This window comes from Thermosynechococcus sp., assembly GCF_046299635.1.
In the GTDB taxonomy this organism is placed as follows: Bacteria; Cyanobacteriota; Cyanobacteriia; order Thermosynechococcales; family Thermosynechococcaceae; genus Thermosynechococcus.
Map to the genome: position 1 here is coordinate 56,923 of NZ_JBKBHV010000006.1, position 52,377 is coordinate 109,299.

Sequence of the window (52,377 nt, forward strand, 5' to 3'; positions counted from 1 at the left end):
AGCATTTTCAAACCCCTGCAAAGCGGTACGGCGGTCGAAATCGGAGATGGGGACTACTACTGCCAAACGCTGCCTCTTGAACAAACCGCCGCCGAAGTGTGTCCCTTGAGTTTTGCAGCCCCCCTTGCGCCGCCCATTGCAGCCGAGCTGGAGCAGCGCCCGATTGACTTAGGGCCGGTGTGGCAGACTTATCGGCAGCTTCAGGAACGGTTCGATTATCTTTTAGTTGAAGGGATTGGGGGGCTGGGGTCGCCCATTACTTGGGAGTGGACGGTGGCCGATCTGGCAGCGGCTTGGAAGCTGCCCATCGTCTTGGTGGCAACGGTGCGCTTGGGGGCGATCGCTCAGATTGTGGCCAATATTGCCTTGGCGCGGCAGTACCAGCTGGACATTCGCGGTCTAATTCTCAACTGTGTCACCCCCTGTAGCGACACGGAGATTGACCAGTGGACGCCTCCCGAATTTCTCAGGCGTTTTACCCAAGTGCCCGTGCTGGGGGTGCTGCCCTGGGGTCAACACTCCAATGAGGAGTTAGCGGAAATAGTGGCTGAATGGCCGCTGGATCTGCTTTGGCGTTGAGGACGGTGAGAGAAGCAATTAAAACAGCAAACAACGCGGCAAATTTTGGGTAGCTTGGGGAATCTGGAACGCTAAGGGGTGTAGGTTTGTTAAAGGGCAAGAGCTGGGGCGATCGCGGCTGAATCACGGTGTAGAGCAGAAGTGTTGAATCCTGCAACAAAACTTAACATTTCAAGAGGCAAGGAACATCGCCGACTGAGTTCTAGTTGCAAATCATCGTAACTTATCTAACAGTTTTCTCCCAAAGGATACAGGAATATCTACTAGCTCTAAAAGCACTCTGGATTTCGTGTCTTATTCGCTGACTGATTGAGCCGATAAAACAAGGCTCTCATGCTGTTCAAGCTCGCGTCGAGAACATACGTCAGCCAGATTTGAACAGTAGTTGGGAGTTCAACACAGGAGAGTCGCAAGGGCTGAGACCCTTGAGGATAGACTTGACAATCGCTGCAAAAGATGACATAGTAAGCTGACACTTTTTCTATTCTTTAAGGGAAGAATACGATATTTCTTCCCTTGTTTCTACCCCTTCAAACTGTCGTTCAACACTTCTGGCCAAACCGTTAGCCTGCAACCGGCACCCATGCCGCCAGAGCTATACCCCCCTCTCAACCTGAATAGGTTAGCGCTGCGGCGCCGGCACCACCGTTTCTCCGGTAAACCAACGCCCACAATGGCTAAGCCGCCCGTTAAAGACACGGCAGGTGCGATAGAAATTGTTGTGCAACAGTACCGTCTCTCCTGTGAACCAGCGACCACAATAGCTGAGGTGTCCGCTAAAAATGCGGCAGGTGCGATAGAAATTGTTATGCAACAGCACTGTCTCTCCCGTGAACCGGCGACCACAATAGCTCAGCTGTCCATTAAAAATGCGACAAACTCGATAGATGTGGCTGTGGGTCGTTTGAGTAGTGAGGGTCGGCACAGATTGATTCGGTTCCATCCCTATGAACAGGGTGGCAAGGAGCTGGGCAACCATCAAACTATCCCCAATTACGGAACAAGTACCACCTTCCCCTGCACCAAGCGCTGGCTAAGATAGCGATGGGCATCCGCTGCGGCACCGAGGGGAAAGGTTTTATCCACAACCACCTGTAGCTCGCCGCGATCCACAAGGGTGGCAACCTGCTCTAGGATTTTGCCCTGATGGGCAAGGGCATCCCTCAACCCCATGAGTTGCGGGGTCAGCATCAGCGTGAGTTGGATCAAGAGGTTGCGCTGGCGGGCAATTTTCCACGGCGTATCGGCGGCGGGTTCCAAGAGGGTGGCGAGGGTGCCATAGGGACGCGCCGCTTTGAAGGTTTCAGCAAAGGTTGGGCCGCCTACGGTGTCAAGCGCAAAGTCAACCCCCTTGCCTCCTGTCCAATCCAAGACCGCCTGCACCCAATCAGTGGTGGTGTAGTTAATGGCAAGGGTAGCTCCCAGACCTTCGGCAAAGCGGGCTTTGGCCGGGGAGCTAATGGTTGTAGCAACGGCTGCGCCCGATCGCCGGGCCAATTGAATGGCCAGATGCCCCACCCCGCCCGCCCCGGCGTGGATGAGAACGGTTTTTGCCGTGGAGAGGATATTCAGGGGGGGAACCCCGCCGCGATCGCCCAACGCTTCCCAAGCGGTAATCACAGCCAAGGGCAAGGCAGCCGCCTGAATAAACGAGAGGGATTGGGGTTTGTGGGCCACGGCCACTTCAGGGACAACGGTATATTCGGCATAACAGCCACCGCGATCGCCTAGCCCCCCGTAGCAGAAATAAACCTCATCCCCCACCTTGAACCGCTGTACCGCTGCCCCAACCGCCACGACCACCCCGGCTCCATCACAGCCGAGAATCGCAGGTCGGCGCTCCGGAAAAAACGTGCCCCGCTGGCGCAGCTTGGTATCAATGGGGTTGACACTGGCGGCCCGCAGTTGAATTTTTACTTCATCGGCAGCTTGAATTTCGGGTTCTGGAACCTCCCGCAGCACCAACACGTCGGGGTCACCGAATTCTGTAATGGCGATTGCTTTCATTTTGTTTTCAGGCGTCTCTCTAGGACGACAATAGCGGTTTCAGCACAGCTCCTATGCTACATGTTAAGATGTTGAGCCGCTGGCGATCTCCGTTCCACCATGAGCTTGCTCCAAGTTACCAATGTCTATGCTGGCTATATTCCCGATGTAGATATTTTGCGGGGTGTTAATTTTCGTCTTGAAGCCGGGGAGCTGGTGGCGGTCATTGGCCCCAACGGCGCCGGAAAATCCACATTGGCAAAAACAATCGCCGGCTTGCTCACTCCCCGCCTTGGCACAATTACCCTTGCCGCAGAGGATATTACCTACTTGCGTCCCAACCAAATTGTCAAAAAAGGAATTGGCTATGTACCGCAGATTGCCAATGTCTTTCGCACCCTAACGATTGAGGAAAATCTGGAGATGGGGGCCTTTACCAAAAGCGGCAACCTCAAGGCTCTCAAAGAGCGGGTCTATGACACCTTTCCCCGCTTGGCGGAGCGCCGTTGGCAACGGGCAGGAACCCTTTCGGGAGGCGAACGGCAGATGCTGGCCATGGGGCGCGCCATGATGCTCGATCCACAAATTATGGTCTTGGATGAACCGTCTGCGGCCCTCTCGCCGGCTCTGGTCAATGAGGTCTTTGCCAAAATCAAGGAGATTAATGCCCAAGGCACCGCAATTATTCTGGTGGAGCAAAATGCCCGCAAAGCCCTCGCCATGAGCGATCGCGGCTATGTGTTGGAAATGGGCAAAGACCGCTATGAAGGGCTGGGCAGCGAATTGCTCAATGACCCCAAAGTGGGGGAACTCTACCTCGGCATTGTACGGGCAGAGCCTTAGGGGGCAGGGCTAAAAATTGCCGTTTCCAGGGCAATCAGGCTTTTTTCCAGATCATCATTGACAATTTGCACATCAAATTCGGGGGCAGCGGCAATTTCCGTTTCCGCTTGGGCCAAGCGGCGGGCGATCGCCTCCTCACTGTCTTGGCCGCGGCAGCGCAGGCGCTGTTCGAGTTCCGCTAAAGAGGGCGGCAGAATGAAAATGTGACGCGCCTGGGGATAGGATTGGCGCACTTGGCGTGCCCCTTGCAGCTCAATTTCAAGGATGACGGTTTTTCCTTGGGCAATCAGCTGAAGCAGCGGTGCCCGCGGCGTACCGTAGTAGTGACCGGCAAACTCTGCCCATTCCAAAAGTTGCCCGGCGGCAATCATGCCCTTAAATTCTTCCACAGACACAAAATAGTAATCCACCCCTTCAACCTCCGTCGGGCGCGGTGGACGAGTGGTCGCCGAAACCGAAAGAGCCAGTTCGGGATGTCGCTGCCGCAGGTGGCGTAGGAGCGTTCCTTTACCGACACCACTAGGGCCGGTAATTACAATCAGTTGTCCGGGCCGGGGCGTTGTGGTCATAACTGCACGGGGGGAAACTTTTTCATCCTACTGTGTTTGCTCAGCGTTTTATCATGAAGGCAGCGTGGTTGAGGAATGACCGTGAAGATTCATTTGCCCGGTGAGAGTGAAAATGCCCGCATTGAAATGCTGCCCCTGATTGATGTGGTCTTTTGTATCCTCACGTTCTTTATCTTGGCGGCGGTGAGTCTAACGCGGCAGCAGGCCATTACCTTGAATTTGCCCAAAGCCAGCACCGGTCAATCCCAGTCGCAAAAGATGCTGGTGGTCAGCATTGATCCGGCGGGCCAACTCTTTGTGGATAAAGACCCCGTCAACCGCAGTGAACTCTATGAACGCCTCGCCACCTATTTGAAAACGAATCCGCAAGGAATGGTGATTTTGCGGGCGTCACAGGTGGTCAGCTACAACGAGGTCATCCAAGTTTTAGATCTGCTGCGTTCGGTGGGGGGTAGCCGTGTTGCCCTTGCAACCCAACCGGTGGAAAAACCCGTGCTCAGCACAGAACCAACCCCTCTGCCCTCACCCCCGCTGAATCCTCAGTCCCCCACGACTCCAGCCCGATAGAGGGTTGACTAACAGTAACAGTGGAAACGCTTCCAAGCATTCCTGCGGCTCCGGCGGGTTTTCGCTCTGGCTTTGTGGCTTTGGTGGGGCGCCCGAATGTGGGCAAATCCACCCTCTTTAACCATCTTTTGGGGCAAAAGGTGGCCATTACCTCCCCCGTGGCGCAGACCACCCGCAATCGGCTCCGGGGCATCCTAACCACCGCCACGGCTCAATTCATCTTTGTGGATACCCCCGGCATCCATAAGCCCCACCATCGGCTGGGGGAAGTATTGGTGCACAATGCCAAGGGGGTGCTCAATCGGGTGGATGCAATTGTGTTTGTTGTAGATGCTGCCAGTCCGCCCGGTCGGGGCGATCGCTACGTGGCGGCTCTGCTGACCACAACTCAATCGCCGGTTCTAATGGCCATCAATAAAATTGACCTGCTGCCGGCAGAGAAACGGGCACAGCGGCAACAGGAATATCAGACCCTTGGCCCTTGGCCGAGCTATCCTTGCTCGGCGCTGACGGGAGAGGGGGTTCAGTTGCTGCAAGCGGCCATTGAAGAGCAGTTGCCCCCTGGCCCCTATTACTATCCACCAGAAATGGTGACCGATCAGCCGGAGCGCTTCATCATGGCGGAATTAATCCGCGAGCAAATTTTGCACCATACCCGCGAAGAAGTCCCCCATTCGGTGGCGGTCACGATTGAAATGGTGCAGCAGGAGCGCCATCTGACTCGTGTCCACGCGGTGATTTATGTCGAGCGTCCCACGCAAAAGGCCATCATCATCGGCCAAGGGGGTCAGCTGCTCAAACAAATCGGCAGCGCTGCTCGCCAAGAAATGGAAACCCTCATGGGTGGCAAGATTTATCTGGAACTGTTTGTGAAGGTACGTCCCCGCTGGCGACAGGATCGGTTGCGCTTGGCGGAGTTGGGCTATCGAATCGAGAAGGATTGAGGCAATGAGCTGCAGGAAGCTGATTTGTAGGGGATGAAAGGGAGGGGGGCGATCGCCCCTATCGCCAGCTCAACGGCAGCGAATAATCCACGGGCGGGATGCGGCCGGCGCCTTTGCGATGGCGGGCTACTGCTACAATGCTCTCAATCAACTAGCCCAACAACGGCTGGCGCAGCCGGAAAATGCCCTCCTCCAGTCGCCTGCTGGCCGGTTCACGAACGTGGCGAATCAACCACTTGTTCCCCTACCAGACCAACTCTAGTCCTCAGGAGATAAATTGGCCAGCCATTCATAAAGGGCAGGAATATTGGCATTGGGTTGCAGCAGATCTTCCTTCATGTGCCTCAGCACCTTGGCCAAGGCTTCAGCGCGATCGCGATACTCCGCAACACTGGCCAGCAGATCCGTAAACACCTGCTCTTCAATCTGGGCGCGGGGAGGTGGCTCGGCCGTCGCATCGGCGTAGGTTTGATAGGCCACAGGGGTTGCTGCAAAGCCCAAGCGAAAAATAAAGGCCTGGGCGGCTTCTTGCAATTGCGCTTGGAGCGATCGCACCGCTAAATCACCGCGCTCAAACCCCACTTCCCCTTTGAGGGTCACATCAACAATTGCCTCTGCCATCTCGGCTCGATGCTGCTGCACCAGTTGTTGAAGTTGGCTCTCAACATGGCTTACGGTGTCACCGGGGGTGAGGGTAAGGGTGTAGCGGCGGATGGGACGCTGCCAGTAGTCGCGCTTGAGTTCCGCTTGGGGGAACCCCCGATCGAGGGTAACCAACAACACTCCGTGCGGATTTTGCTGCTGATTTTCCTGAATGGAATTGGCCTCAACGGCGCCGGGGTTAAAAATCCAATCCTCAACGGTGTAGTAGCGATGGATGTGCCCTAGAGCCAGGTAATCCACCCCCGCTTGGCGCAAGGGCAGCAGGTCGGTGTAGCGCAATGCCCCCTGGTAGCGGGAGACTTGCCCCTCAAGGCCGTGGTGAAAGAGCAAAAGGGTGGCACCGCTAGGGGGCGGCAGCGCCTGAATTTGGTCGGCAAGCTGCTGAATGGCACGGGGGGCACTGGCGCCATACCACCGGGAACCGATGACCCGTACGCCACAGGGAAGATCAATGTACCCACCCCGCGCTGCTTCGGCATCCCACGGTTGTAGTTGGCCGTTTTCATCGGGTTCCAAGAGATATAAGTAGTCCTTTTCACAGAGATAGCGCAGCCAGTTGGATTTGGCGCCGTAGGGGCAGTTGTCATGGTTGCCCTCGATCGCCAGCACGGGAATCCCCGCCGATCGCACTTTGTCGAGGACGTACTCCGCTTGATTGAGAACGCCGGGGGTAATCAGGCGCTCCTCAAACAGATCGCCGGCAATCAGGACAAAATCCACCCCTGCTTCAACGGCATAGGTTTGCAGGGCACTGTCAAAGGCGGTGAAAAAGTCCAACATGCGGTTGGGATTGTCCTGACGGTACTTATTAAAGCCAAGGTGCACATCGGCCACGTGGAGAAAACGCACCATTTGAGAGCGTCTCCTAAAGGCGATCGCTTTCAGTGGGCTGGAGGCAATCCCTCGGCAGTTGGGCAAGGCGTGCCGCCCAGTGGGGATAGGCTTCGGCTGCTTGATCGGTGGCCGCCACTGCCACGGTGCGATAGCAGGCCACAGGCAAATTCAGCAAACTGACCAGAAAGGTAGCCAAATCTTCACGACTCAGAGACCCCGTCCGGCAATCGGGTAGCGCACCCTGCGGGCGATCGCCCTGATCCAGACGCAGCTCTTGGCCACCGGGTTTATCCGTCAAGCCACAGGGACGGACAATGGTATAGGGCAGGCCACTTTGGCGCAGCATATTTTCTGCCGCCAGTTGCCCAGTGAGGATGCCCCCCAATTGTTCGTTGTATTGCACCGCCAAGGGCTGCTCCCCTAGGTCAAGATCCGCTTGCTGCGGACGGGTCACCCCCGCCGAACTCACCTGAATGAGGCGCGGCAACGGCGCTCCTCCATAGGCTTGGATGGACTCAATCTCAAGGCTGAACGTACCGGGGCGAAAGTGGGGGTTGAGAGCACCGTCATACTCGAACTTGCTCAGCATCAGTTGCAGCGAGTAAATTTGCCCCACATTGAGGGGCGGAGCCGTGGGCGCAGTGCGTGCCCGAAACACGGGAATAAAGTGACTAAAGGGCAACTCAAGGGTAATCCACCGATCGGCCACCGTATCAAAGGAGATAGCATAGCCAACGCCATCCCATGCGGGGTCACTGCGCAGGAAAAATTTATAGCGCTGACCATCCCCGCGAACCCGCAGTTGAATGCCGGTGTATCCTTGGAGATTGAGGGGTGGGGTGAGGTTGCGGGTACGGATGGAAACAAACCCGCCGGAATTTTCCGTAGAAACCAGACCCGTAAAAAGAGCACTGCGATCCTTGAGGTACAACCGGCTGGCACTGACACCGCCCATGACCACATCGTCGAGGGCACCCCAAACCGCCTTCAACGGGGGCGTGGGATAGCGATAGTCAAAAAGGGGATAGGTGTTGGGTTGGCTTTGAAAATAGGGTTGGGCGCGTTCCAACAGATGCCGCATGCCCCACAATTCAACGGCCTCTGGACAAGCACCGACAATTTCAAGGCCGGGGGGTGGCGCGTTGGGGTTGGGCTGTAGCGTTGTCCCGACACAGTTGATCACCGCCCGACTGCCCTGCAGGAGATCGGCCGGAAGGGGCTGGGTGACATCGGCCACAACAATGTCTAAAAAGGGGTCTGGGGGAAGCACCTTCTCCGCCTTGGCGCGATCGCGCACCCCTGCCCGCACGGCATAGCCTTGAGCCAAAAGCCTTTTCACCACCGCCTGACCGGTGCGCCCCGTTGCTCCCATCACCACCACAAGACCACTGCCGCGATAGGCAGGCGGCTGAAAGAAATCCGGTAAAAGCGGTGCCAGCACAGGGCGCAGCGGCTCCAGCGTTCCCACAAACGGTAATGCTTGAAAAAAGCGCAGGGTATCGAGAAAGCGACCCAGTTCCCAGTTATTTGCCATAGAGAGGCACCACGCTTGACCAATGGGGGAATTCGTTCCCTGCCCTTAGTGTATCGTGCCACTGTTGGGCTGCCCATGTGAGCAGAGCGCGGCCATAGTCGGTGGGGTGGGGGGGACTTAGGCGTTTGGAAGGGTGCGGCCAGGTGGCGAGGAGTGTTTCTGCTGCCTGGTCTGCCAGCAGGCGATCGCCCCAAACACAATGGAAATCTCCCTCTTCATAACGGTAAATGCCAAGGTATTGATGCCCCTGTTGGGCACGGCGAGAGACCACCCCATCCTGTTCTCGCAGTTCATGGCGATAGTGCCAGGCCATTGTGCCAAGGCTAGACAGACCCACCAGGGGAACCTCCAGTTCTTGGGCCAAGATGCGGGCAGTCACCACCCCTAGGCGCGTTCCCGTAAAGCTGCCCGGCCCACATCCGATGGCGATCGCCCCCAGTTCCTCCCAGGTGTGGGAACCCATTAGTTCCCCCAAGCAAGGGTGAAGTTGGCTGGCTAGGTCTCGACCCAAGAGCCATGTTTTTACCTCAAGCAGTTGATCGGCTGCCAAATCGTAGAGACCGGCCACCAAGGTGGCATCGCTTGTATCAAACCCAAGACAAAGCAGATTAGCTCACTCCGATGGCGATCGCCACCAAGCCAGCCACTAAGAGCAAGCCTCCGACGACCAACAGGGCTGCCCGTACCTTCTGCTGAGGTGTCCAAGGCGGCGCTTGATAGACCTTGGGTTCAATGGCAAAGTTGTTGAGGCGACCGCCCTCCTCGGTGGTATAGCGCATCGAAACAAACCTCAAATTCAGTGTTACGGTGGAGCTATTCTAGCAAGCAAGCTTTACGACTCTTGAGAATCCTTAACAATTTCTTGCAATTGACCATGGCGAGAGACCCGCAACCAGCGACCGCGCCAGTAAATGCGATTGCCAAAACAGCCCCCCAGCCAAATCAGAAAGCTCATCACATCCCGCAGGGGCAATAGCCACAGCCACAACAGCAACCGAGGAGTCCCCATCAAGATCATGCTGATGATGGCCTGCAACCAGCGAATGCCCTGAACCCCTAAAAATACTCCCAATGTCCACGGGGTTGGCAATAGTCCCCACAGCAGGGCACTATAGACGGTGCCAAACATAAACACCATGCCAAAATACTGATTGCCACGATTGCAGCGAATGGAGCGTGCCCAGCGCAGTTCCCGTTGTACTGCCTTCAGGAAAGAATCATTGCCACAGTCGTTCTGCAGAATATAGGGTGAGAGTTCAACCCGATAGCCCAGTTTCCACGCGCGGTACCCTAGGTAATAATCTTCGCCAATGCGGTCTAACACCGCTGCAAATCCCCCCAGTTGGTCAAGAACCTGACGCCGCAGGGCAACCGTTGGCCCAATGGCAAAGCGCAATCCACCATCGAGGCGGCGGGCAATTAAAACGCCGGGGATAAAGTCAAGACAGCGCCCCAAGGCTAAAAAAGCAGCTCCCAGGCGTTGGGGATTCGGATCCACATAGCCACAGGTCACAACACCCACCTGCGGATCGGCAAAGGGAGCAATGATAGTCTGCAAATAGTGCCGATCCACCGCTACATCACTATCCACCTCGACAATAATCTCGTAGCGAGCATGGCGAAATAACTGAAAAACATTGTTTGCCTTGGGGTTAAAGCCATGCTGCTCCGCACAAAGGTACCAGCGAGCACGCTCAGGATACCTGCGGCAAATCTCATCCACAACGGCAAGGGCGGCATCCGTCGGCTCCTGAATCCCGAAGAGCACCTCATAGGTGGGGTAATCTTGGTTACACAGGGAAGACCAATTTTGCCATGCCCTTGCTTCCAGCCCACAAATCGGCACCAGCAGCGAGACCGAAGGAGCGACGCCGGCGACAACAGGGTGCTTGCGGCTAAAAAACTGCCAAGTCACCCCCAAGGCTACAGCGTAGAAGAGGCTGCCAGTGAGGGTAAGGAGCAAAAGAAGTCCGCCGGGGAGTTCGCGGAGCATCAGTCACCAACCCTGCCGCTAAGAGGCGAGCTGGCACTGGCATAGGCTTTGACCGGAATCCGACCCGCTAGGTAAGCAAGGCGGCCGGCCGTGGTTGCCAAGGCCATCGCTTTGGCCATGGCCGGAGCATTTCCCGCTTGGGCGATCGCCGTATTAATCAAGAGCGCATCTGCTCCTAGCTCCATGGCGGCAGCAGCCTCACTGGGCGTGCCAATGCCCGCATCCACCACAACGGGAACACTGGCTTGATCAATAATGATTTGGATATTGGCGGCATTGCGCAGGCCTTGCCCCGAACCAATGGGGGAAGCCAAAGGCATCACAGTGACACAGCCCACTTCCTCAAGGCGTTTGGCCAGCAGGGGATCGGCATTGATGTAGGGAAGAACGGCAAATCCCTCTTTGACCAGTTGTTCTGCAGCTGTAAGCGTGCCAAAGGGATCGGGCAGCAAGTATTTTGGGTCGGGAATCACCTCTAGTTTGACAAAGTTGTTGTCCTCTTGACCCAAAAGCTTGGCCATTTCTCGGCCTAAACGGGCGACGCGAATCGCCTCTTCAGCGGTTTGACAGCCAGCAGTATTGGGCAGCAGCCAGATTTTCCTCCAGTCAAGGGCATCCACAAGTCCTTCGTGACCGGGAGCATTGGTTTGAACGCGACGTACGGCTACCGTAACAATTTCACAGCCACTCGCGGCAACACTGGCCTGTAAATCCGCAATGGAACGATACTTGCCCGTGCCGGTCATCAGGCGTGAACGGAACTGCCGCCCCGCGATCGTTAACGGGGCATCTTCAATTAATGGCTCAGAGGGAGGAGCACTCACCATGATGCACTTAACAAACAAACGCTTAACTAAATAGAAGACACTAGAGGTTGCCTTTCTACAATATCAGGGTTACGCTCTTTGCTGCTGCGACCTTGGAAAACTTGTGGCATCATAGAGGCACCATAATTGTGGGAGTGCAACATTGGTGCATGGCACATATTGGCAACAATGCCGCCATTCAGGCTGCCGATTGCCTGCTACGTCAATATGGGTTTGATCTGGATGGCTCCTCAGTGGAGGTCATCCTAGATCGTTGGCTGCGCCATTTTCCTCCCCGCTGGATTCGCCTTGCCCTCATTGAAGCCCTCTATCTGGGGCGCTATAAAGCCATTTCCGTCGAGCAAATTTTAGAATTGTGGCAACGGCGTGAGCAACCCATTTATCACTTCAATAGTGAGTTTGAAGCCATCATCTGCCAGTCATTGCCGATTAGTGTACCTGAGGCTGCCCCCTCCCGCTCCTTAGAAACCCGTTCTGATACGAGAATTAGTGAATTTCACCCCGATTTAGCCCCTGACCCATTTGTTACCAAGTTAACCGGCATTGTGCGGCAGTGGCAGTCCCAAAATTTCCTCGTCGAGCAGGGCGATCGCTCCTCCTAACCCGTTGCAGGTTATACTCTTTTGGGTAAGATTTGGCACCTCCAGCTATGGCTGTTTTTGAAGGCACCTATCAAGTTCTGGGCACGCCTCGCTTTGGCATCGTGATTTCCCGCTTCAATGACCTGATTACGACCAAGCTGCTCGAGGGTTGCCAAGATTGCCTGCGCCGCCATGGTGTTGATCCCAATCCCCATGGTTCTCAAGTGGACTATGCTTGGGTACCCGGTAGCTTTGAAATCCCCCTTGTGGCAGCTCAACTGGCGGCCAGTCGTCGCTATGCTGCCATCATTTGTCTAGGAGCCGTCATCCGCGGCCAAACCCCCCACTTTGACTATGTGGCGGCTGAAGTCACCAAAGGAATTGCCGCCGCCTCGATGCAAACCGGTGTGCCCATTATCTACGGCATTCTCACCACCGACACCATGCAACAGGCTCTTGAACGTGCTGGCATCAAAAGCAACAAAGGCTGGGAATATGCCCTCAACGCCCTCGAAATGGCCAACCTGATGCAAACGCTGCCTAGCCCCATCAATCCACCAACAGCCAAACTCAGCCCCACTACCTCGGTTCTTGCTGATGGGTGATCTCAAACGGTGGAGCAGACACTCTTCCCTGAGACTACAACTTTGTGATTTCTCAATCGGCAACGATCGTAAAATGAGCTTAGATTCCTAGGAGTAATAACGTTGGCACAGGGATTACGGGTTGGCATTTTAGGGGCGACAGGTGCCGTCGGCACTGAAATTTTGGCCATTTTGGCGGAACGGTCTTTTCCGGTCGCCGACTTACGCCTGTTGGCTTCGCCCCGTTCCGCAGGTCAAACCCTTTCTTTTGGTGAGACGGTGCTACCCGTACAGGCAGTAAGTGAAGAGACCCTCAAGGGACTCGATTTGATTTTGGCTTCGGCGGGGGCAAGTGTGTCGCGGCAGTGGTTACCGATCGCCATCAAAGGGGGAGCGATCGCCATTGATAATTCCAGTGCCTATCGCATGGATCCCCATGTCCCCTTGGTGGTGCCGGAGGTCAATCCTGACGACTTGAAAACCCACCGGGGTCTCATTGCCAATCCCAACTGCACCACAATTTTGCTGACGGTGGCGCTATGGCCACTGCATCAGGTGCGACCGATTCGGCGAATTGTAGCGGCTACTTACCAGTCTGCCAGTGGGGCGGGGGCAAAAGCCATGCAAGAACTCAAGGATCAAGCCCTCGATATTCTCAAGGGGCAACCACCCCGTACAGAGGCTTTTCCCTATCCCTTGGCTTTTAACCTCTTTCCCCATAATTCTCCCCTCAATGAGCAGGGCTACTGCCAAGAGGAGATGAAGATGGTCAATGAGACCCGCAAAATTTTCCATGCCCCGGAGTTGCGGCTAACGGCCACCTGTGTTCGCGTGCCGGTGTTGCGTGCCCATTCGGAGGCGCTGAATGTGGAATTTTTTGAGCCTTTTCCGCTGCAAGAGGCGCGCGATCGCCTACAACAGGCCGCAGGCGTCCAGTTTGTTGAGGATTGGCAGCGCAACTATTTCCCCATGCCCCTAGAGGCCACAGGCAAGGATCCCGTGCTGGTGGGACGGCTGCGCCAAGATATTTCCGAACCCAATGCCCTTGAACTGTGGCTGTGTGGCGATCAAATTCGTAAGGGGGCGGCACTAAATGCCGTGCAAATTGCCGAATCTCTGATTGCCCAAGGGTTAATCTAAGCGAAAAGACTTACCACGGTTGGCTGAGCACATTGATGTTTTAATGAAGGGTGTGGTGATATACCAAATCACAAACACCTCTTCGCCGCATCCTTCAGAACGCAGTTTACAGAGTTGCCCCTTTTTAGCCTGCCGCCACGAGAATAGGGACAGGTTGGTATTCATCAAGTCACTGGAAACAGTGCCCCCTCCAAATAGGCCTCAAAGTGCTCCTGAAAATACAGCCAAGAAGTCATATCGGCACCCTCGCGGTATTCACTGGAGGCCTCCAGTCGTTCTAATTGTTCTTGCAGGAGGGAGGGCAAGTCTTCGACGGTGAGCGTTTTGCGGCCTGTGGCACTATAGATAAGGTAACCGGGGCGATCGCCCATCCTCATCCACGGCAACCAAGGCCCAAGGCGAAATGAAAGGGTATGTCCACCCAAACCCTGCGGCGGTGGGAGGCTCCATCTGTTAAGATTTGTAGGTACCCCAAGCTCTGGGGAAATTGAAGCCTGTGGGGAAGTAATACTCCTTGAGAGCGTCGCTCTTGAGACTTCGATGAAGCACGAAGTGAGCAGTAAATCTAAACAATTGAGTCTATTTGACTTGACTGGACAGATTTGTATAAGTCTTACAGAGCGGAAACAGATCAAACTGAAAAGTGGTCGTGTGCTCACCGACTTGGGCAGGCACCTCACGGCCAAATAGCCCTTGTACAGGATCATTGGCAACGGGAATTACGGGAACCACTTCCTCTGTCCAAGGATTGTGCCAGCGATCGCACGGGGCTTGATTTTCCGGATCCAGATAAAACGTCAACTCACGGGAGAGAAAATACCACCCTCCCTCAGGATGGGGCAAACAGCGAGCGGCACTCATGCCAACAATGTTGAATAAATGACGGTGACGTTCTTGGGGAACAAAGCTATACATCGCTCCCGGCCACACGATAAACGTGGTCTTGTCCGTCAAATCCGCCCGCACCCAATCGCGAGCACCGAACCATTTTTGAACAAATTCAGCAGCGGGCATGGCTACTCCACAGGAATATTGGCAGCCTGCAATTGCACATCTTGATTGGGATAACTAGCAAGGCGTAGTGTCATTGTTTTCGTATCACCTAAGAGGCTTTTGGGAATGAGAATTGTGCCTTTGACCAGATCACTGCCGGGGGGCAATTCCGTCGGCAGGCCTTCGGTGAGGGCACTCAAAAGGTCACCTTTGTCATTTTTGATTTCAAGGAAAGTGTAAATAAACTGCACCCCTTGACTACTGTCGTTTTTCAAGCTGATGTGCAGGGCTAAATCTTGGCCAATGGTGTCCACATGGCTAATTTCTAAGCGCACTCCCTTATCCTCAGCCACAATAGGTAGTGTCCGGTTTGCCTCGGCTTCCGTCGCTTGTGGTTCACTAGGGGTGGTGGGGGCAGGTGCAATCTCGCGATCGCCAGAACCTTCGGTCATTTCGGCAATACGAGCCTTGGTTTGGGCAATGATCTGTGCCTCGTCAAGAATGGGCGATCGCTCCCCTTGGGTTTGCCCATTGGCATTTACAGCACTACCAAGGATGGGATTCACCACTGGCTGGGACACCCCGCGCAACGACTCTCGCCCCAAATGGTAGCCAATAAAAGCCGTGACGAGGGTAATGACGGCGGTTGTACTGATCAAAACAAGGGAGGTGAGAATTCCGGGGTGAAGGGCACGCAGCATGGTTCTACTCCACTGAGGATGGCTTCATTGACGAAGAAACAGGGGGTAAGGGCGGCGGATTACTGGGCAGGGCAACGGTGGTATCCACGTCCTCGGCATTGAGGCGCGATCGCACACTCACAAGAAAAGTTTTAATCACCACCGCGATCGGCACCGCAATCAAGACCCCCACCAAGCCCGAGGCCCGCGCTCCCGTCAGAATCGCTAAAAACACCCAGACGGGATTCAGACCCGTAAAGCTGCCAATAATGCGGGGTGCCACCACATTTTCAAGAAACTGCTGAAAGAGAAACGAAAATCCCGCCACCTTAAGGGAGAGCCAAACATCCTGAAGCGCCACCAGTAAACTAATGGAAATAATCCCCACCGTCCCGCCAAAGGGCACCAAAGCCATCACACCAATGATCACGCCAAAGAGCAAGCCATAGGGCACCTTCAAAAAGATAAAAATCGTGGTCAAGCCAATGCCCATGCACAGCCCCAGCACCAACTGACCAATAAAGTAGCTTTCAAAACTACGGCGTATGGTTTCTGAGATCGTGGGGCGCAGCGTATCGGGCAGCCAACTGAGCAGGCCATCCCACAATTCGTCACCATGCTGAAGCAAATAGAAGGTAAGAACCACAGTCAAAATGAGATTAATCAGCACATCCACGACACTGCTCACCGTGCCCAAAATTAAATTCAGCGCCTCGCGGGCTAAGCTTTGCAATTGATCCTTGAGTTTTTCCAGCAATTGGTTGGCAAGGGCATCCACATCCACCGTTACCGGTAGGTTAAGCGAGTCCACCCAAAGCCCAAATTCCAGCAGTCGCCGTTGGCTGGAGTTAAACCATTCCGGCAGGCGAGCAATGAGTTGTTGCGCCTGATTAAAGACATTGGGCACCACGACCAAGGCAATGATGGCAATCAAAACCAGTGCCAGCAGAAAGACGACAACTGCCGACGGCCCACGCGGATTTCCCTGCTCCTCCATCCAGCGCACTGGATAGTTCAGCAAAAAGGCAAATAGGGAGGCAAGCACCAGCACCGCGACCAAGGGCCCAAAGAACTTGAGAACAGTGGCAAATGCCCAAAAATTGAGCGTCAGGACAGGCCCTGCCAAACCAATAATCAGAAACCGACTGGCAATGGAAAGACGATTCCACCAGTGACCCGAGGCCGCAGATTGGCTCATAGCGCTAAGCACAATTGACGAAAGTGATCACCGCGTTCTTCAAAGTTTTGGTACTGGTCAAAGCTGGCACAGGCAGGGGAAAAGAGCACGGTTTTGATCGGGTACTGGGTCACCAGTTCAGCAGCCGCCGCCACCGCCCTATCCAGTGTCTCCATGATCTCATAATTTGTAAAGCCGATCGCCTCTAGGCGCTGCGCAAACTGCGGTGCTGCTTCACCGATTAAGAGCACCCACGCGGCTTTTTCCTGAATCAGATTGAGCCAAGCGCGATCGTCCCCCTTTTTGGCTTGTCCACCGGCAATGAGAATCACGGGTCCTGTCACAGAACGCAGACCAATTTCTGCGGCGTCATAATTGGTGGCCTTACTATCGTTGATCCACGCCACCTGTCGCCATTGGCGAATGCGCTCTAGACGATGGGGCACACCGGCAAACCCCGCCACCGCTTTGGCAATTGTTTGCACAGGAATCCCCGCCAGATGTGCGGCTGCCACGGCGAGAAGAAAGTTTTGCTGGTTGTGTTGACCCGGCATTTGCAAGACCTGGGTGGGCAGCAGGGGTTGATCCTGAAACCACACCTGATCCGCCGCGATATAAATGCCTTGGGCAATCCCCTTGGGTAGGGCGGCTGCCCCTTGGGTACTAGTCCACCAAGCTTTCGGCCAACGATTCACCATGTGCTGACGCAGGTAGGGATCATCGCCGTTGAGGATCACCTGTTTAGCACCGTTCATCAGGTGGGCTTTGGTTTCTACATAGACATCGAGGGTGCCGTGCCGTTCCAAGTGATCCGGAGTGAGGGTTGTCCAAAGGGCGAATTGGGGGTGCAGGGGAGGGCTGGACTCCAATTGATAGCTACTAATCTCGGCGATCACCCAATCAAGGGCGCTAGCGGTCAAGGCCACTTCACAAATACTGTTGCCGATATTGCCACAGGCGGGAGCATTGTACCCTGCGGCTTGAAAAATGGCGGCAGTGAGTGCCGTGGTGGTTGTTTTGCCATTGGTGCCCGTAATACATACCCACGGCAGATGGGCGAGGGTCTGCCAGGCAATTTCTACTTCGCCCCGAACGGGGATACCTGCTTGGCGAGCGGCAACGAGCGCCGGTGAATACCAAGGGACACCTGGACTAATAACAATTTCCTGCGGTACACGCAGACCCACACTGACGAGGGTTTGCAAATCAAAGTCGTAGTTGAGTTGAACAGCAATGCCTTCGGCTTCGAGGAGTTGCTGCTGGGATTGTAGGGCAGGGGTTTGGCGACTATCACTCACCTCCACTTGCCAGCCTTGACGTTTTAGTAAACGGGCGGCAGCGATGCCAGAGCGACCAAGACCAATCACATGAACAGTTGGCATAGTTATAAGTGGGGTGAATCCAATCCAGCAGGTACAAACTCAGGGCAGCGGTCACTAAGGTGGTATCCTCAAGGCCAATGAGACCTAAAGGCGATCGCTCCCGCTGAATGTTGCGTCTTAGACTCTATTATTGTCACACCGAGTAGAGAACAATGTTTAACTTGCGCACAATTTCGCTCTGCGGTCTGCTGCTGACAACCAGTGTCGGTTTTTTGTCTCTTGATGGTAGGGTCGCGATCGCCCGCCGCCGCGCCGCCCCCAAAGTGGTGCGAGTGACCGATGTCCAATTGCAGAGCGAAAATATTGCCGGTGTCTGGTACCACCGCCTGATGGGGCGCGTGCGCAATGAAACAACCACACCAGCCCGCAATGTCCAGATCTACTACGAGATCTATGATCCGACGAGCAAACGACTGCTCGAAGCGGGAGCCACCCAGTTGCGCAATCGCGTGATTAACAGCGAGGACGAGGTGGAGTTTCTGGTGATTCCAAATACAGGCGGGCAGGTAAAAATTACCTTGGTGGAATGGCTCAGTGGCGATCGCGAGTATCGTTCCTTTCAGCAAATGCAAGAATTTTCTCAATAGCGGAGTGACCTACTGCGGCGTCTCACTCGATGTGGGGGATTTAGCCGTTGTTTCCTGTACACCAAAAGCCAGTACCCAGCCTTCAAGATTATTTTGAGTGCGAATCTTGAGCCATTCGCCATCCTCGCTGCGCTCTAGAATTGTTACTACTTCATCAAAGGCCACACCCCCTAGGGCATTTGCCTCGCGACTGGGGCGATCGCGCAACCGCAGACCATCGCCATAGATCACCCGCCCTTCAGGCTTAGCCTGCGGCGAGGGGGTCGGAGTCGGTTCAGGAGTGGGTGAGGGGGAATTCGGTGATGGTTCTGGTGGTGTGGGGAGGGGGGAATTTTGCGCCTCGACCTCGGGACGCGGGGGTGGCCAGAGCAAGTTAAAGACGAGGGGCGTAATGATCGCTGCGGCCACAAGCGTAATCAGGCCTAAACCCAAAAAGGTTCCCAAGAGCCATTGCAGCACACGCACAACCGGTTTCATGATCTAACGCCCTGTGGGAGGAGACAGGATTCGTGAAGCAAACCGCGCCCGTCCGGAGGCCGCCCATTCCTGTAATTGATGCACCTGTTCGCGAGCGGTTCGTGCCAAGGGGATAATTTCGCCGGCGGCGTGGAGCAAATCTTCAGTGGTAAAGTCGCGATCTTGGCTAAAGGCAAGGTGCATTGCTTCAATGATGCACTGCTCGATTTCAGCCCCAGAAAAGTCAATAGTTTCGTAGGCCAAGCGCTCTAAATCATAGTTTTGCAGGCGATCGCGCCGCACACGACCGAGGTGCACTTCAAAAATGGCGCGCCGCTCCTCCACATTGGGTAGCCCCACAAAAAAGATTTCATCAAAGCGCCCCTTGCGCAACAGTTCCGGGGGCAACACTTGAACATTATTCGCCGTCGCTACCACAAAAACGGCGGAAGTTTTCTCTGCTAGCCAAGTGATAATCGTGCCAAAAACGCGGCTACTGGTACCGCCATCCCCTCGACCATCAATGCCTGCAAAGGCTTTATCCATCTCATCAATCCAGAGGACACAGGGGGCTAGGGCTTCAGCAATTTGAATCATCTCGCGCGTACGTGCTTCCGATTCCCCCACAAGGCCGCCAAAGAGCCGCCCCACATCCAATCGCAAGAGGGGCAAGTGCCATTGGTGGGCAATCGCCTTCGCTGTTAAGGATTTACCCGTGCCCTGAATTCCCACCAGCAGCACCCCACGGGGATAGGGTAGCCCATAGCGCCGTGCCTGCTCGGAAAAAGCCCCCCCGCGCCGCAGCAACCACTCCTTGAGGTTATCAAGGCCACCAATATCGGCAATCGTTTCTTGGGTAGGGTAAAACTCAAGAATTTGGGTTTGCCGCAGGATCTGCCGCTTTTCCTCCAAGATCAGATCCACATGGCTGCCGTCCAGCACACCATGGAGGGCAATGATGCGGCCAATGACGCGGCGAATCCGCTCTAGGGTCAAGCCCTGACAGGCGCGGATTAATTCATCGAGTATGGGTTCGGGGGGAAGGTTGCCGAGACTTTGACAGAGCTTCACCAGTTCAAGGCGAATTTCCTCCCGTTGCGGCAAGGGAAACTCGACAACGGTAATCACATCCCGCAGTTCCGGCGGCAACTGCACCGTCGGCGCAAGCAGGATCAGGTTTTTGGGCTGGGACTTGAGTTGCCGCGCAAGGTTGCGCAGTTTGCGGGAGACGGCCACATCCTCAATAAAGCGATGAAAATCCCGCAGCAAGATCATGGCTGCTGCCGCCGGCGGTAGTTTTTCAACAAATTCAAGGGCACTGAGGGGATTGCGTTTGGCCACCCCCATGTCATTGGGATTGCCCTGATACCCCTCGACAAAATCCCAAATGTAGAGAGGACGCTGATTCAGGCGATCGCCAATGGCGTGGAGGGTCGCCTCAAGACGTTCTTCTTCTGTTGTGGTCACATACAACAGGGGATAGCGCGCCCGCAGCAGCAGTTCAAGGTCAGATTGAGCACTCACGGCGATGGCTCCGAACGCTCCAGAGCCGATTGGAGTTGTGCCAATGCCGCCCAGCGATGATCAGTGGGAGTTTCTACAGGAGTGGGGGGGTGAATACCGCCACAATTGGGATCACAGTACTTGGGGTAGGGCAGGGCAAGGCACAGTTGCTGGTAGAGCCAGTCAGCCAAATCAAGGCGACCGGTGGCCGGCAAGGTTTCCACCAGATCATCCTCGGGTTGACTTGCTGAGGTCTCCGCCAACCAAATCAGTTCAGTAGTCGTACATGCGAGGCGGTAGTTATAGTACTGCAAACAGCGATCGCAACAGAGGGTGACAATGGTCTGCACATCGGCACGCAGTTCTAAGTAGGTGTGGTGGTGACTGGCAGTAACAATCCCTTGTATTGGAGTCAGTGTTGCCAAGTCTGGCAAATCGGTATCCACCCGCCACTCATAGGTCTGGGCGGGCAGCCGCAAAAGTTCAGGAATTCTCAGCCAGTGAGCCTCTGTCACGCTACGTTCCTTGACTCAGGTCATAGAGTTCTTTCAGGAAACGGAAGCACTGCTCAGCCGTCATGGAGGTGGGCTGAAACGTTGCTGCTGGAGAGTATTTTAACCGCAGGCGCCGAATTGTATCGCTATCCATTTCGCCCAACTGCACCAAGCGCATTGACCAATTGATAAAGGCTCGCTCTTCAATCGCCTTAAATTCAACGAGTTCAGCACTGTGGTGGCGGGGATCCTTAAGGATACGAGCGTAGGTTTCGCTCACTTTTTGGCGATCGCCCTCTAGGGTTTGCAGAAACATGCCATTGCCGTAGCACAGCATTCCCGTAATGCCATCGCGCACATTGTTCACCTCCGACTTGGCCATGATGTCCCGCAGGTCTGGGTAGGATAGACCATCCGTGGCACAACTGAGATAGAGCAGGCGATGTAGTCTCATGGCTCTCCAGTTCCCGATCGAACACAACCGAGTTTTACTATCCCATGAAAAGGAACATGGCTAAAGACAGCTTCTGTGATTACTAGGTTAATTTTCGCGAATCGCTCTGACCACTGCGCTAGTGCCGGCACTCGATTTGACAAATCCGGCAAAAGTAACCTTGGCTCCGTTACGTTCAAACATTGCAGCAACATCTTCTATCCTTTGAGGATTATCATACTCTGGAGAGAACATATCAAAAGTGTCTAAAATTGCCCATTCACGGCGTTTTTGCTTATCAACAGTACTAGGAATTTTTCGTAGATCAACAATTGGTAAAAATCGAGTGAGTACACCTAGTCTAGCCTTCACCCAAAAATCAAATGTAGTGATTAAAATGTCTATATTCTTTTCAATTATTTCAAAAGAGTTTCGGGCGATATCCTTTTTGTTAAAGGTCTCAAAAGATATTTTGCGTGTATCTTTGTCCAAAAGCCTTTAATCGGGTAGAAATCAACCACAATTTCAGCACCGATCTTTGCGTATTTAGTGAGATTTTTTACAGAGGCTTCAAAGTCAGGTGTGTGCTGTAAGACACCAAAGCAAAATACCTTGTCGAAAGAGGCTTCGGGCAAAGGAATTTCATAGATGCTAGCCTGAAATAGGTGTAATCTTCCACCGGCAATATTAGAATTATTTTGCCAATTTGCTTCAACTGCTTCTGAATAATCAAAACTCCAAAGATAAGCAGAGGTTTTTTCAAGGATAACCCGCGTAAATCTACCTGCACCCGAACCGGCTTCTAGAATACTTTTACCAGCAAGCTCCTCAGGCTGCCAGTTTGTTGTTGCAAAAAATCGAGTTTCAGATTGTTTTTGATTTATATCATCTATTTGTGTTTTTGAGAATTTATTCCATTGCACACCAAAGTTTTGGGTATAGTTTTGATTTGGATCTGTTACAAATCTAGGGATATGGTTAATAATTTGGATAAATAGCACCTGTGTCACTATAGTAGGCAGCATCATCCTTCCTGAGTGGCGCTTTTGTCTTAGGATCAACATAGGGAATGGAGATAGTCATTGATCAACTCCTCAGAAAGATGCTTTCTAGAGGGTTAATATAAAATTCCCCTGTATGAAATAAATTGTATAGCCTTAAGCTGTAGTAGCCAAGGTAAATCACCCCCAGCCACCACCAGTTTTGAATGCGTTCATTGATGTAGTGAAAAGGAGTGCGTTGCAATCGCCGACCCGTTCTCAGTTCAATAGATACAAATACAGCAACCACTGTAAATGCGAGAAAGAACATAGGGCCAAACAAGTGCATTCGCAGAGCATTTTCAAAGTCGCCGCGAGCGATCGCCATAAAGGAGCGGGTCAGGCCACACCCCGGACAGGGAATCCCTGTAGTCGCTCGAAAGGGACACAGTAAAAAAGGCGGCGTCCCCGTATGGTTAAACAGGGCTGCTCCCACTAACGGTGCTGTGGTCAGCCCCAAAAAGCCCCAGCGGCTCAAGCGTTCTTGCCTCGATAAAATCGCATCAGAGAAGCGCCACATCCTCTGCCTCAGCAGGTACCAACAGTCGCTGCTCCCATTCTGCCGCAAAGGCGGCAAATCGCTCCTCTAAAATGGCTTGGCGTGCTGCTTGGGTAAAGCGAATCAGGTCCGTCACATTGTGGATCGAGAGCAAGGTATAGGCCAGTAGCTCCTTGGCTCGCACCAGGTGGCTCAAGTAGGCACGGCTAAAGGTGGTGCAAGTATAGCAGGGGCAGGTGACATCTAGCGGCTCATAGTCGCGGCGAAAGCGGGCATTTTTCAGGTTCCAGCGTTGCCCTTGGACAATGGCGCAGCCGTGGCGGGCTAAGCGGGTAGGAATAACACAGTCAAAAAGATCGACCCCGGCAGCGATCGCCCGCAGCATTTCTAAGTGCGTCCCCACGCCCATCAAATAACGCGGCTTATGGGCAGGCAACAGGGGAGCCGTCACCGCCACCGTTTCGTGGATGGCACGGCTGGGTTCCCCAACACTCACACCACCAATGGCATAGCCCGGCAGGTCATAGGGCACCATCGCCTCGGCGCATTCTCGCCGCAGGTCGGCATACACTCCTCCTTGGACAATGGCAAAGAGAGCCTGATCAGGTCTTTGCTTGGCGGCAATACAGCGCTCTAACCAATGGAGGGTGCGCTGGGTGGCTTGAATGACCGCCTCACGGCTAGCAGGGTAGGGGGGGCACTCATCAAAGGCCATGATCACATCTGCCCCCAACGCCTCTTGAATGGCGATCGCCCCCTCCGGCGACAATTCAATGATCTGACCATCGTGGGGAGAACGAAACACCACCCCCTGATCGGAAATTTGCCGCAGTTCACTGAGGCTAAAGACCTGAAACCCCCCCGAATCCGTGAGAATCGGCCCTGACCAGCCCATAAAACGGTGCAGTCCTCCCGCTGCAGCCACAATGTCTTCTCCCGGTTGCAGATGGAGATGGTAGGTGTTGGCCAAGACCATTTGGGCGCCCGCCGCCTTGAGGTGTTCCGGGGTGAGGGTTTTCACATTGGCAAGGGTACCCACCGGCATAAAACGTGGTGTTGCCACTACACCGTGGGGGGTGTGAAACAAGCCTGCCCGTGCTTGGGTATGGGCACATTCCTGCTGGCGGGTAAATTCAAACACGCTGGTGGAACTACAAGAAGGCGTAAAAAATGTTACCAAATGCCTAGACAAACCCACAATCACTGATCTATGATTAAAACTTGTGACCAAAAACGGATACTGAGTGGGAGCGATCGCCTCAACCCCCTTAAGTCCTTGGTTCCACTGATCCAAAAGTGGCAGCGTGTTCGCAACCTGCAACCGTACGTCTTGCCATCTTTACCTGCGCCTGTCCTTGATCAACGATGGATGCACCCTAGCGTTATCGTTTTGACCGTGTAACTGCTGGGTCAATCTACCATTCCTAAACTCTGTAGGAATCTGCCGAGGTGTGGCCTACGGGCTAGCTCTCGCTGTTTTGTTGTGATTCGTATTTTTAAGGAACGCGATCGTGACAGTTGGTATTTTAGGGACAAAGTTGGGCATGACCCAAATCTTTGACGAGGCGGGCCGATCTGTCCCCATTACAGTGGTACAAGCCGGGCCGTGTCCGATCACACAAATTAAAACCCCCCAAACCGATGGCTACACGGCGATTCAAGTGGCCTACGGTGAAGTGCGGGAGAAAAGCCTGAGTCGCCCTGAGCGCGGCCACCTCAAGAAATCGCAAACGCCCCCCATGCGTCATCTGCGGGAATTTCGCCTCGAGGATGCTTCTGCCTACCAATTGGGTCAGACGATTACTGTTGATATTTTTAGTCCGGGGCAGCTGGTGGATGTCCACGGCACCAGCATTGGCCGAGGCTTTGCGGGCTATCAAAAACGTCACAACTTCAAGCGCGGCCCAATGGCGCACGGCTCCAAAAACCACCGTCTGCCCGGTTCTACTGGGGCGGGAACAACCCCCGGTCGCGTCTTTCCCGGCAAGCGGATGGCGGGTCGCATGGGCAACGCGGCTGTCACCATTCGCAAGTTACAGGTGGTGCGCGTTGATCCTGAACGCAATTTAATCCTGATCAAAGGGGCACTGCCGGGCAAACCGGGGGCATTGGTGAGCATTACCCCCGCCAAAGTTGTCGGTCGCAAATAGGGGCTGGAGAGTAGTTATGGTTGCATGTGTCGTTAAAGACTGGCAGGGTGCCGACAGTGGTGAAGCCACCCTTGATCTGGCGACAGCCAAACCCGAAACCGCCAGTCATATTGTTCATCGCGCCCTTGTGCGGCAGTTGGCCAATGCCCGGCAGGGAACTGTTTCCACCAAAACCCGTGCGGAAGTGCGCGGCGGTGGTCGCAAACCTTGGCGGCAAAAGGGAACAGGACGTGCCCGAGCGGGTTCGATTCGTTCACCCCTCTGGCGGGGAGGTGGGGTAATCTTTGGTCCTAAGCCCCGCGACTACAGCCAAAAAATGAACCGTAAGGAGCGGCGGCTGGCTCTGCGAACTGCTTTGATGAGTCGGGTGGAAGACCTGATTGTGGTGCAGGACTTTACCGAGCACTTGCCCCGTCCAAAAACCAAGGAGCTGGTGACGGCGCTACACCGCTGGGGCATCGAGCCGGAGCAAAAAGTGCTGCTACTGGTGGAAGACATTGCTGAAATGGTGGCACTCTCGGCACGAAATGTGCCCACCCTGAAGTTGCTGCGTGCCGATCAATTGAATGTTTTTGATTTGCTCTATGCCGATCGCATTGTAGCCACCACCGCCGCGATCGCCAAAATTCAGGAGGTGTACGGTGACTAAAGTCCAACCCCGCGCCCTTGCGGATCTGATAAAGCGCCCCATCATCACAGAGAAGGCCACGGTTTTACTGGAAAACAATCAATACACCTTCGACGTGGATCGGCGCGCCACCAAGCCGCAAATCAAGGCCGCCATTGAGGAACTCTTTAACGTCAAAGTCACGGCAGTGAATACCTATCATCTGCCGCCCAAGGAGCGCCGTGTCGGTCGGTTTGTTGGGCATCGTCCTCGTTACAAGCGGGCGATCGTCACCCTTGCCCCCGACAGCAAGATCGTTCTCTTCCCTGAAGTTTAACGGAGTAGATCATGGGCATTCGCGTTTACCGACCCTATACCCCCGGCGTTCGCCAAAAAACGGTTTCTGACTTTGCGGAAATTACCACCGACAAACCCGAAAAGTCACTGACCCGTGGCTTCAAGCGGGACAAAGGCCGCAACAATCGCGGTGTCATTACCAGTCGGCGACGGGGCGGCGGTCATAAGCGTCGCTATCGCATTATTGACTTTCGCCGCAGCAGCAAGCTCAATGTTCCTGCCAAAGTGGCAACTGTGGAGTACGATCCCAACCGCAATGCTCGCATTGCCCTGCTCCACTATCGCGATGGTGAGAAGCGCTACATCATCCATCCTCGGGATTTGACCCCCGGCACCGAAATTATTGCCAGTCCCGATGCCCCTATCGAAGTGGGCAATTCCCTGCCCTTAGGCAAAATTCCCTTGGGTACCAGCGTTCACAATGTAGAAATTACCCCTGGTCGCGGTGCCCAAATGGTGCGAGCTGCCGGTGCCATGGCACAAGTGGTGGCCAAAGAAGGGGATATGGTAACCCTCAAACTTCCCTCGGGTGAAGTGCGGCTCTTCCGTAAGGAGTGCTACGCCACCATTGGCCAAGTGGGAAATGTTGAAGCCAACAACATCAGCTTGGGGAAAGCGGGTCGCAATCGCTGGAGAGGTCGTCGTCCGAAGGTGCGCGGTTCAGTGATGAACCCGGTGGATCACCCCCACGGTGGTGGGGAAGGGCGCGCCCCCATTGGTCGTCCTGGACCGGTCACTCCTTGGGGTAAACCTACCCTTGGCTACAAAACCCGCAAGAAGAAAAAACTTAGCGATGCCCTTATTGTGCGCCGTCGCAAGAAGTCTTCCAAGCGGGGTCGCGGTGGTCGTCAGTCTTAGGTTTTTGCGGAGAAACTAGGTTATGGGACGTTCATTAAAAAAAGGCCCCTTTGTGGCGGATCATCTCTTACGCAAGATTGAAGCCCTCAATGAGCGCAATGCCAAAGAAGTGATCAAAACGTGGTCGCGAGCCTCAACGATTGTGCCGGAAATGATTGGTCACACAATCGCTGTCCACAACGGCAAGCAGCACGTGCCGGTGTACATCACTGAGCAGATGGTGGGTCACAAACTGGGGGAATTTGCCCCCACCCGCAACTTCCGCAGTCATGTTAAGGGCGACAAAAAAGCCCGCCATTGATTCTCTTGTTCGCGTCTGGGATAGCCATCTATGGTTTCTACCTCTTCTCCTACTGCCCGTGCCTGCGCCAAGTATGTACGCATGTCCCCCCACAAGGTGCGGCGAGTACTGGATCAACTGCGGGGTCGCACCTACCGCGATGCCCTAATTATGCTGCGCTTTATGCCCTATCGTGCCTGTGAGCCGATTACGAAAGTCTTGCGATCAGCGGCAGCCAATGCCACCCACAATTTAGGCTTGGACCCTGCCACCTTGGTGATTAGTCAGGCCTATGCCGATCAAGGGCCTTGCCTCAAACGGTTCCGCCCTCGCGCCCAAGGCCGCGCTTACCAAATTCGCAAGCCCACCTGCCACATCACGATTGCTGTGGCGCCTCAAAACACTGCTGACGAATCGTAGAAGGATACCACCGTGGGACAGAAGATTCACCCAATTGGCTTTCGCCTCGGCATTACACAAGAACATCGCTCCCGCTGGTACGCCGATAGCGATCGCTATCCCGAGCTATTGCAGGAGGATCACCGCATTCGCACGTTTATTAGCAAGCAATTGGCCAATGCCGGTATTGCTGAAGTGCGCATTGAGCGGAAAGCGGATCAAGTCGAGTTACAAATTCGCACCGCCCGTCCTGGTGTTGTGGTCGGCAAAGGTGGTCAAGGGATTGAAGAACTGCGCAAGCAACTGCGGCAGATGCTTCCCAGTAACCGCACAATCAAAGTGAACGTAGTGGAAGTCAACCGCGTGGATGCTGAGGCCAGCCTCTTGGCAGAATACATTACCCAGCAACTGGAGCGACGGGTGGCCTTCCGACGCGCCGTGCGCCAAGCCATTCAGCGGGCACAGCGAGCAGGCATTGAGGGGATCAAAGTCCAAGTGGCGGGTCGCCTGAATGGGGCAGAAATCGCTCGTACTGAGTGGACACGGGAAGGGCGTGTTCCCCTGCATACCCTACGCGCAGACATTGACTATGCCTACCGCACAGCGCGCACGATCTACGGCATTTTGGGTGTGAAGGTGTGGATCTTCAAAGGTGAGGTACTGCCGGGACAAACCGAAGCCGTGACACGGGAGCCCAGCCGCCGCAGTCCCCAACGCCGTCTACCCCAATTTGAAAATCGCTCTAACTAACAGGGAAGCCAGCGATGTTAAGTCCAAAGCGTACAAAATTTCGCAAACAGCAGCGGGGTCGCATGACGGGGGTTGCCAGTCGTGGTAACTCCATCCACTTTGGCGACTATGCCCTTCAGGCTCTTGAACCTGCTTGGATCACCTCACGACAAATTGAGGCCGGCCGTCGTGCCATGACCCGCTACATTCGTCGGGGTGGTAAAATCTGGATTCGCATTTTCCCCGACAAGCCCGTGACGATGCGGCCAGCAGAAACGCGGATGGGATCAGGGAAAGGCTCACCGGAGTACTGGGTGGCAGTGGTCAAGCCCGGTCGGATTATGTATGAAATTGCCGGTGTGCCGGAGGCGGTTGCCCGCGAAGCCATGCGCCTTGCTGCCTACAAAATGCCGATCAAAACCCGTTTTCTAGTGCGCAATCAAGAAGAGGAACAACAGGAGGGTTAAGAATGGCACTGACAAAAATGAAGGATCTGCGGGAACTCAGCGATCAAGAGGTGAGCGATCGCATTGCCGCGATTAAGAAGGAACTCTTTGATCTCCGCTTCAAAAAAGCCACCCGCCAAGAGGTCAAACCCCATCAATTTAAGCATCTGCGCCATGAGTTGGCACAGCTTCTAACCCTTGAGAATGAACGTCGCCGCAGTGGAGGCCAAGGCTAATGGCAGTTAAAGAACGTGTGGGCGTCGTCGTCAGCGACAAAATGCAAAAAACCGTCGTCGTTGCCGTCGAAAACCGCGCCCCCCATCCTAAGTACGGCAAAATTGTCGTCAAAACCCGCCGCTACAAAGCCCATGATGAAAACAACGAAGCCAAAGTGGGCGATCGCGTGCGCATTCGGGAAACCCGTCCCCTGAGTCGCACCAAGCGTTGGGTCATTGCTGAGATTCTCAGTCCTCGCACTGCCTAAGGAGAGCCAGCCATGATTCAACAGGAAACTTACCTTAATGTTGCCGACAATAGCGGCGCCAAAAAGCTCCTCTGCATTCGCGTGCTCGGCGGCAGCAACCGTCGCTACGGCAGTGTCGGCGATGTAATTATTGCCACCGTCAAAGACGCCACCCCCAATATGGCAGTCAAAAAATCCGATGTGGTTCGCGCTGTAATTGTGCGCACGCGCAAAACCATCCGCCGTGAAAGTGGCATGAGCATTCGCTTTGATGACAACGCCGCTGTCCTAATTAACCAAGAGGGTAACCCTCGCGGTACCCGTGTCTTTGGTCCAGTGGCGCGTGAACTGCGGGATAAAAACTTCACAAAAATTGTTTCATTGGCACCGGAGGTACTCTAATGGCGGCCAAGAAATCTCACAAAAAGCCCGTGCGCTATCGCATGCACGTGAAAAAGGGAGACACGGTTCAAGTGATCGCTGGCAGTGACAAAGCCAAAGTGGGTGAAGTCCTCGCTGTTTTCCCCAAAACCAGTCAGGTGATTGTCAAAGGGGTCAACCTGAAAACCAAACACGTCAAGCCCCGCCAAGAGGGAGAATCCGGGCAAATTATTACCAAGGAAGCCCCGATTCATAGTTGTAAGGTGATGCTCTACTCCACCAAGCAAAACGTGGCCAGCCGCATCTGCTACACCTACACCGAAGATGGCCGTAAGGTACGGATGCTCAAGAAAACTGGCGAAATCATTGATTAAGTCTAACTTGTTTTCCCCTCTCTGACCCAGCCCAGAGAATGCCCCTAGGAGAAGCCCGATGTCCCAACGCCTCAAAGATCACTACAACAAAATTGTTGTGCCGCAGCTCATGCAGCAATTCCAGTACAAAAACATTCACCAAGTGCCCAAGATTGTCAAAGTGACCGTCAACCGGGGTCTCGGTGAAGCGGCGCAAAATGCCAAAGCCCTTGAAGCCACACTGGCAGAAATCGCCACCATTACAGGGCAAAAACCTGTAGTCACCCGCGCTAAGAAGGCGATCGCTGGCTTCAAAATTCGCAAAGGCATGCCTGTTGGTGTGGCGGTGACCCTGCGTTCCGATCGCATGTATGCCTTTTTAGATCGCTTGATTAACTTGGCGCTGCCACGGATTCGTGACTTTCGCGGTGTCAACCCCAAAAGCTTTGATGGCCGGGGCAACTACACCCTAGGTTTACGCGAGCAACTCATTTTCCCCGAAGTCAACTACGACGACATTGATCAAATTCGCGGCATGGATGTCTCAATCATCACCACTGCCAATACTGATGAAGAAGGACGCGCCCTGCTCAAAGCAATGGGCATGCCGTTCCGTGAGAACTAACGCCGGAGGCAGATTTTTAAGGAGCAACTATGGCAGTAAATGACACGATTGGCGATATGCTAACTCGCATCCGCAACGCAAACCTTGCGCGTCATCAAACCACCATTATTCCGTCCACGCGCATGACTCGCAGTATTGCGCAGGTGCTGAAAGCGGAAGGGTTTATTCGCGATTTTGAAGAGCAAGGGGACGGCATCAAACGGCATCTTGTGGTCTCCCTCAAATATCGCGGCAAGCAGCGCCAGCCGATTATTACTGCGCTCAAGCGGGTGAGCAAACCCGGTCTGCGCGTCTACGCCAATTCCCGTGAGTTGCCCCGAGTGCTCGGTGGCATCGGCATTGCCATCATCTCCACCTCCAGCGGCATCATGACTGATCGTGAGGCCCGGAAGCAGGGCATCGGCGGCGAAGTACTCTGTTACGTTTGGTAAGCTCGGAGGAAGTCCCACATGTCTCGTATTGGCAAGCGTCCTATCCCCCTGCCAAAAAATGTCACCCTCAGCCTAGACGGCCAGCAAGTCACGGTCAAAGGTCCCAAGGGTCAACTCAGTCGCGTTTTTCCGCCCGAGGTAAATGTTGCCCAAGAGGGCGAAACCATTGTTGTCAAACGCCGCGATGACTCTCGCCCGGCCAAAGAACGCCATGGCCTCTGCCGCACGCTGTTGGCCAACATGGTTGAGGGTGTCTCCCAAGGGTTTACGAAAAAGCTGGAGATTCAAGGGGTCGGTTACCGTGCCCAACTCCAAGGTAAAACCCTTGTCCTCAGTATGGGCTACAGTCACCCCGTTGAAATCGTGCCGCCCGATGGCATTACCCTAGAAATTGAAGACAACCAAGGTAAAAAGGTGCAGCAGGGCACGATTGTCCTCGTGAGTGGCATTGATAAAGAACTGGTCGGCAACACCTCTGCCCGTATTCGCGCCGTACGTCCCCCTGAACCCTACAAGGGCAAGGGCATTCGCTATATGGGTGAATTTGTGCGTCGTAAAGTTGGTAAGACAGGGAAGAAATAGATGAAGCAAACTCGTACTGCGGCTCGCCAAAGTCGGCATCAGCGCATTCGCCGCAAAGTTAAAGGTACCAGCGATCGCCCCCGCCTCGCTGTCTTTCGCTCCCATCAGCACATCTATGCCCAGGTGATTGATGATACCCGCCACCATACCCTCGTGGCTGCTTCCAGTGTTGAGCCAGAACTGCGGCAAAAACTGGGGGATGGCAGCACCTGTGCCGCCTCCATCGAAGTGGGGCGATTGATTGCAGAGCGTGCCAAAGCCGCTGGTATTGAGCGCGTTGTCTTTGATCGGGGTGGTAATCTCTACCATGGTCGTATCAAGGCCTTGGCGGATGCTGCCCGTGAAGCTGGACTAGACTTTTAGAGGATGACCCGATGGCAAATCGTCGTAAAAACCCCCGCAAAGTTGAAAAAGAGACTGACTGGCAAGAGCGGGTCGTCCAGATCCGCCGCGTCTCCAAAGTAGTCAAAGGCGGTAAGAAACTGAGCTTCCGCGCCATTGTTGTCGTTGGCAACGAGCGTGGCCAAGTGGGCGTTGGTGTCGGCAAAGCTGCTGATGTCATTGGCGCCGTGCGCAAAGGTGTGGCCGATGGCAAAAAACACCTCATTGACGTGCCGATTACCAAGTCCAACTCTATTCCTCACCCCACGTTTGGCGAAGGCGGGGCTGCCCGCGTCATGATTCGCCCTGCTGCCCCTGGAACCGGCGTTATTGCCGGTGGCTCTGTACGCACCGTTCTGGAATTGGCGGGGGTACGCAATGTTCTTGCCAAACAGCTTGGCTCCAGCAACCCTCTGAACAATGCCCGCGCTGCCCTCGAAGCACTTGCGGCGTTGCGCACCTTCCAAGAAGTCGCTGAAGAGCGAGAAATCCCCATTGAAAACCTCTATAGCAAATAGTTAGGAGTTGGCCATGCGGTTTCAAGATCTGCATCCCCAAGCGGGATCACGGCGACGGAAGCGGCGGGTTGGTCGCGGCATTGCCGCCGGTCAAGGGGCAAGCTGTGGCTTTGGCATGCGGGGACAAAAATCCCGTTCCGGTCGTCCCACCCGTCCCGGCTTTGAAGGCGGTCAGAACCCCCTCTACCGTCGTCTCCCCAAACTCAAGCACTTTCCCCTCGTCAACCGGAAGGTTTACACTACGATCAACGTGGGTCGTCTCAATACCCTACCGGCTAACAGTGTAGTGACGGTTGAGTCTCTGCTGGAGGCTGGCATTCTCACTACCGCTAAATATCCCCTCAAAGTGTTGGGGGAGGGTGAGCTAAATGTCAAGCTGGAGGTTCATGCCGCTGCCTTTAGTGGTAGTGCCCGCAGCAAGATTGAAGCCGCTGGTGGGGTATGCGTGGAGACCTCCGTTGCTGCCGACAGTGAATAGAGGAACCCCAATATGATTGTGAATCGCGGCAAGGCACCCACTGCCCAAGAAACCTTTATGCAGATGGCTCAAGCAGCTGGTCTGCGGGGGCGACTCCTGATCACCATTGGGCTACTGATCTTGGTACGGCTAGGAATCTATCTACCCATTCCGGGGATCGATCGCACTGTCTTTGCCCAGAGCGTCCAAGATAACGCCGTGATTCGCTTCCTTGACATCTTTTCAGGCGGTGGCCTCTCTGCCCTTGGTATTTTTGCCCTCGGCATCTTGCCCTACATTAACGCCTCCATCATCATGCAGTTGCTAACTGCTGCTCTTCCTTCCTTGGAGCGGCTTCAAAAGGACGAGGGAGAAGCCGGGCGACGCAAAATTTCTCAAATTACTCGCTATGTGGCCGTAGGTTGGGCGGTTCTGCAAAGTTTTGGCATCGCCATTTTTGTCAGCTCAATTCCGGGTGCAGCAATGCATCCCGGCGCTTGGTTCGTGGCCGAGATTGTCCTTGGCCTCACCGCTGGCTCAATGGTGGTGATGTGGATTTCGGAATTGATTACTGAGCGGGGTGTAGGGAATGGGGCTTCCCTATTGATCTTTTTGAGCATTGTTGCCTACTTGCCTTCCTCGGTGGGTCAGACCATTGCTCTTGCAGAAAGTGGTGGCAACATTGGCGGCATTGTTATCCTTGTGGCTGTCTTTTTAGCAATGATTGTTGGTATTGTTTTTGTGCAGGAGGGTACTCGCCGCATTCCCATTGTTTCGGCACGTCGCCAAGTGGGGCGCAAACTCTACCGCGAACAAACCAGTTACCTACCCCTGCGCTTAAACCAAGGGGGGGTGATGCCGATTATTTTTGCTTCGGCCGTACTGATTCTCCCTTCGACCTTGGCGCAGTTTACCCGCAATGAACTCGTGGCACGATTTGCCAGCTATCTTTCCCCCGCCGGGCCGACGCCGTGGTTATATGTGATTTTCTATTTGCTGTTGATTCTCTTCTTTAGCTACTTTTACTCCTCCTTGGTGGTCAACCCTGTGGATATGTCCCAAAATCTGAAAAAAATGGGTGCCAGTATTCCCGGCATCCGACCGGGGAAAGCCACCTCTGATTACCTAGAGCGCGTTCTTAACCGCTTGACATTCCTAGGAGCGATCTTTTTAGGACTGGTGGCGATTATTCCCACGGCAGTTGAGAGTGCAACCAAAGTAACAACATTTCAAGGACTGGGGGCGACCTCCCTGTTGATCTTGGTGGGGGTGGCCATTGACACCTCAAAACAAATTCAAACCTACGTGATTTCACAACGTTATGAGGGGATGGTGAAGCAGTAATGCGCCTAATTTTGTTTGGTGGTCCCGGTTCGGGCAAAGGAACACAGGCAGCTATTCTGACCACACTCTTGAGGATTCCCCATATTTCCACAGGGGATATTCTGCGGGCAGAGCGTGCTGCGGGCACCTCCCTCGGTCAACAGGCTCAAAGCTATATGGATCGCGGTGAATTGGTACCGGATCAAGTGATTGTGGATATGGTGGCCAATCGCCTGCAACAACCGGACACAGCTTCAGGCTGGCTCTTGGATGGCTTTCCCCGCAATGTGGCACAAGCAGCGGTCTTTGAGGAGATGCTCAAAAGCATTCACCAAGACTATGATTACTTACTCTTCTTAGATGTGCCGGCTGTGATTCTCCAAGAACGTGCCCTCAATCGCGCCAAGCAAGCTGCCAATGGTCAGCAGCGCTCTGATGATACTCCGGAAACCATCCTCAAGCGGGTAGAAGTCTATGAGCGGGAAACGCTACCGATGATTCGGCAGTACATGAGTCATCCCAAGTTTGTGCACATTGATGGAACACGTACGATCGAAGAGGTAACTGCTGCCATTCAAGCACGTATTGGGGAGGTGAACCGTGTCTAAACAGGATGCCATTGAAATTGAAGGGACAGTGACGGAGTCATTGCCCAACGCGATGTTTCGAGTAGATCTGGACAATGGTTTTAATGTTCTTGCCCATATTTCCGGTAAGATTCGCCGCAACTACATCAAAATTTTGCCAGGCGATCGCGTGAAGGTAGAATTGACCCCCTATGACTTGACAAAGGGGCGGATTACCTATCGCCTGCGCAAAAAGTAGTTTGATCTTTCTTAGCTACTCTGCTAAGATATAAAATTTGCGACTACATGAGCAACTGATATGAAAGTAAGAGCATCGGTACGGCGTATTTGTGAAAAATGCCGCGTCATTCGGCGACGTGGTCGGGTCATGGTGATCTGCACCAATCCGAAACACAAGCAGCGCCAAGGGTAACCCACTGTTGTTGCACACATAGGAACTAGATTCATGGCTCGTATTGCTGGTGTTGATTTGCCCCGCGACAAACGCATTGAAATTGCCCTCACCTACATCTATGGCATTGGCTTGACCCGCTCCAAGGAGATCCTGGCAAAAACGGGTGTGAATCCAGATACCCGTACCCGCGATCTAACCGATGCCGATATTGCGGCACTGCGGGCAGCCATTGACGAATACCAAGTAGAAGGGGATTTGCGCCGTCTAGAAGCCATGAATATCAAGCGGCTCATGGACATTGGCTGCTACCGGGGACGTCGGCATCGCCTTGGACTGCCGGTTCGTGGTCAGCGCACCCGTACTAATGCGCGCACCCGTCGTGGTGGTCGCCGCACTGTGGCTGGTAAGAAAAAACCCGCTGCTAAGAAATAAGTTTTTCCGCTCCTGCTACCTGATTCACGGTTTGGATAGATTATGGCACCCTCTGCAAAACGCTCTGGCTCTCGTAAGCAAAAGCGCAATGTCCCCAGTGGCGTTGCTCACATTCAGTCCACATTTAATAATACGATTGTCTCAATTACCGACCCCAACGGTGAGGTGATTGCTTGGGCCTCTGCCGGCTCCAGTGGTTTCAAAGGTGCCAAAAAAGGCACCCCCTTTGCAGCCCAGACTGCTGCTGATAATGCAGCTCGCCGTGCTATTGATCAGGGAATGCGGCAAATTGAGGTCATGGTGAGTGGTCCCGGCTCCGGTCGCGAGACGGCGATTCGGGCGCTACAAGCCGCAGGCCTAGAAATTACCCTTATTCGGGATGTGACCCCCATTCCCCACAATGGTTGCCGCCCCCCCAAACGGCGGCGGGTTTAGGTTGGCTTGGGTCACTTGGGAGCATAGCTATGGCATATCAAATTGAATGTTTGGAAACACGGGTTGAGGAGGATCAGAGCCAGTATGGCCAATTTGCGCTGCATCCCCTTGCTCCCGGTCAAGGGATTACGGTGGGGAATGCCCTGCGGCGAGTTCTCCTTTCCAACTTGCCCGGTAGTGCCGTGACAGCGGTGCGGATTGCTGGGGTTAATCATGAATTTTCGACGATTCCCGGTGTGCGCGAAGATGTCATGGATATTCTGCTGCAGATGAAGCAGTTGGTGATTCGCAGCCACACCTCAGAACCCCAAATGGGGCGCCTTTTTGCTCAAGCCCCTGACAATCAGCCCTTGACCGTCACTGCCGGCATGGTGCAACTTGGCTCTGAAATGGAAGTGGTCAACCCCAACCACTATATTGCCACACTGATGCCGGGAGCCACCTTGGAGATGGAATTCAAGGTTGAACAGGATCGCGGCTATCGCTCGGTGGAGCGGGTGCGGGACGATCGCCTTGCTTTGGACTATCTTCAATTGGATGCTGTCTTTATGCCCGTGCGACGGGTGAACTATACCGTTGATTCAGTGCGCAGTGCGGGTGCAGAGGGCAATCGCCAGCTCCAAGACTACCTGAAGCTGGAAATCTGGACCAATGGGAGCTTGACTCCCCAAGATGCCCTCAATCAGGCAGCAACGATTCTCGTGAACCTCTTTAGCCCCCTCAAGGAAGCGCCCCTGCACACCTCGGAGGCCAAGACCACCGACCAACCTGACGAAACGGCGCAAATTCCCATTGAACAACTCAACTTGTCGGTGCGTGCCTATAACTGTCTCAAGCGGGCTCAGGTGAATACGGTAGCCGACCTGCTTGAGTATTCCCAAGAAGAGCTACTGGAGATCAAAAACTTCGGTCAAAAGTCTGCCGAGGAAGTGATCGAGGCATTGCAAAAACACTTGGGCATTACCCTCCCACCCCAAAAAGCTGCCCGTAACTAGAGAGATTGAATGAGGTTTGTCTATGCGTCACCAACGTCGGGTTCCCCAGCTAGGACTGCCAGCGGATCAACGAAAAGCACTGCTGCGGGCATTGACCACTGAACTGATTCGCCATGGCCGTATTACCACAACCAAAGCGCGGGCAAAGGCAGTGCGAGCAGAGGCGGAGCGGATGATCACTTTGGCAAAGGATGGCTCCTTGGCAGCACGGCGACGTGCTCTTGGCTATCTCTACGATAAGCAACTGGTGCATGCCCTGTTTGCCCAAGCACGGGAGCGCTATGGCGATCGCAACGGTGGCTATACCCGCATTCTCCGCAGCGTACGGCGGCGGGGTGACAATGCCGAATTGGCAGTCATTGAACTGGTGTAGCAGGCAATGATGACGGCGATCGCACCTCCTCAGAGTGGCCAACGCTTGGCACTGCTCATTCAGTACCAAGGCACCCATTTCCACGGCTGGCAACGGCAGGTGGGACAACGCACGGTGCAGGAGGTGATTGAGCAGGCGATCGCCAGTGTTGTCAATCATCCCGTCTCTGTTGTGGCAGCGGGGCGTACCGATACAGGGGTGCATGCTGCTGGTCAAGTGGCACATGTCATGGTCAATTCGCCCATTCCCGTTCATCGTTGGCCGGGAATTCTCAACGCTCGCTTGCCCGCCGATGTGGTGATTCGTGCGGCGGCAGTGGTGCCCGATCACTGGCATGCCCGCTTCTCAGCGCTATGGCGTCGCTATCGCTATACCCTCTATACCGATCCCTGCCCCAATATTTTTCTGCGTCCTTGGACGTGGCATTACTACTATGCGCCCTTGGATGTGGAAAAGATGGCAGCCGTCCTTCAGCCATTGTTGGGGCGGCATCACCTCAGTGCCTTTCACCGCTCTGGCTCGAATCGTGCTCACTCTTGGGTGGAGGTGCAGGCGGTGAGTTGCCAGCGGCGCGGTGCCCTCGTAGAAATTGAGGTGCAAGCCTCGGGGTTTCTCTACGGCATGATGCGCCTGTTGGTGGGACTCTTGGTGCAGGTGGGACAAGGCCAGCGATCGCCCGCCAGTTTTACGGAAATTTGGCAGCAGGAGCAACGCCACCTCGTCAAGTATGCTGCCCCCCCGACGGGTCTTTGTCTATTGGGGGTGGGCTACCCTGAATCGCCTTTCCCCCTTGCCCTGTGCACCGAGGCGATGCCCCAGTTTCAGTTAGCCTCCATTACCCCTGAATTGTCCATTGCATAGAATTATGGAGTTTGTGATGACCAGTACCGTAAAGACACCACTGCCCGCCATGGACGACCTTGCTCCCCAGTGGTATGTCATTGATGCCGCTGATCAACGGTTGGGTCGGCTAGCCGCAGAAATTGCCCGCATTCTCAGGGGCAAAAACAAAGCCATTTACACCCCCCACATGGACACGGGTGACTTTGTGATTGTGATTAATGCGGAGAAAGTCACCGTTACCGGTAAAAAACGCTTCCAAAAACTCTACCGTCGTCACTCGGGACGCCCTGGCGGCATGAAAATTGAAACCTTTGATCAACTGCAAGCCCGCATTCCAGAGCGGATTATTGAGCATGCTGTCAAAGGGATGCTGCCGAAAAATTCCCTTGGTCGCAAACTCTTTACCAAGCTGAAAGTCTATGCTGGGTCAGAGCATCCCCACCAAGCGCAAAAACCCCAGCCTTTAACCATTAACACGATTCCGGGAGCCTAACGATGCAGATTGCTGATCAGTCTAAGCGGGTAGTTTACTTGGGAACCGGTCGCCGTAAGTCAGCGGTGGCACGGGTACGTCTGATCCCCGGCAGCGGTCAACTGTTGATCAATGGCCGCAATGGCGCTGACTACCTACAAAACAACCCCACCTATCTCAACTTGGTGAAAGCTCCCCTTGAAACCCTTGGCCTTGAAAGTAGCTACGATATTTATGTCAATGCCACGGGGGGTGGTTTGACGGGACAAGCGGATGCTATTCGTTTAGGGATTGCCCGTGCCCTGTGTCAACTGGACATCGAAAACCGTAAGCCTTTGAAAATGGAAGGCTATCTCACCCGTGATCCGCGTGCCAAGGAGCGGCGTAAATACGGTCTGCGCAAAGCCCGCAAAGCCCCCCAGTACTCAAAACGCTAAGATTTTGTTTTTTACTTCTCGTTTGTGGTGAGACTCCTATGCCAAAACCGAACATTCATCCCCAGTGGTATCCCGAAGCCAAAGTCTATTGCGATGGTGAAGTGGTTATGACGGTTGGTTCCACAAAACCGGAACTGCACGTGGACATCTGGTCAGGCAACCACCCCTTCTTCACGGGTACCCAGAAAATCGTTGACGCTGAAGGGCGAGTGGAACGCTTCCGCCGTAAGTACAGCGGTGCCAAGCCCCAGCAAGCCGCCAAGGGGAAAAAAGCCACCGCCAAGCCCGCCCCTAAAACCAATAAAAAGGGCTAATTACTCTTCATGTTTTTTCGGCCCGCTGAGTGGCTGCCCCATCGCGCCTGTTGGTTAGCCTTCCCCAGTCATGAAGATCTCTGGGGTGACCTATTACCGCAGGTACGGTTAGAATTTGTAGCACTATGTCGGGCGATCGCCGACCCCGATCCGGCCACAGGGCACTGCCGGGGGGAGCAACTGAAAATTTTGGTGCTGGATGAGGCAGGAGAAGCCACTGCCCGTTCCTACTTAGGGGATCTGAATCCGCAGTTTTATCAGCTGGCCTTTGGCGATATTTGGCTGCGGGATACGGCTCCTCTTGGCCTAATCAATCAGTCAGGAGAGCGCCGACTCCTCTGTTTGCCCTTTAATGGTTGGGGCAAAAAGTATCAATTCCCCGGCGACAGCGACTTGAGCGTGCGCCTTGCAACGCTCATCGGGCTGCCCTATGGGTCGGTGCCGTTATTTTTGGAGGGGGGGGCGATCGAAGTGGATGGCGAAGGAACCTGCCTGACGACCCGTCAGTGCCTGTTGAACCCCAATCGCAATCCCTACCTAGACAGCGAAGAAGTGGCAGCCCGCCTCCAGCCTGCCCTTGGGGCGAGCAAAATCCTCTGGATTGAATCCGGACTGGCCAACGATCACACCGATGGTCATATAGATACCTTGGTGCGTTTTGTGGCGCCGGCAACCGTGGTTTGTATGTTGCCTGAAAGTTCTGAGGATCCAAACTACGATGTCTTGCTTGCCATTTATGAGCAGCTGCAAACGTTCACGGATGCCAAGGGGCGTTCTCTAAATGTCATTCCGGTGCCTTCACCGGGGCGGGTCACCAGTCGCGAGGGGGAGATTTTGCCGGCAAGCTATGTCAACTTTTACATTGCCAATACCACGGTGGTTGTTCCCACTTATGGTGTTGAAGCCGATGCCAAAGCCGTTGAGGCGATCGCTAAGCTCTTTCCCAGTCGCAGAACCGTTGGCCTTCTCGCACGCACGATTTTAGAAGGGGGAGGCGCTTTCCATTGCATTACTCAACAGGAAGTATGAGAACCCTGACCGTCGCTGCCATTCAAGCGCAATTGACCGATGATGTTGAGACTAATATTCTACACCTCAGCGATTTGGTGCGGCAGGCGCATCAACAGGGAGCACAAGTCATTGTCCTGCCAGAGCTATTTGAGGGACACTATTTTTGCAAGGAAGAGCGGGAAATTCACTTTCAGCGGGCACACCCTCTGAAAAATCACCCCACAATCGCCCACTTTGAGGCTTTAGCGCGGGAACTGGAGGTGGTGATTCCGGTGTCCTTTTTTGAAAAGGCGGGCACCGTCTATTACAACAGTGTAGCCATGATTGATGCGGGGGGCGTCAACCTCGGTGTCTATCGCAAAAGTCACATTCCCGATGGTCCCGGTTATGAGGAGAAGTTTTACTTCCGACCGGGGAATACCGGCTTTCGGGTCTGGCGCACTCGCTACGGCAAAATTGGCGTCGGCATCTGCTGGGATCAGTGGTTTCCAGAGGCGGCACGGGTGATGACGCTGCTGGGGGCAGAGGTGCTGGTGTATCCCACCGCCATTGGTAGTGAACCCCATGATCCTACACTGGACACCAAAGACCCTTGGCAGCGGGTGATGATTGGCCATGCCGTGGCCAATGTGATTCCGGTGGTGGCCGCCAACCGTGTCGGTGAGGAGGGGGGGCAAGTATTTTACGGCAGTTCCTTTATTGCCAATCCGCGGGGGGATCTGGTGGCTGAGGCCGATCGCGCCCACGAAGCAGTGCTGGTGCACACCTTTGATTTAGAGGAAATTGAACGCCTACGGGCGGCCTATGGTTTCTTTCGCGATCGCCGACCCGGACTCTACAAAGCCTTATTGACTGCCGATGGCGTTATCTAATGGCATCTAATTTCCTTGGCTTGGCGAGTATGAAAGTGTAGGTGTTGGTGTTCCCTAGGGGGAGCCTGTAGCCGATGCGGATGATCATGCTCGCTGTCGTGATCATGGAGATGACTATGCCAAAAACCAGTGGGGAGACGCCGCAATTGCCACGGTTGGCTCAAAACAACGAAGGCGATGAAAAGTCCCATGCCGCTGAGGCCAGTATAGAAAAGGTGTTGGGTTGGAAAGTGACTGCCGAACCATCCTGCTAGGGGATAGGCCAAGACTCACCAGAGATGACTCCAAGCAAACTGGGCACCATAAACGCGCCCCTGAAAGTCCACGGCCACTCGCCCCGCAATCATCGTCTGCATAGGCACATTGACGAGGGTTTTGCCCATACCAGCGATCGCCCACAGCAGCGCGAGGCTAGGAACATTGGCACCATAGGCACTCAGCAACTGATCTGGCGATAGTCATAACCGCAAATAACCGCAGCTAGGGCAGCACCGACACCAAAGGCCGCCATGATTGAGCCGTAGGCCTGACTTCCTGCCTGTAGCACACCCTGAACATAGCCGACGGTATTCACCAAAATTTCAGCACCGGCGATCGCCGCCACCAATTGCAGCAGTAATCCATAGCGAATCGCTGCGTCCCACCAAAGGCACTGACTGCCGACACTTAGCTCCTCAAGAAATCCTCTATGGGGGGATACTGCTCCTTCTCTAGGGATGTTCAAAGCCGTAGGGAGCCAAGCAATCAACCCCGATGCTACCAAAAACGTCAGGGCGTCCCAAAAAAACACTGAACGGGGGCTAAACAGTGCGGCAACACTGCCGGCAAGGGCTGGACCTAAAATACTCAGGAGTTGATATGTGGCATTCGAGAGAGCGATCGCCTGCGGGCACTCCTCAGCAGGGGTGATCAACGGTAATGTGGCCGTGTAGGTTGGGGTAAAGAGGGCATGACATCCACTGAGCAAGGCCACCAGCCAATAGAATTGCCAGCCCTCACTGACAAACGGAAATAATGAGACCAAAACCATGCGCACAAGATCGGTTGTCACCATCAACCCCTTGCGAACCATCCGATCCGCTAAAACACCGGCCATGGGAGCCAACAGCACAAAGATCACCACTCGCAGGGTGAGGGCGGTTGAGAGCCACAGTCCTGAATTCTCTCCTGCCAATTCAAAAGCGAGTAGCCCTAGGCCGAGCCACGTGAATGCATCCCCAATCAGGTTGATCGCTTGCGCCGCATAAAGACGAGCAAAGGTTGGATTCCGTAGGCACTGCAACAGCGGGGGAAGGTGCAAAGTCATGGTGGTCACCTTACAATCCTACACTGTTTAATATATCCCCCCTAGGGGGATGCTAAGCAAGGAATTTTGTTAATGAACTATGATTGGCATACACTGTTCTTAAATACTTGTGAATTTGAGTGGTACAGTCACATCTGAGTATCTTGCTCGCGATCGCTGGCGGTTTGGTTCTACCAACAGTTGCTTTTGCAAACTGCACGATTAACAGCGTGACCGGCCTCAGCTTTGCTGCCTACAGCAGTTCTCGTCCCTCTGCCAGTGATGCCACAAGCTCAATCATATTTGTCTGTACGAATGTTCAGGGCGCAATTACGATTGACCTCAGTGCTGGTAATGCCGGCTGTTTTACCCCTCGCCCAATGACCTCCGGCAGGAGGCGCCTCGACTGCGAGCTGTACAATGCCGTGCGTACCCAAATCTGAGGGAAGGGTAGCGGCGGGAGCAGTTTACGCACCGTAGTGCGGGTGAATAATGTGTCTAGAACCCTTGAAATTTTTGGTCGCATTCCTAGCCGTGAGTTCGTCCCTGCGGGTATCTACAGCGATACAGTTGGGCTAACACCGGAATATCAAGAAACCGTAAAGCGATTGGTTTCCTCACGGATTTGCTCAAAGGAAATCTCTTGAGCCGTGCCGGCAAAGGGATGATCCGGAGTCAGAAAGAGAAGACAGTGACATTCTCGCCGTTCGCGCATGGGCACACAGGGACAGTTCCAGTAGGCCGCTGCTACCTCTGCTTCCTTGTCTTCATAGTGGCGGCAGGGACACAGGGGAGAACCATAGTCGTCCTTATGCTTGGCCAATCCCTCTAGGACAACGGCAGTTGTCCCTAGATCGGAGCAAAAGTAGGTTCCTGTGCGCTTGGCATAGGTTTCCGCAAACTTGCGCATGGCTTCAAGGTTTTTGTCGGAGGCCTGTTGTGGTTTATAGGGGCTACTCATGGCAAAATTTGCGATACGAAACTTCTTTCAGTTTAGCGGAAGGGGATTGCTGGATTGGCGGTGATTGAATTAAAAGATCCAGGGTGCTGGAGTTGAACCAGCCTATGGCGAATTATGAGTTCGCTGCCTCATCCGCTCGGCCAACCCTGGGAAGGTAATTGTTATTTTTCAATATACAGCCCTTTTCAAAAGGATCGAATACACTCAACAGTGGCAAAGCTAGGGTGAGATAGCATTTTATTTCCTTATCTGTCCCCATATATCAGAGGTTCTCAGAGTTGCTGTGGTTGGCACTCTCCCCCTGTAGGGATTGCTTGGAGGTTTTGCGATGAAACCAATTTATTTAGATGGACTGGCCACCACACCGGTTGATCCGCAAGTGCTGGCAGCCATGCTGCCCTATTTTAGCGATCGCCCCGGCAATGCCGCTAATCGAGCCCATGTCTACGGTTGGGAGGCCGCCGCCGCCATTGATCGCGCCCGGGAAACCATTGCCGCAGCCATCCATGCCCACCCTGAAGAGATTATTTTCACCAGTGGTGCCACCGAAGCAGATAACTTGGCAATCAAGGGGGTAGCGGAAGCCTACTACGGTCGCGGTCGTCACATTATTACGGTGCAGACAGAGCACAATGCCGTACTAGCTCCCTGCCGCTATTTGGAGTCCCTCGGCTTTCGGGTGACCTATCTGGGGGTCAACGAGAAAGGCTTCATTGATCTGGCTGAATTAGAGCAAGCCTTTACTCCGGAGACGATCTTGGTCTCAGTAATGGCCGCCAATAATGAAATTGGGGTGCTTCAGCCCTTATCTGAGATCGGTCGCCGCTGTCGCGATCGCGGGGTGCTCTTCCATACCGATGCCGCTCAGGCTTTGGGCAAAATTCCTCTGGATGTTCAGGCGCTTCAGGTGGATCTCCTGTCCCTCACCGCCCACAAACTCTATGGCCCGAAGGGAATTGGTGCCCTCTACGTGCGGCGCGATCGCCCCCGTGTACAACTGGCGCCTCAACTCCACGGTGGCGGTCAAGAACAGGGCTGGCGATCGGGCACCTTGGCCACTCCCTTAATTGTCGGTTTTGGCGCAGCCGTACGACTGGCGCAGGAACGTCAAGCCACCGATATTCCCCGGCTATGGCGTCTCAAGGAACGACTGTGGCAGGGGTTGGCTGCCCTGGGAGACATTTATCTCAATGGCGATTGGCAGCAGAGTCTGCCCAACTGTCTCAATGTCAGTATTGGTGGGGTCGAGGGGAGTGCTCTTCTGCGCTCCATTTATCCTCATGTTGCCCTTTCGTCAGGTGCAGCCTGTAGTAGTGAAAAACTGACTCCCTCCCATGTCCTCCTTGCCTTGGGGCGATCGCCCGCCGTTGCGCGTGCCTCGCTGCGCTTTGGTCTATTGCGTACCACCACAGAGGCGGAGATTGATTTAGCCCTTCAGCAGATTCGCAAGACAATACAACAACTACGCCGGCCAAGGTAGAGACTCTTTGCATTTCTTAATAGCTCGAGTTTCTTGACATAAATTTACAATGTTCTCAAATGCCCATAATGTCATGGTTTCCGTGATCTAAATCACATCTAAAAGTACCTCTACGTAGAATTGCGGATGATCCCCAAGTTGCGGAGTTCATAGAATAATAACGTGTGGTAAATCAACCATTAATGAATCGTTATATCCCCTGTTGATCCCCCACAAAATTTGCCCATGGGTGGAAATGAACAGTGGGAAATCTACCTATTAGATGCCGACATAACACTTGGGGGAACACAAATGACAAAACTATTGCCCGTCACTGCCTACACCATTCGCCGTCTATTGCGGCAATATCAAGGACAGCTCAAATCGGTAGTGGTGGAAGGGGCTTGTTTAGTGGCTGATCCTGAAGCAGACTTGAATGCAGTTCTCGAAAGTCTCTATTTAGATGAAGAAGAAGTTCGCAGCCAAATGGCTGAAATTGAAAAGCTGATGATGACCCATCAACTGCTGTTGAAAGCAGGGGCAAAAGAGCAAGCGGCAGCCATTGAAGATCAAATTCTCTGGATTTTTGGCCTGAAGCGAATCAAGGATCAAGCCGGCCAAGAAACCCCAGCAATGCCGATCATGATGGCTGTTTAAGGGCCGGCAAAAATTGCTTCTTCCACAGCAGCACGGGGACAGGAGTACTTAAAGGATCGTTGCACAACACTGCCTTCAAGGCGATCGCAATAGATCACCTGTAGCTCCTCAATATCCAAGCAAATCCGAGCTGACCACTGGGGGTGCTCTAACTCCCAACAGTGAATATCTGTTTGATCCCGCACACAGCCCTTCTGTTGTAGCCATGCTTCAATTTGTGGTAAGGCATGGTTATAGAGAGGGGTTTGAGGATTAGGCAAGGTATTCATCCAACTTCCGAGATGCGACTAACAATTTGCAAGATCCATTCTTGACCCTGTTGGGACAAACCAACAATCACCACAAGAACCAGACAGCCCACAAAGGTGACCCCCAAGATAAACAGGGCAAATAGCTCCCCTGGCGAGAGCGGGCGATCCTCGGCTGGAATGGGGGTAGAACGCACAGCCCCCTGAGAACGAGAAGACAGACCTATCCCCGTTGCTGATTTTGACTGTGCCCGCAAGCGCAATTGCAAGTCATACCACTGCCGCTGTTCCGGATTGGTCAGCACGGCGTAGGCCTCATTGAGGCGATGAAACTCCTCGCGGGCGATCGCCAGCGGCAGCGTGGTTGTATCAGGATGGTAAAGCTTACTCTTTTCCCGATAGGCGCGCCGAATCTCTGCCAATGAGGCGGTGGGTGCCACCTCGAGAATGTCGTAGTGGGTTCGCGACGGGAACAGGGGTGCCATGACAAGGCTTACTTGACCAAATCGAAGATCTTGAACATGGGTAGGTACATTGCCACCAGAATTGACCCTACCATACCCCCTAGCACTGCAATCATCAGGGGTTCCATCACACTTGTCAGAGCCTTCACCGCCTGTTCCACTTCGTCTTCGTAGAAGTCGGCCACCTTCATCAGCATCTTATCCAGTTCCCCCGTCTCTTCCCCCACATTAATCATCTGGGTCGCCAGAACTGGAAAGACACGCTCCTGTTGTAGGGCAAGACTGAGCATTCCCCCCTGTTGCACCTCCTTCGCAGCACGATCAATGGCATTGGAGATCACTTGGTTACCCGCTGTGGCACTAACAATCTCAAGGGAGCGCAAAATCGGCACCCCTGAACGCGACAGCGAGCCAAACGTGCGGCAGAACCGCGCCACCGCTGTTTTTTGTACCAAATCACCAAAGAGGGGCAACTTCAACAGCAGACCATCAATTGTCAGTCGGCCATTGGGGGTTTTGTAATAAAAGCGAATTCCCACCACCAAACCGACCACACAGAGAATCAACAACGCCATGTACTGAGGGGTGCGCAGGAATTGACTGAGCGCCACCATCATGGCAGTAAAAGGAGGTAACTCCCCACCCAACTGTTTGAAAATGCCCTCAAAGACGGGGATCAAGAAAATCACCATCCCCAAGAAGATCCCCACCGCCAGCAGACCCACCACCACAGGATAGGTCAGGGCGGACTTAATCTGGTTATTGAGGCGGGCTTGATCCTCTAGCAGTTTGGAGAGACGGTTGAGCACTTCATCCAGTACCCCCCCCGTTTCCCCCGCTTGAATCATAGCGATAAAGAGATTGTCAAAAGCCTGCGGGTGGGGGCGCATGGCATCGGCCAAACTGCTTCCCTGCTGGATATCATTGTTGACCGCCATGAGGATTTTTTTCAGCTTTGGGTTGGTACATTGATCTGCCAACACACCGATCCCGCGCACCAAGGCTACACCTGCATTCACCAATGCCGCAAACTGCCGCGCAAAGATGGCCTTGTCCTTCACCGTAATTTTCGAGAGGAAGCTCAGGTCGAGGTCGGACTTGAGGGTAAGTTTTTTGGCCTCCTTGACCTCTAGAACCTGTACTCCTTGCAGTTGCAAGGCCATGCGTGCTTCCCGTGGTGTCGCAGCTTCCTCGCGGACGGTTTTGTACTTGCCTTGGGCATCCCGTATCCGCACTTCATAGGTTGCCATGACTCAATACCCCTTCTGTTCATCAATGATTGCTAACTAGCGGGCTGCCGCCGGTGTCCCCGTGCCAATGAGACGTTGCAGCTCGTCTTGGCGAGAGGACTTAGACATGGCCGCTTCATAGGTAATGATTCCCGCGCGATAATAATCGGCCAAGACCTTTTCCAGAGTTTGCATCCCCAGCTTGCCCCCCGTTTGAATCGCTGAATAAATCTGTGAGGTTTTCCCTTCGCGAATCAGGTTGGAGATAGCAGGGGTCACCACCATAATTTCTTGTGCCATAATCCGCCCAAATTCACCGGGCTTGGGATTTTTCTTGGGAACCAAGGTTTGGCTAAAGACTGCCACCAACGAGTTGGACAACTGCACGCGAATTTGCTGTTGCTGCTCTGGAGGAAACACATCCACCATGCGGTCAACCGTTTGGGCGGCTGAACTAGTGTGGAGGGTTCCCATCACCAAGTGACCTGTTTCCGCTGCTGAAATGGCTAATTGAATGGTTTCCAAGTCACGCATCTCACCCACCAGAATAATATCGGGGTCTTCCCGTAGCGCCGCCCGCAGGGCATTGGCAAAACTCTTGGTGTCTTCCCCCACCTGCCGTTGGTGGATCAGGCTCTTAATCGGCTCATAGACAAACTCAATAGGGTCTTCAATCGTCAAAATATGCTCGGCGCGGGTTTTGTTGATGAGGTCAATCATTGCCGCAAGGGTGGTGGTTTTCCCTGAGCCTGTAGGACCGGTCACCAGAATCAAACCGCGGGGGCGCTCACACATCTCACGGACAACATTGGGCAGCCCCAACTGCTCAAACGTGGGAATTTTGGAACTCAGAGCGCGCAAGCAGGCAGCATAGGTCCCCCGGTCTTTGTACACATTGACGCGGAAGCGTGCTAGACCCCGTACACCGTAGGAACAGTCCAACTCCCAGTTTTGCTCTAGGTGCTTACGTTGGGTGTTGTTGAGCATGCTGAAAATAAGACGCTGGCATTGCTCTGGAGTCAGTGGTTCGTAGTCCGTTGGCGTTAATTTGCCACTGATGCGAATGTAGGGGGGTAGGCCAGCCGAGATATGTAAATCGGAGCCGCCATTGGCTACCACTTGCTCCATGAGGTCTTCAATCATTAGCTCCATAGGGTGTTCCTCGTCTAAGTAGTTTGGTTAAGTAGTTTGGTCAACAACACGAAAAGTTATCACTAGATATGAATCATTTTGTTAATCCACAAAGCGGGGTGTCATGCAATAGGGGCATTCTAACCATTCGGGCTGCGCCTCGGCACCGCAGGTACGGCAGGTTAAAGAACTCTTACGTTTGGCCTTGAGTTCTGATTCGAGACCCGTGTCGGTAAAGGTGACGCGCTCTACTTCCTCAAAGGTGGTAACTCCTTCCTTAACCAAGTTCAGGCTATAGGCCAAGAGGGTTTTCATGCCCTCTTCAACTGCTGCTTCCTTGATCCGCTCGGTGGGAGCACCCTCGGTAATCAGGCTTTGCAGGCGCTCTGTGACCCGCATAATTTCATAGACCCCACAGCGACCCTTGTAGCCGACACCGCCACATTTACTGCAAATGGGCTGGCCACTGGCTTTGGCCGCTTGAATCTGCTCAGGTGTCAATTTATTGGCCTTGTAGAGGGTGAGGTTGACATCTTTGGAGGTGGATAAGCCAAAGCGTGCCAGTTCTTCACGGGTAGGGGTATAGGGAATGCGACACTCACTACAGACCCGCCGCATGAGGCGCTGTGCTACAACACCAATCAAGGAGGCAGAGACCATAAAAGGCTCGATCCCCATTTCCGAAAGACGGGCAACGGCACTGGCGGCATCGTTGGTGTGCAGGGTGGTCAACACCAGGTGACCCGTCAAGGCGGCTTCAATGGCGGTTTTTGCCGTTTCCTTGTCGCGGGTTTCCCCTACGAGAATCACGTCCGGGTCTTGGCGGAGAAAGGCGCGCAGAATGGAGGCAAAGTCCATGCCCTTTTCGCGAATGACCTGCACCTGTGTTAGGCCGGGGAGCGTGTATTCAATCGGGTCTTCCGCTGTACTGATGTTGACACCGGGGCTATTACATTCGGCAAGCGCCGAGTAGAGTGTGGTGGTTTTCCCTGAACCGGTCGGTCCTGTAACGAGGATCAGGCCAAAGGGACGCTTGATCATCTCACGGACAATCGCCAGACTCTCTGGGTCGGTAATCAGTTTGTCAAGACCCAGTTGCGTGGCGGAGTTATCGAGAATCCGCAGTACCACTTTTTCACCCCAGCGGCTGGGGAGGGTATTCACCCGGAAGTCCACCCGTCGGCCTTGAAACATTTTGCGGATACGACCATCTTGGGGGGCACGCCGCTCGGCAATGTCGAGGTCGGCCAAGATTTTGAAGCGGGAAACGACGGCGGGCACGATCTTCTTCGGCAGGGGGTCAAAGGCTTGGTGGAGCACCCCATCTTTGCGAAAACGAATCCGCAGGTATTCCTCTTGGGGTTCAACGTGAATATCGGAAACTCCTTCGGTGAGCGCTTTGGCCAAAATTTTGTTGACAAGGGCAATAATCGGTGCGTCTTCTGCCCCTCGCAGAGCTTCAGCAAGGTCAACCTCTTGCTCCCCTTCCAGTTCTTCTAGACCACCGATGGCTTCGATGTCTTCTTCGATGTTGATTTCGCCAATCGCGGCGGGGGCATTTTTACTGGCGGCAGTTTCGGCCACCTGTTTGTTGAGAATTGGGTCAATAAGGCGTTGGTAATCCTCTAAGGTGATCACCATCCGTTTGAGCGTGAGGTTGTGGGCGCGCAGTAGGCGGGTGAGGTTGTCAATGGCTTGCAGGTTATCGGGATCCACCATCGCCACCAGCAGATAGGGGGGGTCGGCATCGAGGTGCTTGGCAATGGGGATGACTTGGTAGGTGCGGCAGGTGTCAATTGGGACAATTGTGTTGATGAGTTCCTCGATTTGCTCGGTTGGGAAACGATTGAGTTCAGGATCAAGGCAATCGACACCGTAGATGACTTTGAGTTCAAAAAGCTGCTGCTTGTGGTACTGGCGCAACACATCGGGGGGCATGGTAGTGCCGGTCATTTCCTGTAGCACAGCCACCAGAGACTTGCCGGTTTTGCGGGCGGTGTTCATGGCTTCCCGCACCTGATCGATACTGGCATAACCGGAAGCAACAATGGCTCGCTCTGTGGGGCTAGCAGCTCTGCCACGGACGGTAAGGGCTTTGCGAGAAGAAAATGACGATGTGTTAACCATAGGGCACGTTGGGGTCTGGATGGCCTGCCTACTATAGTAGCAACAAGTTTCCTAAGGATTTCATCGCCCTTTAGGAAAGAGGTGGCTAGGATGAAGGCGAGGCCGCAACGGCAGTGGTACAAGGAGAATCGCTCAACGAGTGTTTTGGTTACTCACTGTAAACTTTCCTCGTTGCATGAGGCACATTAATAACGTAAGGACGACGGTTGGCTGAGGTGTATTTCTTTACTATTACTATCAATCACTTGCAATTGTTCTGTTGTGGAGGGTTGCGCCATGCGTGTCAAGGTGGGTCTTAACATGCGTGTTAAGGATTTGGTCTTGCCGCTGCTGGTGGGGAGTTTGATCTTTGTGGCTTTTGGCGATCGCTTTTTGCCGGCGCCGTTGAGTACAGCCAGTACCGGTACCCGTGCTCAGCTCAACGGTCTCCTGAAGGGAATGTTGGATGGCTTTTTGGTCTATAACCGCTACCATAAGACAGAAGACATGATCCGCGAAGCAGAAAAGGCTGAAAGTAAAAAAAGATAGATGCGCCGCTTTTTACTTTTTCTTGGGTGGATGACGGGCAGTGGGGCGATCGCCCTGTTTTCGGTACAGAATGCCCAAGCGGTGTCTCTTCGATTTCTGTCTTGGCAATCCATTCAAATGCCGCTGGGGTTTCTGCTGGTCTTTGTGGCAGCGATCGCCCTCTGGGTACCTTACTTAGCTCGTCCGCTGCGCCGATGAAGTGGCAGTATGTGCTCCTTGGTGTACTGGCCATTGTCCTAATTGGGACATGGCAACAAAGGATTATGGCAATTCCAGCCACGCCGTTGATTTTAGAGGTGAACCCAGCCCATCCCCAAGCAAGTGATACCCCACAGACAATCCCAGGAACCCCTTTTCGCACCATTAGGGCGGCTGTGGCATGGGCACAGACCCACGATCGCCCCACAGACATTTACATCCATGGCGGGATTTATCGGGAGGCACTGGGAATAATTCGTCATCGGCAGACGCCCCTCCGGCTGATGGCCAAGGCCGGCGATCGCGTGATTGTACGCGGCAGCCAACAGTGGTCAGACTGGCAAGAAGTCTCTACCACCTCAACGGTCACCCTCTACCGTCGCCCTTGGACACTGGGCTGGGGCTTTTCGGGCAACCCTTGGACCGATTACAACGTTGAGCTGCCCTTGCTAGCCCAGCGCGGCGAATTGGTGTGGTGGCGGGATACTCCCCTGCGGCAGCGGCTCTCACTCGCAGAGTTGCAGGGGAATGATTTCTACGTGGATGATGCAGAGCAGCAGCTGTATGTGGCACTTCCTGTGGGAATCTCCCCCGTTGAACTAGAGGTGGCCGTTCACCGCGAGGCCTTGCGAATTTTAGACAGTAGCTTTATCAGCTTGATCGGGTTGCGCTTTGAGCACTACGGCGGCACCTTTAC

At 54.1% G+C, this 52,377-nt stretch carries 76 protein-coding genes, 1 tRNA gene and 1 pseudogene (2 of these 78 cut by a window edge); 47 read left to right on the forward strand and 31 right to left on the reverse strand.

Annotated features, from left to right (window positions below; genetic code table 11):
• Positions 1–579: the 3' portion of a dethiobiotin synthase gene (gene bioD / locus ACK4IR_RS03890; protein WP_409872823.1), read on the forward strand. 90 nt of this gene lie to the left of the window's left edge; 579 of the gene's 669 nt are visible here — the last part of the coding sequence; the start codon falls outside the window, past its left edge; it ends in the stop codon at positions 577–579.
• A gap of 622 nt (positions 580–1,201) precedes the next feature.
• Here bioD and ACK4IR_RS03895 read toward each other — a convergent pair.
• Both ACK4IR_RS03895 and ACK4IR_RS03900 read right to left on the reverse strand, forming a co-directional pair.
• Positions 1,202–1,558 (reverse strand): hypothetical protein, encoded by a 357-nt coding sequence (locus ACK4IR_RS03895; protein WP_409872690.1) that lies wholly within the window; start codon positions 1,556–1,558, stop codon positions 1,202–1,204.
• Between the two features lie 14 nt (positions 1,559–1,572).
• The gene (locus ACK4IR_RS03900) at positions 1,573–2,586 is read right to left on the reverse strand and encodes a zinc-dependent alcohol dehydrogenase family protein (protein WP_409872692.1); all 1,014 of its coding nucleotides are present in this window, start codon (positions 2,584–2,586) and stop codon (positions 1,573–1,575) included.
• A gap of 99 nt (positions 2,587–2,685) precedes the next feature.
• Between ACK4IR_RS03900 and ACK4IR_RS03905 the strand changes: the two genes are divergently transcribed.
• Positions 2,686–3,408, forward strand: a complete 723-nt coding sequence (locus tag ACK4IR_RS03905; RefSeq protein WP_409872694.1) for an ABC transporter ATP-binding protein — start codon at positions 2,686–2,688, stop codon at positions 3,406–3,408.
• On the opposite strand, the gene gmk is transcribed toward ACK4IR_RS03905, so the two are convergent.
• A complete protein-coding gene (gmk, locus tag ACK4IR_RS03910) occupies positions 3,405–3,977 on the reverse strand; it encodes a guanylate kinase (protein ID WP_409872696.1) in 573 nt (190 codons plus the stop codon). The two genes, ACK4IR_RS03905 and gmk, sit on opposite strands and share 4 nt — an antisense overlap.
• 75 nt (positions 3,978–4,052) lie before the next feature.
• On the opposite strand from gmk, the gene ACK4IR_RS03915 reads away from it, so the two are divergent.
• On the forward strand, positions 4,053–4,544 hold the full coding sequence (locus tag ACK4IR_RS03915; RefSeq protein WP_409872698.1) for an ExbD/TolR family protein: 492 nt from the start codon (positions 4,053–4,055) through the stop codon (positions 4,542–4,544).
• A 20-nt stretch (positions 4,545–4,564) separates the two neighbouring features.
• A complete protein-coding gene (gene era / locus ACK4IR_RS03920; RefSeq protein ID WP_409872700.1) occupies positions 4,565–5,488 on the forward strand; it encodes a GTPase Era in 924 nt (307 codons plus the stop codon).
• Between the two features lie 258 nt (positions 5,489–5,746).
• Here era and ACK4IR_RS03925 read toward each other — a convergent pair whose 3' ends face one another.
• From ACK4IR_RS03925 to ACK4IR_RS03950, 6 genes are read right to left on the reverse strand one after another with little or no spacing between them, the layout of a single operon-like run.
• Positions 5,747–7,003: an exonuclease SbcCD subunit D gene (locus ACK4IR_RS03925; protein ID WP_409872702.1), complete on the reverse strand. Its 1,257-nt coding sequence runs from the start codon at positions 7,001–7,003 to the stop codon at positions 5,747–5,749.
• A gap of 13 nt (positions 7,004–7,016) precedes the next feature.
• The gene (locus tag ACK4IR_RS03930) at positions 7,017–8,519 is read right to left on the reverse strand and encodes a CIA30 family protein (RefSeq protein ID WP_409872704.1); all 1,503 of its coding nucleotides are present in this window, start codon (positions 8,517–8,519) and stop codon (positions 7,017–7,019) included.
• Positions 8,509–9,126, reverse strand: a complete 618-nt coding sequence (gene tsaB, locus ACK4IR_RS03935) for a tRNA (adenosine(37)-N6)-threonylcarbamoyltransferase complex dimerization subunit type 1 TsaB (protein ID WP_409872825.1) — start codon at positions 9,124–9,126, stop codon at positions 8,509–8,511. The genes ACK4IR_RS03930 and tsaB overlap by 11 nt, the downstream gene beginning before the upstream one ends.
• A 1-nt stretch (position 9,127) precedes the next feature.
• The gene (gene psb34 / locus ACK4IR_RS03940) at positions 9,128–9,298 is read right to left on the reverse strand and encodes a photosystem II assembly protein Psb34 (RefSeq protein WP_409872706.1); all 171 of its coding nucleotides are present in this window, start codon (positions 9,296–9,298) and stop codon (positions 9,128–9,130) included.
• Between the two features lie 53 nt (positions 9,299–9,351).
• Positions 9,352–10,512 (reverse strand): glycosyltransferase, encoded by a 1,161-nt coding sequence (locus tag ACK4IR_RS03945; protein WP_409872708.1) that lies wholly within the window; start codon positions 10,510–10,512, stop codon positions 9,352–9,354.
• Positions 10,512–11,339 (reverse strand): thiazole synthase, encoded by an 828-nt coding sequence (locus tag ACK4IR_RS03950; RefSeq protein ID WP_409872710.1) that lies wholly within the window; start codon positions 11,337–11,339, stop codon positions 10,512–10,514. Before ACK4IR_RS03950 ends, ACK4IR_RS03945 begins: the two co-directional genes overlap by 1 nt.
• A 149-nt stretch (positions 11,340–11,488) precedes the next feature.
• Here ACK4IR_RS03950 and ACK4IR_RS03955 point away from each other — a divergent pair, with 149 nt between their 5' ends.
• From ACK4IR_RS03955 to ACK4IR_RS03965, 3 genes are all read left to right on the forward strand, one after another.
• Positions 11,489–11,941 carry a hypothetical protein gene (locus ACK4IR_RS03955; RefSeq protein ID WP_409872712.1) on the forward strand — a complete coding sequence of 151 codons (453 nt, stop codon included), beginning with the start codon at positions 11,489–11,491 and terminating at the stop codon, positions 11,939–11,941.
• A 47-nt stretch (positions 11,942–11,988) separates the two neighbouring features.
• The gene (ribH, locus tag ACK4IR_RS03960) at positions 11,989–12,525 is read left to right on the forward strand and encodes a 6,7-dimethyl-8-ribityllumazine synthase (RefSeq protein ID WP_409872714.1); all 537 of its coding nucleotides are present in this window, start codon (positions 11,989–11,991) and stop codon (positions 12,523–12,525) included.
• Positions 12,526–12,627: 102 nt separating this feature from the next.
• Positions 12,628–13,644 (forward strand): aspartate-semialdehyde dehydrogenase, encoded by a 1,017-nt coding sequence (locus ACK4IR_RS03965; protein ID WP_409872715.1) that lies wholly within the window; start codon positions 12,628–12,630, stop codon positions 13,642–13,644.
• 164 nt (positions 13,645–13,808) lie between these two features.
• Here ACK4IR_RS03965 and ACK4IR_RS03970 read toward each other — a convergent pair whose 3' ends face one another.
• The 5 genes from ACK4IR_RS03970 to murD form a co-directional block, all read right to left on the reverse strand.
• Entirely contained in the window at positions 13,809–14,069 is a 261-nt protein-coding gene (locus tag ACK4IR_RS03970; RefSeq protein WP_409872717.1) for a DUF1838 family protein, read from the reverse strand.
• Between the two features lie 154 nt (positions 14,070–14,223).
• On the reverse strand, positions 14,224–14,658 hold the full coding sequence (locus ACK4IR_RS03975) for a DUF1838 family protein (protein ID WP_409872719.1): 435 nt from the start codon (positions 14,656–14,658) through the stop codon (positions 14,224–14,226).
• 2 nt (positions 14,659–14,660) lie between these two features.
• Positions 14,661–15,338, reverse strand: coding sequence for a hypothetical protein (locus tag ACK4IR_RS03980; protein WP_409872721.1), 678 nt, complete (start codon positions 15,336–15,338; stop codon positions 14,661–14,663).
• A gap of 4 nt (positions 15,339–15,342) precedes the next feature.
• Entirely contained in the window at positions 15,343–16,515 is a 1,173-nt protein-coding gene (locus ACK4IR_RS03985) for an AI-2E family transporter (RefSeq protein WP_409872723.1), read from the reverse strand.
• Positions 16,512–17,876: a UDP-N-acetylmuramoyl-L-alanine--D-glutamate ligase gene (murD, locus tag ACK4IR_RS03990; RefSeq protein WP_409872725.1), complete on the reverse strand. Its 1,365-nt coding sequence runs from the start codon at positions 17,874–17,876 to the stop codon at positions 16,512–16,514. Before murD ends, ACK4IR_RS03985 begins: the two co-directional genes overlap by 4 nt.
• 152 nt (positions 17,877–18,028) lie before the next feature.
• On the opposite strand from murD, the gene ACK4IR_RS03995 reads away from it, so the two are divergent.
• Positions 18,029–18,463 (forward strand): hypothetical protein, encoded by a 435-nt coding sequence (locus ACK4IR_RS03995; protein WP_409872727.1) that lies wholly within the window; start codon positions 18,029–18,031, stop codon positions 18,461–18,463.
• Between the two features lie 9 nt (positions 18,464–18,472).
• Here the strand turns inward: ACK4IR_RS03995 and ACK4IR_RS04000 are convergent, their stop codons facing one another.
• From ACK4IR_RS04000 to tgt, 8 genes are all read right to left on the reverse strand, one after another.
• Positions 18,473–18,940, reverse strand: coding sequence for an SH3 domain-containing protein (locus ACK4IR_RS04000; RefSeq protein WP_409872728.1), 468 nt, complete (start codon positions 18,938–18,940; stop codon positions 18,473–18,475).
• Between the two features lie 3 nt (positions 18,941–18,943).
• A complete protein-coding gene (locus tag ACK4IR_RS04005) occupies positions 18,944–20,443 on the reverse strand; it encodes an AAA family ATPase (protein WP_409872730.1) in 1,500 nt (499 codons plus the stop codon).
• Positions 20,440–20,937: a YceD family protein gene (locus tag ACK4IR_RS04010; protein WP_409872732.1), complete on the reverse strand. Its 498-nt coding sequence runs from the start codon at positions 20,935–20,937 to the stop codon at positions 20,440–20,442. Before ACK4IR_RS04010 ends, ACK4IR_RS04005 begins: the two co-directional genes overlap by 4 nt.
• Position 20,938: 1 nt before the next feature.
• Positions 20,939–21,370: a BLUF domain-containing protein gene (locus ACK4IR_RS04015; RefSeq protein WP_409872733.1), complete on the reverse strand. Its 432-nt coding sequence runs from the start codon at positions 21,368–21,370 to the stop codon at positions 20,939–20,941.
• A gap of 87 nt (positions 21,371–21,457) precedes the next feature.
• Positions 21,458–21,721, reverse strand: a complete 264-nt coding sequence (locus ACK4IR_RS04020; protein WP_409872734.1) for a hypothetical protein — start codon at positions 21,719–21,721, stop codon at positions 21,458–21,460.
• Between the two features lie 44 nt (positions 21,722–21,765).
• On the reverse strand, positions 21,766–22,377 hold the full coding sequence (locus ACK4IR_RS04025; protein ID WP_409872736.1) for a class I SAM-dependent methyltransferase: 612 nt from the start codon (positions 22,375–22,377) through the stop codon (positions 21,766–21,768).
• A 58-nt stretch (positions 22,378–22,435) separates the two neighbouring features.
• Positions 22,436–22,909 (reverse strand): DUF2752 domain-containing protein, encoded by a 474-nt coding sequence (locus ACK4IR_RS04030; protein ID WP_409872737.1) that lies wholly within the window; start codon positions 22,907–22,909, stop codon positions 22,436–22,438.
• Complete coding sequence (gene tgt, locus ACK4IR_RS04035) at positions 22,893–24,029, reverse strand: tRNA guanosine(34) transglycosylase Tgt (RefSeq protein ID WP_409872739.1); 1,137 nt, start codon at positions 24,027–24,029, stop codon at positions 22,893–22,895. The genes ACK4IR_RS04030 and tgt overlap by 17 nt, the downstream gene beginning before the upstream one ends.
• Positions 24,030–24,399: 370 nt before the next feature.
• Between tgt and rplC the strand changes: the two genes are divergently transcribed.
• The 33 genes from rplC to ACK4IR_RS04200 all read left to right on the forward strand — a co-directional run bounded on the left by rplC (position 24,400) and on the right by ACK4IR_RS04200 (position 41,647).
• Positions 24,400–25,038, forward strand: coding sequence for a 50S ribosomal protein L3 (gene rplC, locus ACK4IR_RS04040; RefSeq protein WP_409872741.1), 639 nt, complete (start codon positions 24,400–24,402; stop codon positions 25,036–25,038).
• 16 nt (positions 25,039–25,054) lie between these two features.
• Positions 25,055–25,687, forward strand: a complete 633-nt coding sequence (rplD, locus tag ACK4IR_RS04045; RefSeq protein WP_409872742.1) for a 50S ribosomal protein L4 — start codon at positions 25,055–25,057, stop codon at positions 25,685–25,687.
• Positions 25,680–25,982, forward strand: coding sequence for a 50S ribosomal protein L23 (locus tag ACK4IR_RS04050; protein ID WP_181494828.1), 303 nt, complete (start codon positions 25,680–25,682; stop codon positions 25,980–25,982). The genes rplD and ACK4IR_RS04050 overlap by 8 nt, the downstream gene beginning before the upstream one ends.
• 11 nt (positions 25,983–25,993) lie before the next feature.
• Positions 25,994–26,860: a 50S ribosomal protein L2 gene (rplB, locus tag ACK4IR_RS04055; protein ID WP_409872744.1), complete on the forward strand. Its 867-nt coding sequence runs from the start codon at positions 25,994–25,996 to the stop codon at positions 26,858–26,860.
• Between the two features lie 22 nt (positions 26,861–26,882).
• A complete protein-coding gene (gene rpsS, locus ACK4IR_RS04060; protein WP_011055940.1) occupies positions 26,883–27,161 on the forward strand; it encodes a 30S ribosomal protein S19 in 279 nt (92 codons plus the stop codon).
• A gap of 30 nt (positions 27,162–27,191) precedes the next feature.
• On the forward strand, positions 27,192–27,560 hold the full coding sequence (gene rplV, locus ACK4IR_RS04065) for a 50S ribosomal protein L22 (RefSeq protein ID WP_011055941.1): 369 nt from the start codon (positions 27,192–27,194) through the stop codon (positions 27,558–27,560).
• Positions 27,561–27,572: 12 nt separating this feature from the next.
• Positions 27,573–28,289 carry a 30S ribosomal protein S3 gene (rpsC, locus tag ACK4IR_RS04070; RefSeq protein WP_409872746.1) on the forward strand — a complete coding sequence of 239 codons (717 nt, stop codon included), beginning with the start codon at positions 27,573–27,575 and terminating at the stop codon, positions 28,287–28,289.
• A 14-nt stretch (positions 28,290–28,303) separates the two neighbouring features.
• Entirely contained in the window at positions 28,304–28,735 is a 432-nt protein-coding gene (gene rplP, locus ACK4IR_RS04075; RefSeq protein WP_149817904.1) for a 50S ribosomal protein L16, read from the forward strand.
• A gap of 2 nt (positions 28,736–28,737) precedes the next feature.
• Positions 28,738–28,950 carry a 50S ribosomal protein L29 gene (gene rpmC / locus ACK4IR_RS04080; RefSeq protein ID WP_181494831.1) on the forward strand — a complete coding sequence of 71 codons (213 nt, stop codon included), beginning with the start codon at positions 28,738–28,740 and terminating at the stop codon, positions 28,948–28,950.
• Positions 28,950–29,198, forward strand: coding sequence for a 30S ribosomal protein S17 (rpsQ, locus tag ACK4IR_RS04085; RefSeq protein WP_011055945.1), 249 nt, complete (start codon positions 28,950–28,952; stop codon positions 29,196–29,198). The genes rpmC and rpsQ overlap by 1 nt, the downstream gene beginning before the upstream one ends.
• 12 nt (positions 29,199–29,210) lie before the next feature.
• Entirely contained in the window at positions 29,211–29,579 is a 369-nt protein-coding gene (gene rplN, locus ACK4IR_RS04090) for a 50S ribosomal protein L14 (RefSeq protein ID WP_409872749.1), read from the forward strand.
• Positions 29,579–29,932: a 50S ribosomal protein L24 gene (gene rplX, locus ACK4IR_RS04095; RefSeq protein WP_409872750.1), complete on the forward strand. Its 354-nt coding sequence runs from the start codon at positions 29,579–29,581 to the stop codon at positions 29,930–29,932. Before rplN ends, rplX begins: the two co-directional genes overlap by 1 nt.
• A gap of 58 nt (positions 29,933–29,990) precedes the next feature.
• On the forward strand, positions 29,991–30,536 hold the full coding sequence (gene rplE, locus ACK4IR_RS04100; protein WP_409872752.1) for a 50S ribosomal protein L5: 546 nt from the start codon (positions 29,991–29,993) through the stop codon (positions 30,534–30,536).
• A gap of 29 nt (positions 30,537–30,565) precedes the next feature.
• A complete protein-coding gene (gene rpsH / locus ACK4IR_RS04105) occupies positions 30,566–30,967 on the forward strand; it encodes a 30S ribosomal protein S8 (RefSeq protein ID WP_409872754.1) in 402 nt (133 codons plus the stop codon).
• Positions 30,968–30,985: 18 nt separating this feature from the next.
• A complete protein-coding gene (rplF, locus tag ACK4IR_RS04110) occupies positions 30,986–31,549 on the forward strand; it encodes a 50S ribosomal protein L6 (protein ID WP_409872755.1) in 564 nt (187 codons plus the stop codon).
• Positions 31,550–31,912 (forward strand): 50S ribosomal protein L18, encoded by a 363-nt coding sequence (gene rplR / locus ACK4IR_RS04115; protein ID WP_409872757.1) that lies wholly within the window; start codon positions 31,550–31,552, stop codon positions 31,910–31,912.
• Between the two features lie 11 nt (positions 31,913–31,923).
• Positions 31,924–32,448 (forward strand): 30S ribosomal protein S5, encoded by a 525-nt coding sequence (rpsE, locus tag ACK4IR_RS04120; RefSeq protein ID WP_011055952.1) that lies wholly within the window; start codon positions 31,924–31,926, stop codon positions 32,446–32,448.
• A gap of 13 nt (positions 32,449–32,461) precedes the next feature.
• On the forward strand, positions 32,462–32,926 hold the full coding sequence (gene rplO, locus ACK4IR_RS04125; protein WP_409872759.1) for a 50S ribosomal protein L15: 465 nt from the start codon (positions 32,462–32,464) through the stop codon (positions 32,924–32,926).
• 12 nt (positions 32,927–32,938) lie between these two features.
• Positions 32,939–34,249, forward strand: a complete 1,311-nt coding sequence (secY, locus tag ACK4IR_RS04130) for a preprotein translocase subunit SecY (protein ID WP_409872761.1) — start codon at positions 32,939–32,941, stop codon at positions 34,247–34,249.
• Entirely contained in the window at positions 34,249–34,836 is a 588-nt protein-coding gene (locus ACK4IR_RS04135) for an adenylate kinase (protein ID WP_409872762.1), read from the forward strand. The genes secY and ACK4IR_RS04135 overlap by 1 nt, the downstream gene beginning before the upstream one ends.
• Positions 34,829–35,053 (forward strand): translation initiation factor IF-1, encoded by a 225-nt coding sequence (infA, locus tag ACK4IR_RS04140; RefSeq protein ID WP_011055956.1) that lies wholly within the window; start codon positions 34,829–34,831, stop codon positions 35,051–35,053. Before ACK4IR_RS04135 ends, infA begins: the two co-directional genes overlap by 8 nt.
• A 60-nt stretch (positions 35,054–35,113) precedes the next feature.
• Positions 35,114–35,227: a 50S ribosomal protein L36 gene (gene rpmJ, locus ACK4IR_RS04145; RefSeq protein WP_011055957.1), complete on the forward strand. Its 114-nt coding sequence runs from the start codon at positions 35,114–35,116 to the stop codon at positions 35,225–35,227.
• 33 nt (positions 35,228–35,260) lie between these two features.
• Positions 35,261–35,641 (forward strand): 30S ribosomal protein S13, encoded by a 381-nt coding sequence (gene rpsM / locus ACK4IR_RS04150; RefSeq protein WP_024125578.1) that lies wholly within the window; start codon positions 35,261–35,263, stop codon positions 35,639–35,641.
• 42 nt (positions 35,642–35,683) lie between these two features.
• The gene (rpsK, locus tag ACK4IR_RS04155; protein WP_409872764.1) at positions 35,684–36,076 is read left to right on the forward strand and encodes a 30S ribosomal protein S11; all 393 of its coding nucleotides are present in this window, start codon (positions 35,684–35,686) and stop codon (positions 36,074–36,076) included.
• 29 nt (positions 36,077–36,105) lie between these two features.
• Entirely contained in the window at positions 36,106–37,071 is a 966-nt protein-coding gene (locus tag ACK4IR_RS04160; protein ID WP_409872766.1) for a DNA-directed RNA polymerase subunit alpha, read from the forward strand.
• Positions 37,072–37,093: 22 nt separating this feature from the next.
• On the forward strand, positions 37,094–37,444 hold the full coding sequence (gene rplQ / locus ACK4IR_RS04165; RefSeq protein WP_409872767.1) for a 50S ribosomal protein L17: 351 nt from the start codon (positions 37,094–37,096) through the stop codon (positions 37,442–37,444).
• Between the two features lie 6 nt (positions 37,445–37,450).
• Entirely contained in the window at positions 37,451–38,305 is an 855-nt protein-coding gene (gene truA / locus ACK4IR_RS04170; RefSeq protein ID WP_409872769.1) for a tRNA pseudouridine(38-40) synthase TruA, read from the forward strand.
• A gap of 16 nt (positions 38,306–38,321) precedes the next feature.
• Positions 38,322–38,780: a 50S ribosomal protein L13 gene (gene rplM, locus ACK4IR_RS04175; RefSeq protein ID WP_409872771.1), complete on the forward strand. Its 459-nt coding sequence runs from the start codon at positions 38,322–38,324 to the stop codon at positions 38,778–38,780.
• Positions 38,781–38,782: 2 nt separating this feature from the next.
• Entirely contained in the window at positions 38,783–39,196 is a 414-nt protein-coding gene (gene rpsI / locus ACK4IR_RS04180) for a 30S ribosomal protein S9 (RefSeq protein ID WP_409872773.1), read from the forward strand.
• 38 nt (positions 39,197–39,234) lie between these two features.
• Entirely contained in the window at positions 39,235–39,510 is a 276-nt protein-coding gene (gene rpmE, locus ACK4IR_RS04185) for a 50S ribosomal protein L31 (protein ID WP_409872775.1), read from the forward strand.
• Between the two features lie 9 nt (positions 39,511–39,519).
• Positions 39,520–40,539, forward strand: coding sequence for an agmatine deiminase family protein (locus ACK4IR_RS04190; protein ID WP_409872777.1), 1,020 nt, complete (start codon positions 39,520–39,522; stop codon positions 40,537–40,539).
• A complete protein-coding gene (gene aguB, locus ACK4IR_RS04195) occupies positions 40,536–41,393 on the forward strand; it encodes an N-carbamoylputrescine amidase (RefSeq protein WP_409872779.1) in 858 nt (285 codons plus the stop codon). Before ACK4IR_RS04190 ends, aguB begins: the two co-directional genes overlap by 4 nt.
• Before the next feature lie 116 nt (positions 41,394–41,509).
• Positions 41,510–41,647 carry a hypothetical protein gene (locus ACK4IR_RS04200; protein WP_409872780.1) on the forward strand — a complete coding sequence of 46 codons (138 nt, stop codon included), beginning with the start codon at positions 41,510–41,512 and terminating at the stop codon, positions 41,645–41,647.
• Positions 41,648–41,662: 15 nt separating this feature from the next.
• On the opposite strand, the gene ACK4IR_RS04205 is transcribed toward ACK4IR_RS04200, so the two are convergent.
• Both ACK4IR_RS04205 and ACK4IR_RS04210 read right to left on the reverse strand, forming a co-directional pair.
• Positions 41,663–41,836: a hypothetical protein gene (locus tag ACK4IR_RS04205; RefSeq protein ID WP_409872782.1), complete on the reverse strand. Its 174-nt coding sequence runs from the start codon at positions 41,834–41,836 to the stop codon at positions 41,663–41,665.
• Positions 41,830–42,699, reverse strand: coding sequence for an MFS transporter (locus ACK4IR_RS04210; protein WP_409872784.1), 870 nt, complete (start codon positions 42,697–42,699; stop codon positions 41,830–41,832). The genes ACK4IR_RS04205 and ACK4IR_RS04210 overlap by 7 nt, the downstream gene beginning before the upstream one ends.
• A 119-nt stretch (positions 42,700–42,818) precedes the next feature.
• Between ACK4IR_RS04210 and ACK4IR_RS04215 the strand changes: the two are divergent.
• Positions 42,819–43,325, forward strand: a pseudogene (locus ACK4IR_RS04215) (spore coat protein U domain-containing protein).
• On the opposite strand, the gene ACK4IR_RS04220 reads toward ACK4IR_RS04215, so the two are convergent.
• The gene (locus tag ACK4IR_RS04220; protein WP_298613731.1) at positions 43,268–43,639 is read right to left on the reverse strand and encodes a ferredoxin-thioredoxin reductase catalytic domain-containing protein; all 372 of its coding nucleotides are present in this window, start codon (positions 43,637–43,639) and stop codon (positions 43,268–43,270) included. The pseudogene ACK4IR_RS04215 and the gene ACK4IR_RS04220 overlap by 58 nt on opposite strands.
• A gap of 77 nt (positions 43,640–43,716) precedes the next feature.
• Positions 43,717–43,789, reverse strand: a tRNA-Ile gene (locus ACK4IR_RS04225).
• Positions 43,790–43,967: 178 nt separating this feature from the next.
• Between ACK4IR_RS04225 and ACK4IR_RS04230 the strand changes: the two genes are divergently transcribed.
• Complete coding sequence (locus ACK4IR_RS04230) at positions 43,968–45,119, forward strand: cysteine desulfurase family protein (protein ID WP_409872786.1); 1,152 nt, start codon at positions 43,968–43,970, stop codon at positions 45,117–45,119.
• A 291-nt stretch (positions 45,120–45,410) separates the two neighbouring features.
• A complete protein-coding gene (locus tag ACK4IR_RS04235; protein WP_409872788.1) occupies positions 45,411–45,755 on the forward strand; it encodes a hypothetical protein in 345 nt (114 codons plus the stop codon).
• On the opposite strand, the gene ACK4IR_RS04240 is transcribed toward ACK4IR_RS04235, so the two are convergent.
• From ACK4IR_RS04240 to ACK4IR_RS04260, 5 genes are all read right to left on the reverse strand, one after another.
• The gene (locus tag ACK4IR_RS04240) at positions 45,752–46,024 is read right to left on the reverse strand and encodes a DUF3143 domain-containing protein (protein ID WP_409872790.1); all 273 of its coding nucleotides are present in this window, start codon (positions 46,022–46,024) and stop codon (positions 45,752–45,754) included. The genes ACK4IR_RS04235 and ACK4IR_RS04240 overlap by 4 nt on opposite strands.
• Positions 46,021–46,488, reverse strand: coding sequence for a J domain-containing protein (locus ACK4IR_RS04245; protein ID WP_409872792.1), 468 nt, complete (start codon positions 46,486–46,488; stop codon positions 46,021–46,023). Before ACK4IR_RS04245 ends, ACK4IR_RS04240 begins: the two co-directional genes overlap by 4 nt.
• Before the next feature lie 8 nt (positions 46,489–46,496).
• Positions 46,497–47,717 (reverse strand): type II secretion system F family protein, encoded by a 1,221-nt coding sequence (locus ACK4IR_RS04250; RefSeq protein ID WP_409872794.1) that lies wholly within the window; start codon positions 47,715–47,717, stop codon positions 46,497–46,499.
• 36 nt (positions 47,718–47,753) lie between these two features.
• A complete protein-coding gene (locus tag ACK4IR_RS04255; protein ID WP_409872796.1) occupies positions 47,754–48,848 on the reverse strand; it encodes a type IV pilus twitching motility protein PilT in 1,095 nt (364 codons plus the stop codon).
• Positions 48,849–48,929: 81 nt separating this feature from the next.
• Entirely contained in the window at positions 48,930–50,954 is a 2,025-nt protein-coding gene (locus tag ACK4IR_RS04260; protein ID WP_409872797.1) for a GspE/PulE family protein, read from the reverse strand.
• A 300-nt stretch (positions 50,955–51,254) separates the two neighbouring features.
• On the opposite strand from ACK4IR_RS04260, the gene ACK4IR_RS04265 reads away from it, so the two are divergent.
• The 3 genes in view from ACK4IR_RS04265 to ACK4IR_RS04275 are tightly spaced (each overlapping or abutting the next) and all read left to right on the forward strand, a layout consistent with a single transcriptional unit that may run on beyond the window.
• Positions 51,255–51,482, forward strand: a complete 228-nt coding sequence (locus tag ACK4IR_RS04265; protein ID WP_409872799.1) for a hypothetical protein — start codon at positions 51,255–51,257, stop codon at positions 51,480–51,482.
• Positions 51,483–51,680: a lipopolysaccharide assembly protein LapA domain-containing protein gene (locus ACK4IR_RS04270; RefSeq protein ID WP_409872801.1), complete on the forward strand. Its 198-nt coding sequence runs from the start codon at positions 51,483–51,485 to the stop codon at positions 51,678–51,680.
• Positions 51,677–52,377: the 5' end (the start) of a right-handed parallel beta-helix repeat-containing protein gene (locus tag ACK4IR_RS04275; RefSeq protein WP_409872803.1), read on the forward strand. 841 nt of this gene lie beyond the right edge of the window; 701 of the gene's 1,542 nt are visible here — the first part of the coding sequence; the start codon lies at positions 51,677–51,679; its stop codon lies off the right edge, out of view. The genes ACK4IR_RS04270 and ACK4IR_RS04275 overlap by 4 nt, the downstream gene beginning before the upstream one ends.

Coding starts and splice junctions, on each gene's coding strand:
- ACK4IR_RS03895 (WP_409872690.1), bottom strand. CDS start 1,558: ATGGTTGCCCAGCTCCTTGCCACCCTGTTCATAGGGATGGAACCGAAT.
- ACK4IR_RS03900 (WP_409872692.1), bottom strand. CDS start 2,586: ATGAAAGCAATCGCCATTACAGAATTCGGTGACCCCGACGTGTTGGTG.
- ACK4IR_RS03905 (WP_409872694.1), top strand. CDS start 2,686: ATGAGCTTGCTCCAAGTTACCAATGTCTATGCTGGCTATATTCCCGAT.
- gmk (WP_409872696.1), bottom strand. CDS start 3,977: ATGACCACAACGCCCCGGCCCGGACAACTGATTGTAATTACCGGCCCT.
- ACK4IR_RS03915 (WP_409872698.1), top strand. CDS start 4,053: ATGACCGTGAAGATTCATTTGCCCGGTGAGAGTGAAAATGCCCGCATT.
- ACK4IR_RS03925 (WP_409872702.1), bottom strand. CDS start 7,003: ATGGTGCGTTTTCTCCACGTGGCCGATGTGCACCTTGGCTTTAATAAG.
- ACK4IR_RS03930 (WP_409872704.1), bottom strand. CDS start 8,519: ATGGCAAATAACTGGGAACTGGGTCGCTTTCTCGATACCCTGCGCTTT.
- psb34 (WP_409872706.1), bottom strand. CDS start 9,298: ATGCGCTATACCACCGAGGAGGGCGGTCGCCTCAACAACTTTGCCATT.
- ACK4IR_RS03945 (WP_409872708.1), bottom strand. CDS start 10,512: ATGCTCCGCGAACTCCCCGGCGGACTTCTTTTGCTCCTTACCCTCACT.
- ACK4IR_RS03950 (WP_409872710.1), bottom strand. CDS start 11,339: ATGGTGAGTGCTCCTCCCTCTGAGCCATTAATTGAAGATGCCCCGTTA.
- ACK4IR_RS03955 (WP_409872712.1), top strand. CDS start 11,489: ATGGCACATATTGGCAACAATGCCGCCATTCAGGCTGCCGATTGCCTG.
- ribH (WP_409872714.1), top strand. CDS start 11,989: ATGGCTGTTTTTGAAGGCACCTATCAAGTTCTGGGCACGCCTCGCTTT.
- ACK4IR_RS03975 (WP_409872719.1), bottom strand. CDS start 14,658: ATGCCCGCTGCTGAATTTGTTCAAAAATGGTTCGGTGCTCGCGATTGG.
- ACK4IR_RS03980 (WP_409872721.1), bottom strand. CDS start 15,338: ATGCTGCGTGCCCTTCACCCCGGAATTCTCACCTCCCTTGTTTTGATC.
- ACK4IR_RS03985 (WP_409872723.1), bottom strand. CDS start 16,515: ATGAGCCAATCTGCGGCCTCGGGTCACTGGTGGAATCGTCTTTCCATT.
- murD (WP_409872725.1), bottom strand. CDS start 17,876: ATGCCAACTGTTCATGTGATTGGTCTTGGTCGCTCTGGCATCGCTGCC.
- ACK4IR_RS03995 (WP_409872727.1), top strand. CDS start 18,029: ATGTTTAACTTGCGCACAATTTCGCTCTGCGGTCTGCTGCTGACAACC.
- ACK4IR_RS04000 (WP_409872728.1), bottom strand. CDS start 18,940: ATGAAACCGGTTGTGCGTGTGCTGCAATGGCTCTTGGGAACCTTTTTG.
- ACK4IR_RS04015 (WP_409872733.1), bottom strand. CDS start 21,370: ATGAGACTACATCGCCTGCTCTATCTCAGTTGTGCCACGGATGGTCTA.
- ACK4IR_RS04025 (WP_409872736.1), bottom strand. CDS start 22,377: ATGATGCTGCCTACTATAGTGACACAGGTGCTATTTATCCAAATTATT.
- ACK4IR_RS04030 (WP_409872737.1), bottom strand. CDS start 22,909: ATGTGGCGCTTCTCTGATGCGATTTTATCGAGGCAAGAACGCTTGAGC.
- rplD (WP_409872742.1), top strand. CDS start 25,055: ATGGTTGCATGTGTCGTTAAAGACTGGCAGGGTGCCGACAGTGGTGAA.
- rplB (WP_409872744.1), top strand. CDS start 25,994: ATGGGCATTCGCGTTTACCGACCCTATACCCCCGGCGTTCGCCAAAAA.
- rpsS (WP_011055940.1), top strand. CDS start 26,883: ATGGGACGTTCATTAAAAAAAGGCCCCTTTGTGGCGGATCATCTCTTA.
- rplV (WP_011055941.1), top strand. CDS start 27,192: ATGGTTTCTACCTCTTCTCCTACTGCCCGTGCCTGCGCCAAGTATGTA.
- rplP (WP_149817904.1), top strand. CDS start 28,304: ATGTTAAGTCCAAAGCGTACAAAATTTCGCAAACAGCAGCGGGGTCGC.
- rpmC (WP_181494831.1), top strand. CDS start 28,738: ATGGCACTGACAAAAATGAAGGATCTGCGGGAACTCAGCGATCAAGAG.
- rpsQ (WP_011055945.1), top strand. CDS start 28,950: ATGGCAGTTAAAGAACGTGTGGGCGTCGTCGTCAGCGACAAAATGCAA.
- rplN (WP_409872749.1), top strand. CDS start 29,211: ATGATTCAACAGGAAACTTACCTTAATGTTGCCGACAATAGCGGCGCC.
- rplX (WP_409872750.1), top strand. CDS start 29,579: ATGGCGGCCAAGAAATCTCACAAAAAGCCCGTGCGCTATCGCATGCAC.
- rplE (WP_409872752.1), top strand. CDS start 29,991: ATGTCCCAACGCCTCAAAGATCACTACAACAAAATTGTTGTGCCGCAG.
- rpsH (WP_409872754.1), top strand. CDS start 30,566: ATGGCAGTAAATGACACGATTGGCGATATGCTAACTCGCATCCGCAAC.
- rplF (WP_409872755.1), top strand. CDS start 30,986: ATGTCTCGTATTGGCAAGCGTCCTATCCCCCTGCCAAAAAATGTCACC.
- rplR (WP_409872757.1), top strand. CDS start 31,550: ATGAAGCAAACTCGTACTGCGGCTCGCCAAAGTCGGCATCAGCGCATT.
- rpsE (WP_011055952.1), top strand. CDS start 31,924: ATGGCAAATCGTCGTAAAAACCCCCGCAAAGTTGAAAAAGAGACTGAC.
- rplO (WP_409872759.1), top strand. CDS start 32,462: ATGCGGTTTCAAGATCTGCATCCCCAAGCGGGATCACGGCGACGGAAG.
- secY (WP_409872761.1), top strand. CDS start 32,939: ATGATTGTGAATCGCGGCAAGGCACCCACTGCCCAAGAAACCTTTATG.
- ACK4IR_RS04135 (WP_409872762.1), top strand. CDS start 34,249: ATGCGCCTAATTTTGTTTGGTGGTCCCGGTTCGGGCAAAGGAACACAG.
- rpmJ (WP_011055957.1), top strand. CDS start 35,114: ATGAAAGTAAGAGCATCGGTACGGCGTATTTGTGAAAAATGCCGCGTC.
- rpsM (WP_024125578.1), top strand. CDS start 35,261: ATGGCTCGTATTGCTGGTGTTGATTTGCCCCGCGACAAACGCATTGAA.
- rpsK (WP_409872764.1), top strand. CDS start 35,684: ATGGCACCCTCTGCAAAACGCTCTGGCTCTCGTAAGCAAAAGCGCAAT.
- ACK4IR_RS04160 (WP_409872766.1), top strand. CDS start 36,106: ATGGCATATCAAATTGAATGTTTGGAAACACGGGTTGAGGAGGATCAG.
- rplQ (WP_409872767.1), top strand. CDS start 37,094: ATGCGTCACCAACGTCGGGTTCCCCAGCTAGGACTGCCAGCGGATCAA.
- truA (WP_409872769.1), top strand. CDS start 37,451: ATGATGACGGCGATCGCACCTCCTCAGAGTGGCCAACGCTTGGCACTG.
- rplM (WP_409872771.1), top strand. CDS start 38,322: ATGACCAGTACCGTAAAGACACCACTGCCCGCCATGGACGACCTTGCT.
- rpsI (WP_409872773.1), top strand. CDS start 38,783: ATGCAGATTGCTGATCAGTCTAAGCGGGTAGTTTACTTGGGAACCGGT.
- rpmE (WP_409872775.1), top strand. CDS start 39,235: ATGCCAAAACCGAACATTCATCCCCAGTGGTATCCCGAAGCCAAAGTC.
- ACK4IR_RS04190 (WP_409872777.1), top strand. CDS start 39,520: ATGTTTTTTCGGCCCGCTGAGTGGCTGCCCCATCGCGCCTGTTGGTTA.
- aguB (WP_409872779.1), top strand. CDS start 40,536: ATGAGAACCCTGACCGTCGCTGCCATTCAAGCGCAATTGACCGATGAT.
- ACK4IR_RS04200 (WP_409872780.1), top strand. CDS start 41,510: ATGCCAAAAACCAGTGGGGAGACGCCGCAATTGCCACGGTTGGCTCAA.
- ACK4IR_RS04210 (WP_409872784.1), bottom strand. CDS start 42,699: ATGACTTTGCACCTTCCCCCGCTGTTGCAGTGCCTACGGAATCCAACC.
- ACK4IR_RS04220 (WP_298613731.1), bottom strand. CDS start 43,639: ATGAGTAGCCCCTATAAACCACAACAGGCCTCCGACAAAAACCTTGAA.
- ACK4IR_RS04230 (WP_409872786.1), top strand. CDS start 43,968: ATGAAACCAATTTATTTAGATGGACTGGCCACCACACCGGTTGATCCG.
- ACK4IR_RS04235 (WP_409872788.1), top strand. CDS start 45,411: ATGACAAAACTATTGCCCGTCACTGCCTACACCATTCGCCGTCTATTG.
- ACK4IR_RS04240 (WP_409872790.1), bottom strand. CDS start 46,024: ATGAATACCTTGCCTAATCCTCAAACCCCTCTCTATAACCATGCCTTA.
- ACK4IR_RS04245 (WP_409872792.1), bottom strand. CDS start 46,488: ATGGCACCCCTGTTCCCGTCGCGAACCCACTACGACATTCTCGAGGTG.
- ACK4IR_RS04250 (WP_409872794.1), bottom strand. CDS start 47,717: ATGGCAACCTATGAAGTGCGGATACGGGATGCCCAAGGCAAGTACAAA.
- ACK4IR_RS04255 (WP_409872796.1), bottom strand. CDS start 48,848: ATGGAGCTAATGATTGAAGACCTCATGGAGCAAGTGGTAGCCAATGGC.
- ACK4IR_RS04260 (WP_409872797.1), bottom strand. CDS start 50,954: ATGGTTAACACATCGTCATTTTCTTCTCGCAAAGCCCTTACCGTCCGT.
- ACK4IR_RS04265 (WP_409872799.1), top strand. CDS start 51,255: ATGCGTGTTAAGGATTTGGTCTTGCCGCTGCTGGTGGGGAGTTTGATC.
- ACK4IR_RS04270 (WP_409872801.1), top strand. CDS start 51,483: ATGCGCCGCTTTTTACTTTTTCTTGGGTGGATGACGGGCAGTGGGGCG.